At 68.3% G+C, this 40,982-nt stretch carries 39 protein-coding genes and 1 tRNA gene (1 of these 40 cut by a window edge); 19 read left to right on the forward strand and 21 right to left on the reverse strand.

Annotated elements, in window-relative coordinates:
- Both BLR99_RS07815 and BLR99_RS23050 read right to left on the reverse strand, forming a co-directional pair.
- A protein-coding gene (locus BLR99_RS07815) for an EAL domain-containing protein (protein ID WP_011796594.1) crosses the window boundary here: on the reverse strand, positions 1-19 show its start. Its footprint begins 878 nt before the window's first position; the window shows 19 of its 897 coding nt (coding positions 1-19); its start codon is at positions 17-19; the stop codon falls past the left edge of the window.
- A 205-nt stretch (positions 20-224) separates the two neighbouring features.
- The gene (locus BLR99_RS23050) at positions 225-413 is read right to left on the reverse strand and encodes a hypothetical protein (RefSeq protein ID WP_041827540.1); all 189 of its coding nucleotides are present in this window, start codon (positions 411-413) and stop codon (positions 225-227) included.
- Positions 414-835: 422 nt separating this feature from the next.
- On the opposite strand from BLR99_RS23050, the gene BLR99_RS07825 reads away from it, so the two are divergent.
- Both BLR99_RS07825 and BLR99_RS07830 read left to right on the forward strand, forming a co-directional pair.
- Positions 836-1,051 (forward strand): DUF3606 domain-containing protein, encoded by a 216-nt coding sequence (locus BLR99_RS07825; protein ID WP_011796592.1) that lies wholly within the window; start codon positions 836-838, stop codon positions 1,049-1,051.
- 161 nt (positions 1,052-1,212) lie between these two features.
- The gene (locus tag BLR99_RS07830) at positions 1,213-2,700 is read left to right on the forward strand and encodes a sensor histidine kinase (RefSeq protein WP_074686994.1); all 1,488 of its coding nucleotides are present in this window, start codon (positions 1,213-1,215) and stop codon (positions 2,698-2,700) included.
- Positions 2,701-2,733: 33 nt separating this feature from the next.
- Here BLR99_RS07830 and BLR99_RS07835 read toward each other — a convergent pair whose 3' ends face one another.
- Entirely contained in the window at positions 2,734-3,402 is a 669-nt protein-coding gene (locus tag BLR99_RS07835; RefSeq protein WP_074686996.1) for an NAD(P)H-dependent oxidoreductase, read from the reverse strand.
- Positions 3,403-3,474: 72 nt separating this feature from the next.
- Here BLR99_RS07835 and BLR99_RS07840 point away from each other — a divergent pair, with 72 nt between their 5' ends.
- Complete coding sequence (locus tag BLR99_RS07840) at positions 3,475-4,086, forward strand: TetR/AcrR family transcriptional regulator (RefSeq protein WP_017438464.1); 612 nt, start codon at positions 3,475-3,477, stop codon at positions 4,084-4,086.
- 45 nt (positions 4,087-4,131) lie between these two features.
- Here BLR99_RS07840 and BLR99_RS07845 read toward each other — a convergent pair whose 3' ends face one another.
- Entirely contained in the window at positions 4,132-5,181 is a 1,050-nt protein-coding gene (locus tag BLR99_RS07845; protein WP_074686998.1) for a hypothetical protein, read from the reverse strand.
- Between the two features lie 695 nt (positions 5,182-5,876).
- On the opposite strand from BLR99_RS07845, the gene BLR99_RS07855 reads away from it, so the two are divergent.
- Positions 5,877-6,887 (forward strand): AAA family ATPase, encoded by a 1,011-nt coding sequence (locus BLR99_RS07855; protein WP_011796587.1) that lies wholly within the window; start codon positions 5,877-5,879, stop codon positions 6,885-6,887.
- Positions 6,888-7,069: 182 nt separating this feature from the next.
- Entirely contained in the window at positions 7,070-9,478 is a 2,409-nt protein-coding gene (locus tag BLR99_RS07860; protein ID WP_198403723.1) for a S8 family peptidase, read from the forward strand.
- 477 nt (positions 9,479-9,955) lie between these two features.
- On the opposite strand, the gene BLR99_RS07865 is transcribed toward BLR99_RS07860, so the two are convergent.
- The 9 genes from BLR99_RS07865 to BLR99_RS07905 all read right to left on the reverse strand — a co-directional run bounded on the left by BLR99_RS07865 (position 9,956) and on the right by BLR99_RS07905 (position 15,875).
- A tRNA-Ser gene (locus BLR99_RS07865) sits at positions 9,956-10,043 on the reverse strand.
- A gap of 42 nt (positions 10,044-10,085) precedes the next feature.
- Positions 10,086-10,775: an urease accessory protein UreG gene (gene ureG, locus BLR99_RS07870; RefSeq protein WP_011796585.1), complete on the reverse strand. Its 690-nt coding sequence runs from the start codon at positions 10,773-10,775 to the stop codon at positions 10,086-10,088.
- 4 nt (positions 10,776-10,779) lie between these two features.
- Positions 10,780-11,535, reverse strand: a complete 756-nt coding sequence (locus tag BLR99_RS07875) for an urease accessory protein UreF (RefSeq protein WP_011796584.1) — start codon at positions 11,533-11,535, stop codon at positions 10,780-10,782.
- 7 nt (positions 11,536-11,542) lie between these two features.
- Positions 11,543-12,175, reverse strand: coding sequence for an urease accessory protein UreE (gene ureE / locus BLR99_RS07880; RefSeq protein ID WP_046059464.1), 633 nt, complete (start codon positions 12,173-12,175; stop codon positions 11,543-11,545).
- A 97-nt stretch (positions 12,176-12,272) separates the two neighbouring features.
- A complete protein-coding gene (locus tag BLR99_RS07885; RefSeq protein WP_041827538.1) occupies positions 12,273-12,779 on the reverse strand; it encodes a GNAT family N-acetyltransferase in 507 nt (168 codons plus the stop codon).
- An 8-nt stretch (positions 12,780-12,787) separates the two neighbouring features.
- On the reverse strand, positions 12,788-14,506 hold the full coding sequence (gene ureC / locus BLR99_RS07890) for an urease subunit alpha (protein WP_011796581.1): 1,719 nt from the start codon (positions 14,504-14,506) through the stop codon (positions 12,788-12,790).
- A gap of 55 nt (positions 14,507-14,561) precedes the next feature.
- On the reverse strand, positions 14,562-14,912 hold the full coding sequence (locus tag BLR99_RS07895; protein WP_011796580.1) for an urease subunit beta: 351 nt from the start codon (positions 14,910-14,912) through the stop codon (positions 14,562-14,564).
- A 26-nt stretch (positions 14,913-14,938) separates the two neighbouring features.
- A complete protein-coding gene (locus BLR99_RS07900; protein ID WP_011796579.1) occupies positions 14,939-15,532 on the reverse strand; it encodes a HupE/UreJ family protein in 594 nt (197 codons plus the stop codon).
- 40 nt (positions 15,533-15,572) lie between these two features.
- Positions 15,573-15,875 (reverse strand): urease subunit gamma, encoded by a 303-nt coding sequence (locus tag BLR99_RS07905; RefSeq protein WP_017439570.1) that lies wholly within the window; start codon positions 15,873-15,875, stop codon positions 15,573-15,575.
- Positions 15,876-15,981: 106 nt separating this feature from the next.
- Here BLR99_RS07905 and BLR99_RS07910 point away from each other — a divergent pair, with 106 nt between their 5' ends.
- The 3 genes from BLR99_RS07910 (at position 15,982) to BLR99_RS07920 (ending at position 23,340) form a co-directional block, all read left to right on the forward strand.
- On the forward strand, positions 15,982-19,575 hold the full coding sequence (locus BLR99_RS07910; RefSeq protein WP_046059465.1) for a hybrid sensor histidine kinase/response regulator: 3,594 nt from the start codon (positions 15,982-15,984) through the stop codon (positions 19,573-19,575).
- Positions 19,576-19,580: 5 nt separating this feature from the next.
- Positions 19,581-20,642 carry a response regulator transcription factor gene (locus BLR99_RS07915; RefSeq protein WP_011796576.1) on the forward strand — a complete coding sequence of 354 codons (1,062 nt, stop codon included), beginning with the start codon at positions 19,581-19,583 and terminating at the stop codon, positions 20,640-20,642.
- A 79-nt stretch (positions 20,643-20,721) separates the two neighbouring features.
- A complete protein-coding gene (locus BLR99_RS07920) occupies positions 20,722-23,340 on the forward strand; it encodes a bifunctional diguanylate cyclase/phosphodiesterase (RefSeq protein WP_074687000.1) in 2,619 nt (872 codons plus the stop codon).
- A gap of 22 nt (positions 23,341-23,362) precedes the next feature.
- Here the strand turns inward: BLR99_RS07920 and BLR99_RS07925 are convergent, their stop codons facing one another.
- Positions 23,363-23,689 (reverse strand): hypothetical protein, encoded by a 327-nt coding sequence (locus BLR99_RS07925; RefSeq protein ID WP_011796574.1) that lies wholly within the window; start codon positions 23,687-23,689, stop codon positions 23,363-23,365.
- Positions 23,690-23,876: 187 nt separating this feature from the next.
- Positions 23,877-24,362 carry a hypothetical protein gene (locus BLR99_RS07930; RefSeq protein ID WP_041827537.1) on the reverse strand — a complete coding sequence of 162 codons (486 nt, stop codon included), beginning with the start codon at positions 24,360-24,362 and terminating at the stop codon, positions 23,877-23,879.
- A gap of 113 nt (positions 24,363-24,475) precedes the next feature.
- On the opposite strand from BLR99_RS07930, the gene BLR99_RS07935 reads away from it, so the two are divergent.
- Both BLR99_RS07935 and lldD read left to right on the forward strand, forming a co-directional pair.
- A complete protein-coding gene (locus BLR99_RS07935; RefSeq protein ID WP_011796572.1) occupies positions 24,476-24,946 on the forward strand; it encodes a DUF2269 family protein in 471 nt (156 codons plus the stop codon).
- 142 nt (positions 24,947-25,088) lie between these two features.
- Positions 25,089-26,225: an FMN-dependent L-lactate dehydrogenase LldD gene (lldD, locus tag BLR99_RS07940; protein ID WP_011796571.1), complete on the forward strand. Its 1,137-nt coding sequence runs from the start codon at positions 25,089-25,091 to the stop codon at positions 26,223-26,225.
- Positions 26,226-26,252: 27 nt separating this feature from the next.
- Here lldD and BLR99_RS07945 read toward each other — a convergent pair whose 3' ends face one another.
- From BLR99_RS07945 to BLR99_RS07960, 4 genes are all read right to left on the reverse strand, one after another.
- Complete coding sequence (locus BLR99_RS07945; RefSeq protein ID WP_011796570.1) at positions 26,253-27,347, reverse strand: sensor histidine kinase; 1,095 nt, start codon at positions 27,345-27,347, stop codon at positions 26,253-26,255.
- 159 nt (positions 27,348-27,506) lie between these two features.
- On the reverse strand, positions 27,507-28,664 hold the full coding sequence (locus tag BLR99_RS07950) for an FAD-dependent oxidoreductase (protein ID WP_011796569.1): 1,158 nt from the start codon (positions 28,662-28,664) through the stop codon (positions 27,507-27,509).
- 187 nt (positions 28,665-28,851) lie between these two features.
- Complete coding sequence (locus BLR99_RS07955) at positions 28,852-29,547, reverse strand: DUF3334 family protein (RefSeq protein ID WP_017438806.1); 696 nt, start codon at positions 29,545-29,547, stop codon at positions 28,852-28,854.
- 138 nt (positions 29,548-29,685) lie between these two features.
- Positions 29,686-30,366, reverse strand: coding sequence for a GntR family transcriptional regulator (locus BLR99_RS07960; RefSeq protein WP_011796567.1), 681 nt, complete (start codon positions 30,364-30,366; stop codon positions 29,686-29,688).
- Between the two features lie 299 nt (positions 30,367-30,665).
- On the opposite strand from BLR99_RS07960, the gene BLR99_RS07965 reads away from it, so the two are divergent.
- The 5 genes from BLR99_RS07965 to BLR99_RS07985 are packed head-to-tail and all read left to right on the forward strand — an operon-like array spanning position 30,666 to position 36,994.
- Positions 30,666-31,913 (forward strand): MFS transporter, encoded by a 1,248-nt coding sequence (locus BLR99_RS07965; RefSeq protein ID WP_017439704.1) that lies wholly within the window; start codon positions 30,666-30,668, stop codon positions 31,911-31,913.
- A gap of 59 nt (positions 31,914-31,972) precedes the next feature.
- A complete protein-coding gene (locus BLR99_RS07970) occupies positions 31,973-32,728 on the forward strand; it encodes a LamB/YcsF family protein (protein ID WP_011796565.1) in 756 nt (251 codons plus the stop codon).
- Between the two features lie 28 nt (positions 32,729-32,756).
- Positions 32,757-33,566 (forward strand): putative hydro-lyase, encoded by an 810-nt coding sequence (locus BLR99_RS07975; RefSeq protein WP_046059467.1) that lies wholly within the window; start codon positions 32,757-32,759, stop codon positions 33,564-33,566.
- Between the two features lie 11 nt (positions 33,567-33,577).
- Positions 33,578-35,197, forward strand: coding sequence for a 5-oxoprolinase subunit PxpB (gene pxpB / locus BLR99_RS07980; protein WP_011796563.1), 1,620 nt, complete (start codon positions 33,578-33,580; stop codon positions 35,195-35,197).
- A gap of 45 nt (positions 35,198-35,242) precedes the next feature.
- Positions 35,243-36,994: an acetyl/propionyl/methylcrotonyl-CoA carboxylase subunit alpha gene (locus BLR99_RS07985; RefSeq protein WP_011796562.1), complete on the forward strand. Its 1,752-nt coding sequence runs from the start codon at positions 35,243-35,245 to the stop codon at positions 36,992-36,994.
- A gap of 213 nt (positions 36,995-37,207) precedes the next feature.
- On the opposite strand, the gene BLR99_RS07990 is transcribed toward BLR99_RS07985, so the two are convergent.
- Together BLR99_RS07990 and BLR99_RS23055 are read right to left on the reverse strand one after the other, a co-directional pair.
- Positions 37,208-37,672 carry a hypothetical protein gene (locus BLR99_RS07990; RefSeq protein WP_199240275.1) on the reverse strand — a complete coding sequence of 155 codons (465 nt, stop codon included), beginning with the start codon at positions 37,670-37,672 and terminating at the stop codon, positions 37,208-37,210.
- A 134-nt stretch (positions 37,673-37,806) separates the two neighbouring features.
- A complete protein-coding gene (locus tag BLR99_RS23055; protein ID WP_170838033.1) occupies positions 37,807-38,052 on the reverse strand; it encodes a hypothetical protein in 246 nt (81 codons plus the stop codon).
- Between the two features lie 169 nt (positions 38,053-38,221).
- Between BLR99_RS23055 and BLR99_RS07995 the strand changes: the two genes are divergently transcribed.
- The 4 genes from BLR99_RS07995 to BLR99_RS08010 all read left to right on the forward strand — a co-directional run.
- A complete protein-coding gene (locus BLR99_RS07995) occupies positions 38,222-38,779 on the forward strand; it encodes a cytochrome b (RefSeq protein ID WP_011796559.1) in 558 nt (185 codons plus the stop codon).
- A 70-nt stretch (positions 38,780-38,849) separates the two neighbouring features.
- Positions 38,850-39,428: a YceI family protein gene (locus tag BLR99_RS08000; protein WP_011796558.1), complete on the forward strand. Its 579-nt coding sequence runs from the start codon at positions 38,850-38,852 to the stop codon at positions 39,426-39,428.
- Between the two features lie 77 nt (positions 39,429-39,505).
- Positions 39,506-40,081, forward strand: a complete 576-nt coding sequence (locus BLR99_RS08005; RefSeq protein ID WP_011796557.1) for a YceI family protein — start codon at positions 39,506-39,508, stop codon at positions 40,079-40,081.
- A 622-nt stretch (positions 40,082-40,703) separates the two neighbouring features.
- Positions 40,704-40,982 (forward strand): transposase (locus tag BLR99_RS08010; protein WP_139160148.1); only part of this gene is annotated, 279 nt, incomplete at its 3' end.

Consider the following 40,982-nt stretch of genomic DNA (forward strand, 5'->3'; position numbering starts at 1 on the left):
GCTTGTGCAGCGCGCGCACGACCGACGTGCCCAGCGACTGGACGGAGTCCAGGCCTCGCGGCCGTGGCGCGCCTCCCGTACCTGCCCGGCCCCCAGGGCGTGGCAGAGCCGCACGGCATGCTGCCGCTGCGTCGCGCTGTCGTCCACGACGAGGATCGAACAGGCGGCCGCGGGCGGCTCCTCCCCGGATGGGAACGTGCCGGGCGGGGTCAGGTCAGGTGGGGTCATTCCGGGGCGGGCGTGGCCGGGCAGTGGGAGTGTCGGCGGGGCTCGGTCGTATCGGCCGGCAGCCGGGCCAGTTCAGCCAGGGCCTGCGCGGAAAAGGCGCGGTCCAGGTCCAGCAGGACCACCAGGCGCTCGCGCACCTTGCCCATGCCCTGGATCCACGACAATGAGTCGGCGGTGAAGATCATCGTGCAGCCGCGGCTGAAGTAGCCCGGGCCACCGGCGGCGGGATGGCGTCCGGGCCCACCGCGGGAACCGCTCCGCCAGCTGGCACCAGAAGGCCGCCCCGTAGGGCAGGATGCCATTGAAGTCATACCCGGGGTTGTGCAGGCCGCGCCCGCCTTCCGCAGGGCCGTTGCCGGTGCGCAGGAGCGCCCCGGGCCGGGGTTCGACCTGGCGATGCACCGGATCATCGCCGCGAAGGCCGGGATGGGGTTGCCGTCGTGCCTGCGTGCCTGGTGGAGCGCGAACTGTCGGGCGGTGCCCGCAGGGGCGTGGTCGTTGCACGGCCCTGTCTGCCTTCCCTGATGGTGCATCGGCCTACAGCGGGGGTACACGGGGCCACTTACTCTTGTATCTCGCCAAGTCGTCAACCAGACCAGGAGTGAATATGCAGTCATCCGCAGGCAAGCCGGACCTTGTGAACCTCGATGATCCCGATTCCGTCGCGCGATGGGTTCGGGAACTGGATACCACCGAGAGCCAGTTGAGAGATGCCGTCGCCCAGGTGGGGACGAAGGGCGCCGATGTCGAAATGCATCTCAAGGGCGCACGCAGCTCGACCAATGAAGACCGGATGAATCAGGCGCCTGCCGGGAGCCGATAGATCACCGGGGTGTGGATAACCGGGCTATGGGCCCTGCCTCTCGACGACACGTGGTCGGAGGACCGGATGCGCCCCGTGGTTCCGGGGCCGTGCCGGGCGAGCCGCCGCTGAAAATCCGGCGAAGCCTCCTCGGAGCTTGATATTTCCACGTGGAAACCGCGATGTCATCAGCCGCTGAAACCAGGGACAGGAGCCTCTCCAACGCACACACTGGTTTTGCGGCGCTGGCCTCCGCCATCAGCATCCTGTCGCTGGTGGGGTGGCTGACCAATCAGCAATCCCTCACCAGCCTCGCGGCAGGCCGGCCGCCTCTTTCCGTGATGACGGCTGTCATGGTGTTGCTGGGCGTGGTGGCGGTGCTGGCGTCTCCGCTGAAAGGCGCCATATCGTGGATTTTCGGCATATTGGTGGCAATGGGTGGCGTCGCCATCCTGATCGCTCGCGCAACGGCATTCGCGGCAGATATCGAGCTGCCTTCGGGAATCTGGTCTTCGGCACTCACCGGGCTCATGTTCCTGTTGACCGGTACATCATCGGCCATGATAGGCAGGCGACTTTTCGTCGAAGGCCAGCTCGTCGCCGTCGGTCTTTTGCTGGCCTCCGTGCTGTTGGGGCTGGGGCATCTTGTGCCGCTCAGTGTCCTGTACCGATATCTGCCGGGCACAGGGGTTTCGATTCCCACGATCATCTGCTTTGTCTCTCTGGCCATCAGCGGTCTTCTGGCATGTCGGCACAGCGGGATTGCCGCTTCGCTGTCGTCGGGGGGCGCCACAGGCAGGCCGGGCCTGAAAATGCTGCTGACGGGCGCTGCCTGTGTGCTGGTGGCCAGTGCCGCCGTGCTGGAAAGCCTGCGCGCGCACGTCATCGACGCCGAAACGGCCATCATGCTCCTGTGCTGGTCCGCGCTGGCGGCCTTGGGCGGGACGTTATGGGCCCTGGCGATTGCCGCCGACAGGGCCGAACAGGCGACAGAGAATTCCAACCTGGAAAAAGAAAGGCTGCGCCAGACATTTGCCGCCGCCGTGACGCATGACTTGAGAAACCCCCTTCAAACCGCGATGCTTGCGGCCAACCTGCTGGCGAAGCTGAACGACGACCCGAAATTCGCCGGCCTGCTCGCGAGGCTCCAGCGCAGTCACAAGCGCCTGGACAGGATGCTCAAGGCATCGCTGGACAAGATCGCGTTGGACAGCGGAAAAGAGATGGCGGCCAACAAGTCCCTCGTGGACCTGCACAGCGTCATTGACGAGGTGGTGAGCGAGAACCTGGCCGTTCTCGAGGAACGGGTCACCATAGAAGGCCATGGCACCGGCCATTGGGATGCCGATGCCATTTTCCGGGTGGTCGAGAATCTGCTGCTCAATGCCCTCAAGTATGGCAACCCCGGCACCGTCATCGAGTGCTCCATCCAGAGCTCGGCCACGCACGTCCAGTTGCTGGTTCACAACTCAGGGCCTCCCATTCCGCAAAGCGACTGGAGCAGGATCTTCGAGCCCTTCACGCGGGGGCAGAATCACCAGGGCAGAACGGGTTGGGGCGTGGGCCTCGCTTTCTCCCGGATGGTGGCAGAGAAGCACAACGGTACATTGACGGTCGTTCGCTCGGACGAACATGGCACCGTTTTCCAATTGACCTTGCCGTTGGAATGATCCGGGCCTCGCCGCAGGCCCGGGGCCGAGGCGTTACTGCTCCAGCGTTGCTCCGCGATCCCCCTGCCCGAACTTGCCTCCGATTTCAGGCGCCGGGTGCCCGCCTGCGGCGTCCTGACGCGCGAACGCGTTGCGACCCAGTTCACGCGCGGTGGCGATGTGGGATGCAGCGCTCGCGCCGTCGGTGCCATGGAGGATCGTGGAAGTGGCCACCCTGGCGCCGCAGTAGTCGAAGATGCCATGATCGATCTGCGTGCGCAGCGCCTTGCCGTAGCCGTGCCGCGCATACGTTCCCTCGTCGGCACCTCCGATGCCGAGCAGGTGGACCGCAAGACGCCCGAGCCGCTTCTCGATGGCACCTTCCGGCGTTTGCGAGTAGGCCCACCCGTTGGAGAAAACGCGGTCGATCCAGCCCTTGAGCTGCCCTGGAAACGACCACCAGTAAACAGGATAGACAAGCACCAGCGCATCGGACCGGTCGATACGCTCCTGCTCGCGCAGAACGTCGGGCGGGGCGGACGCCTTCATGAAGAACGTGGCCCGGTCCGCAGGGTTGAATGCAGGCTGGAACCCCTCTGCCGCAATGTCCGCCACCTCCGTGGTGTGCTGGCCGGGCGCTTCGACGCCCTCGGCAAACGAGCGCGCGACGGCATGGGTGAGCGACCGGGGATCGGGGTGGCTGACGACGATGAGGGCGTGCATGGGACATCCTTGTGGCGAAGTTAAATTACCATTCGTATATTAGCACTGCAAACTACTTTTGGTAGGTTAACCATGTCAAGCCATCCGAAGAAGCCGGACGCAGGCCGTGCGATCCAGCGGCGCCTGCCCAAGGAGGCCCGGCAGCGCCAGTTGCTGGATGTCGCGTGGTCCATCGTGCGCAGCGAAGGCAGCGATGCGCTCACGCTGGGCCATCTGGCCGAGCGCGCGGGCGTGACCAAGCCCGTCGTCTATGACCATTTCGGGACGCGCAACGGTCTGCTGGCGGCGCTCTACGAGGAGTACGACGGCAGGCAGCATGCGCGGCTGGACGAGGCCCTCGCCGCCTGTACCAGGACGCTTCCGGCGGTGGCCCAGGTCATCGCCGCGAGCTACGTCGGGTGCGTCATGACCATGGGCCGGGAAATGCCGGGCGTGAGCGCGGCGCTGGCGGGCTCACCCGAGCTGGACGCCTTGAAGAAGGCGCATGAAACCCTCTTCATGGACAAGTGCCGCCACGCGCTCGAGCCTTTTGCGAAGAAGCCTTTGAAGCAGGCCGCGATGCGCGCCATGCTGGGGGTGGCCGAGGCGGTGTCCTTCGCGGCACTGGCAGGGGAGGTGGAACCCGTGGACGCGGAGGAGGAGATCTACGACGCGATCCGGCGGATCACGCGCAGGGGTGGATAAGCCCCCCGCACTGCGCCGCGCGCGAGGGGCTTTTTCAGCATTGCCTCAATTCGGGAAGGCGACGCCGACCAGCGGACTGCGCAGGCTGGCCGCGTTGCGCGCCGACAGGGTGTAGGTGCTGCCGTCGTCGGTCGAGAGGTCGCTCACGAAGAAGAAGCCTTGCGCGGCACGCTGGTTCATGGCGGCCAGCTTCTGGTCCGCCGACTGCTCCAGGTTGACGGCGCTCAGGTCGTATTCGACGGCGCCGTTCTGCGCCGAGCTTTTCTCGAAGACCTGCCCGATGGCGCCACCCTGCAGCGAGAACGCGCCCAGGTAGAAACCGCCCTGCGCGCCCTGTTCGTTCAGCCGCTGGCGCAACGCGTCGCCGCTGGCCATGCCGCCGGAGCCGGACACGGGGATCACGGTGTAGGAATAGGTGGTGGCGCTGGAGTCCCTGGCGTAGAGGTTGAAGCTGTCCTGGCCCGCGCCGATCGGGCCGACCAGCCGGAAGCCCCGTGCGCCCTCGGCGTTCAGCTGGGCCTGGAAGGCATCGCTGCCCAGGCTGCCGGAGATGGCCTGCCGCTCGTAGGAGTAGGTGGCGCCGCGCGTCGCGTCGCGCACCGTGAGCAGGCTGATGCCCGGGCCGTCGCCGGACATGGTGGGCCCCTTGAAGACGAAGCCGCGTGCGCCCTGCTGGTTGAGCTGGGCCACCAGACCATCGCCCGAGTTAGCCTGCGCCACTGTCTCATAGGTCAGCCGCGAGCTGGCGTGCGCGGTGTCGGTCACGTAGAAGTCGTTCTGCGCGCTGCCCCCCGTCACCATGGCCGACAGGTAGGCATAGCCGCGCGAGCCCTGGTCGTTCATGGCGGCCAGCAGCGCAGCGCCGGAGGCGGCGGGCTGGGCGATGTACTGGCCGGTGACCTGGGATGGAGTGGTGCCGCCCCCGCCATTGCCGCCACCGCCGCCACCGCTTCCGCCGCCGTCCACGCCTCCACCGCCGCCGCCGCCATTTCCTCCGCCACCGAAGGCGTCTCCTCCGCCGCCGCCTCCGCAGGCGGCCAGGCAGGCGGTCAGGGCAAGGGCCGCGGCGCGGCGGGTCATGGCGAGAGCATTCATGGAAATCCTTGGGTTACGGAGTAAGGGGGGCCGGCGGCAGCCCGTCCTGTTGCATCGTTCGTTGCGACACATCGGACCGCACGCCCGTTGCAAGGGAAAATTATTTGCACCAAGGCTCAGCGGCCCTTACCCCACCAGAGCATGGTTTGTGTTTCACGCTGTAGCCCGGCGGATTCATCACGTGTCCGGTCGAAGGCTGGAAGCTCTCGGGTTTCCCGCCTTCAGGCCCTGCCAGTGCCTGCATTTGCTGACACCTTCCGCGCGATGCCTGCGCCATGTCGTGGCATGCCGGCTGGAAAACGAGTTCGCCACGATTCCTGACCTTCGCTACGAAGTGGATTTGCTGGTCACCGATGTGGACTGCGTGCGGAGGCGGCTGGGGTTCAACTGCTCGCCCCCGGGGCGAGTTCCTGGGCCTGCGCGTGAACGGCAGGAGGGGCGTGTTGTGGAAGAACGTGTTCTATCTACGAGCTTCGCGATCGCAGGATCACCCGGGTCTGGTCCGTCATCGACAAGTCGGCGATTGAAGCGCAACTCTCGTGAGCTGGAGGCGGATGGCCGCCGCGAGCTGCGCTACGCTGGCCGGCCATTCGGCTGAAGCAAGAGGCGTTCGGAGTAGCCTCGGCATCGCCAAGTGCGAGAGGCTAAAATACCCGAGCAAACACGCAGTTTTGGGCTTTTGAAAGGAGGCGGGCATGTCGACCAAACAAGTTCTGGCTCTCCTGAACTCTCATGTAGATGGAGACGAAGAGCAACTGCTCTCCATTGCGTTGCAAATAGCGGCACAAGAAGCGCGTCAAGGGCGCGCTGAGGACGCAGATAAGCTCAAGCGCCTGGTGCAGAAAGCGCGCGACCAACGCCGTGCTGGCTCCGTTTCGACTGGTCAAACACCTATTCCTCTCACACGCCCGAAGGGCGAACTGCAAAGTCTGATCGAGAGCTCCTATCCTAAAACCACCTTGTCTAACATGGTGCTATCGGAAGAAATCGCAGATCGACTCGAGCGTATCGTCCGTCAACAGACTGGACGCCAGGTGCTTCGGGAGCATGGGCAGATACCCGCTTCGCGCATCTTGTTAGTAGGGCCACCTGGCACAGGCAAGACTATGACGGCATCAGCCCTCGCCGGCGAGTTGCGTCTGCCTTTGTTCACTGTGCGTCTAGAAGCCCTGTTCAGCCGCTTTCTCGGTGAGACGGCGGCGAAACTTCGATTGCTGTTTGATCAGATTTCACAGATCCGTGGTGTGTATCTCCTCGACGAGTTCGATGCAATCGGCGCGCGCCGCGGCGATCCAAACGACATCGGCGAGGTCCGCCGCGTGCTTAATTCCATGCTGACATTCATGGAAGAGCCCAATATCACGGATAGTGTGGTGCTTGCTGCTACCAATCACGTCGAGATCCTGGATGAAGCGTTGGCTCGTCGATTCGACGAGGTCGTTGACTATTCCTTGCCTGACAAAAACTCTGCACGGGCCATTTTGGAGCGGAGGATGGGAAGGTTCAAATTCTCAGCCCGGTCGTGGCCATCATTAGACTCCGCATTGAATGAACTCAGCCAAGGAGAACTCGTAAGGGCTGCTGACTCCGTCCTCAAGGACGCCATCCTTGAGGGCGTTTCCAAGGTGTCTCCTGCCGCGTTGCGGCAAGCTTTAGACAACCGGCGTTTACTCAAGAAAAAATTTCAACGCTCCGCTCATAATTAATTCATTGATCGCGGTACCAAGTGGGGGATGGACTATACATGCCAGGGACTAATGATTTCGATATAAGAAACCGCCCTCATATCCCGATTGAACGCTTTCGCGAGTCAAGCACGTATACATACCCTTCACGAAACCAAAAACGAAAGCCTCTGAGAGGAGACTATGCTGCTCACGCGGCTAAATTGCTGGAACAGTTGAGCTCTGCACTTGGTGACCTACCGCCAAGAAGTACAGATGCACGCAGAATTGTTCCGGGGCTCAAGCTTGGAACCGTTGTCGAAGTCACAACGATCGCGCCCTCTGGTCCCCGTGCACAAGCAGCCAAAATTCCTGCGTCGCTCGATTTCCCTGTTCAGGATGTCGTAGTACTTCGGGCGGAACGCAACAGCGACCGAACCGAATCTGCCCTCTTGTTTGTTCCGGATGATGCGCGAGCCTTCCTGAAAGACCGCATTACCGAATATGGGAGAGCTCCGGATCCAGACCATCGTCCCGACATCAACCGCTTTGAAATCCTAGAGCAGGTTGATGCCGCAGGCCCCGAGGCTTTGTTTACCGGTTCGGTGGACCTAAACGATCCCGCTATAGTGTGGTGGGAGCTTTGGGTTCGTCAACCGACTGTGCAGATCGATCAGATCGTGGCTGCGGCTCGCACGGCGCAGATTGACGTGCATGAGGATCGTCTGCTATTTCCTGATACGGCAGTTCTGTTCCTGCATGCGGCAGCCGCCACAATTGCCGCATTTGCCACGAGCTTGCCAGGTGCTATTACCGATATTCGCCAGGCGACGGGAACCATTGAGACCTTTCTGACACAAGGGCGGTCGGCCATCGGGCCGCAGCAATGGATGCATGACTTGGCGGATCGGGTAGTTCCAGCGACTGATGGTGCTCCCGTGGTATGCCTGCTCGACACCGGAGTCTCCGCGCGGCATCCGCTCATTGCCCCTGCGCTTCGCGGCGCTTGGTCATACGATGAGGCTTGGGGCGTGGATGACCATGGCCTTCACGGCGGCCATGGGACTCCGCTTGCTGGCTTGGTACTTTACGGGGATCTCGAGCCACTCATGAACGACTCGCGCTACGTGTTTCTTACGCATGATGCAGAGTCGATGAAGTTACTGCCGCCGCGTGGATTTCCACCCACGAAGCCTCCCAGCTATGGGGTGGTAACGCAGGGAGCGGTCAGTGCGGTGGAGATCGAGCGCCCCGGAGCCAAACGGATATTTTGTATCGCATGTTCGACAGAAGACTTGCCGCCCGACCGTCCGTCGACTTGGAGTGGTGCGCTTGACCAAATCGCTTCTGGCTCGATGCCTGGTGAGGCTAGTGCTGTGCCTACAGCTCTGGAGCGGCCTAAGCGACTGCTGGTCGTTGCCACCGGCAATGTACAAAACGGCATGATCCCGGACGTGCTCACATCGCAACCACTTGAAGATCCTGCGCAGAGCTGGAACGCTTTGACTATTGGTGGGTTCACCCGCAAAGATTTACCTCCCCGCACTCCTACAGGACTTAAGCCAGCGGTGCCTGCCAATCATCGAAGTCCTTTCAGTCGCGGCTCGCAGTCCTTGCCCAGCGATTTAACACCAATCAAGCCCGAAGTGCTGTTTGAAGCCGGCAACATGCTTGCCGATGCGTCCGGCTTCTGTGAGTGGGGTCCTTCAGTGTCTTTGCTGTCGACCGGCTCAAACGTTGCGCATGAGCCATTGGTGCCAATGTGGGCTACCAGCGCGGCAACGGGCATGGCGGGGCATTTCTTAGGTCGTCTGCAGGCAGCGTTGCCTAGCTTCTGGCCGGAAACACTTCGCGCACTTGTTGTTGATTCCGCCCGATGGACAGAGCCCATGCGAAAGAAACTAATCGGTACCGGAGCACATTGGAAGACCGGTACAAAAAAGCAGTTTCAAGCACAGCTTCGGGAGGTCGGCTACGGGGTTCCAGATCTGGAGCGGGCTACCTTGTCCGCTGCCAACGATGCCACCTTAATTGCACAATCGGAAATCCAGCCTTATGCGTTGGGATCCGATGGAAAAACAGGTGTCTTTAATCAAGTTCATTTCTATGACTTGCCATGGCCTAAAAGCGCGCTAGAACAACTAGAGAATGAAGTGGTTTCGATGAAGGTCACGCTGTCGTACTTCATCGAGCCGAATCTGACCGGTAAGGCGGCGACTAGACCTGAGACCTACCGTTCTTTCGGTTTGCGCTTTGAGATGAAGAAGCGAGGCGAGACGAATGCCCGGTTTAAGCATCGCATCTCGTCAAGCCAACAAAAGGATGGCTCAGAAAGCGAGCAGGAGGCTAGTTATTGGCTGCTAGGATCAAAAGCATTCCAGGCAGGCTCTCTTCATTGTGACGTCTGGCGTGGGCGAGCGATTGAACTGGCGGGTCACGACGCGATTGCGATATATCCGGTGGGGGGCTGGTGGAAGTCCCACTCCGGGCAACGACGTGTCAATAACAGGGCTCGATATTCCTTGGTTATCTCAATTTCCGCACCTGGTTGCGCGGTGGACCTTCATGCTGAAGTAGAGGCATTGGTTCACGCAAAAGCGATTGAGGTTGCGGTTGAGGCTACTAACGCTTGAGTCGGCACGTGGTGGGGGCATCTCTGCTCGCGTGTCATGATGAATCCAGAAGTTAGACTGCCTCAACCCCTGGAGTGCATAGTCCTGATGGACTGCTTGCGGCGCAGGCCGGCTTCGGGCCTGATCTCTCACTGCGACAGGAGCAGCCAGTACTACAGGCAGGATTTCCGGGACAGGCTGCAAGCCTGGGCACAGCGCAACTCAAATGTTATGCAAGGGCAACTGCTGGGACAACGTATCACAGAGAGTCTGTGGAACTGACTGACGACCGCTTGCTTTCATGGACAGCGGTTTTCCACGTGAGAGCAGGCAAGTTCATGCACTGGGTCGCCTTCCACAACCGCTCGCGACTACATTCAGCTCTGGGCTACCTCAGCCCGATATAGCACGAACAAGGCTGGTTGGCGGATTAGCGAAAATCTGCCGCTTGACGACCGGCTATGCCCTCCGGGTTTCAGGGGCAACCTCAGTGGTATCTGGCGGAGACTGTGAGATTCGAACTCACGGACGGTTGCCCGTCGGCAGTTTTCAAGACTGCTGGTTTAAACCGCTCACCCAAGTCTCCGCAGGCTGCAGGGTTCGCATTCTAGCCGCGTGGCGCAGCCCCTCAGCCCCGCCCCGCCTGCAGCAACCCCTTCTTCTCGATGAACTCGATCACCTGATCCAGCCCCTGCCGGGTCTTGAGGTTGGTCATCACGAACGGCTTGAGTCCCTGTGCGGTGGTGCGCATGCGGCGCGTGTCCGCCTCCATCACGTCCAGGTTGGCGCCCACGTGCGGGGCGAGGTCGGTCTTGTTGATGACGAAGAGGTCGCTCTTGGTGATGCCCGGGCCGCCCTTGCGGGGGATCTTCTCGCCGGCGGCGACGTCGATGACGTAGATGGTGAGGTCGCTCAGCTCGGGGCTGAAGGTGGCTGCCAGGTTGTCGCCGCCGCTTTCGACGAAGACGATGTCGGCATCGGGGTATTGCGCGAGCATGCGGTCGATGGCCTCGAGGTTGATGGAGCAGTCCTCGCGGATGGCGGTGTGCGGGCAGCCGCCGGTTTCCACGCCCATGATGCGTTCGGCGGGCAGGGCGCCGCTGACGGTGAGCAGGCGCTGGTCTTCCTTGGTGTAGATGTCGTTGGTGATGGCGACGAGGTCGTATTTGTCGCGCATGGCCTTGCAGAGCATTTCCAGGATGGTCGTCTTGCCGGAGCCGACGGGGCCGCCGATGCCGATGCGCAGCGGGGGCAGGGGCTTGGTGCGGTTCGGGACGTGGTGCAGGGGCGAGGTGCTGGTGTGGGCGGTCGTGTTCATGGCGTCATGAGCGGAAAAGGCGGGAATACTGCGTTTCGTGGCGGGCCGAGAGCACGGCCAGCATGGGGGAGAAGGCCTGGCGCTCCGCCTCGCCCAGCTGCATGGCGTGGGCCACGGCGCCGGGAATGGCCGCGGCGAGCCGCGCGAGGATGCGCTGGCCGGCGCTCTGGCCCAGGGGCACGGCCTTGATGGCGGCCTGCACCATGTTCTCGGCCCAGCCGAAGGCGCAGGCGAGCAGCACGTCTTCGGCGCGCGCCTGGGTGCGCGCGGCGGCCAGGGCGAAGGCGACGGGGTAGGTGGGCGGCAGGGCGGCGAGGCGGGCGACGTCGGACAGGGCCTCCGCATCGCCCGCGTGCTGGTTGCGCAGCCAGTCGGCGAGGGAGCGGCCCATCTGCTCGGTCTGCAGGCGCAGTTCGCTGGTTTCTCGGGTGTGCAGCACCCAGTCGTTGAGGGCGCGCACACGCTCCGCGTCGCCCGCGCGCCAAGCGGCGAGGGCCTGGTGGACGACGGCGAGGTCGCCGCGGGCCTGGGTGAGCATGAGCTGTTCCTGCAGCCAGGCGGCGGCTGCAGACTCGTTGGTGACGCCCGCGCATTCGACGGCGATCTCCAGGCCTTCGGAGTACGAGAAGCCGCCCACGGGCAGGGCGGGCGAGGCGAGCCAGATGAGCTGCAGCAGGCTGGCCGCGGGCAGGCCTTGTGGCGCCGATGCCGGATCAGGTGCTGCGGAACCGGCGGGAGCGGGATCGGGTGCAGGCGCCATGCGCGCGTCAGCGGGCGAGGGAATGCGGATGGGCGTGGCCATGGTCCTGGCCGTGATCGTGGTGGTGGCCGCAGTCGTGGTCGTGGCTGTGCTCGTGGTCGCAAGCTTCGGTGCCATGCGCGTGAGCATGGGCGTGGTCATGCCCGTGATCGTGATGCGGATGGTCATGGCCGTGCCCGTGCCCTCCCGCCGCATACGCGCCGCCTTCGGGCTCGAAAGGCGCCTGCTGCTCGGTGACGATGAGGTGCATGGCGCGCAGCATGTCGGCGAGCACGTGGTCGGGTTCGATCTGCAGGTGGTCCGGGCGCAGTTCGATCGGCACGTGGCGGTTGCCGAGGTGGTAGGCGGCGCGGGTGAGGTCGAAGGGGCTGCCGTGCTGCGTGCAGTGGGTGATGCGCAGCACGGCCTGGGGCGCGGCGACCACGCGGACCATGCTGCCGTCCTCGGCCACCAGCACGTCGCCGCCGCGCACGACGGTGCCGCGGGGCAGGAAGACGCCCAGTTCGCGCCCGGTGGAGTCGGTGGCGGCGAAGCGGCTTTTCTGGCGCACGTCCCAGTCGAGTTCGACGGTGGCGGCGCGCTTGAGCAGGACGGGGGCGAGGCCGTGGCCCTGGGGAAGGAGTTTGTTGGCGGTCAGCATGTCGGTGTCCTGGGCGGCGAAAACGCCATTCTGCGGCTTGGCGGCCCTGTCCGGGCGCCTGGGGCCGGCCGGCGGGCGCCTGGCGGATGCGTGTGGGTCAGAGCGCGCGCGTCATGAAGTGGCTGGCCGGGTCGGGGCCGTAGCTGCCGAACGGCGCGCAGTCTTCGAAGCCGTGGCGTGCGTAGAGCGCGCGGGCCGGTGCGAAGAAGGGCTGGCTGCCCGTCTCCAGGCTGATGCGCGCGTGGCCGGCGGCGCGTGCCTCGGCCAGGGCGTGGGCCAGCATGCGGGCGGCGATGCCCTGGCCGCGCAGGGCGGCGGCCGTGCGCATCGACTTGAGTTCCGCATGGCCGGCGTCCAGCCGCTTGAGTGCCACGGTGCCGGCCAGGCGGTCGCCGTCCGGCGTGTCCAGCCAGGCGCTCCAGAAGCGGATCTCCGGGCGGCGCAGGCCGTCGAGGTCGAGCGCGTGCACGCTCTCGGGCGGCGAGATGCGGCGCATGTCGGCCAGGTGCTCCTGCAGGAACACGGCGATGCGCGGATCGCTCAGGTCGTCCAGGCGGATGCGCAGGAGCGGGGCGGTCGTGGAGGCTGGGGTGGGCGCGTTCATCGGCGGGCTCAGAAAAGGAAGTAGCGCTGCGCCAGCGGCAGGCGGGTGGCGGACTCGCAGGTGAGCAACTGGCCGTCGGCGCGCACGGTGTAGGTCTGCGCGTCGATCTCCATGCGCGGGGTGTAGCCGTTGTGCACCATGTGCTGCTTGCGCACGCCGCGGATGCCGCGCACGGCGCTCAGCTGCTTGGCCAGGCCGAAGCGCTCGCGCACGCCGGCCGCCATGGCCGCCTGCGAGACGAAGGTGAGCGACGACCGGGCCAGGGAGCCGCCGAAGGCGCCGAACATGGGGCGGTAGTGCACGGGCTGCGGCGTGGGGATGGACGCGTTCGGGTCGCCCATGGCGGCCACCGCGATGCTGCCGCCCTTGAGGACCATCGCGGGCTTCACGCCGAAGAAGGCTGGCTTCCAGACCACGATGTCGGCCCACTTGCCGACCTCCAGGCTGCCCACGTCGTGGGAGATGCCGTGGGCGATCGCGGGGTTGATGGTGTATTTGGCGACGTAGCGCTTGATGCGGTGGTTGTCGTTGCGGGCGCCGTCCTCGGGCAGGGCGCCGCGCTGCTGCTTCATCTTGTCGGCGGTCTGCCAGGTGCGCAGGATGACCTCGCCCACGCGGCCCATGGCCTGGCTGTCGCTGCTCATCATGCTGATGGCGCCCAGGTCGTGCAGGATGTCCTCGGCGGCGATGGTTTCCTTGCGGATGCGGCTCTCGGCGAAGGCCAGGTCTTCGGCGATGGCCGCGTCCAGGTGGTGGCACACCATGAGCATGTCCACGTGCTCGTCCAGCGTGTTGCGCGTGTAGGGCATGGTGGGGTTGGTGGAGGAGGGCAGGAAGTTGTCCTCGCCCACCACGCGCAGGATGTCCGGCGCGTGGCCGCCGCCCGCGCCCTCGGTGTGGAAGGCGCAGATGCCGCGTCCGCCCACGGCGGCGATGGTGTTCTCGACGAAGCCGCTCTCGTTGAGCGTGTCGGAGTGGATCGCCACCTGGGTGTCGGTGGCGTCGGCCACGTCCATGCAGTTGCTGATGGCCGAGGGGGTGGTGCCCCAGTCTTCGTGGAGTTTGAGGCCGATCACGCCGGCCTCGATCTGTTCGTGCAATGCGGCGGGCAGGCTGGCGTTGCCCTTGCCCAGGAAGCCGATGTTCATGGGGAAGGCGTCGGCCGCCTGCAGCATGCGCTCGATGTGCCAGGGGCCGGGCGTGCAGGTGGTGGCCAGCGTGCCGGTGGCCGGGCCGGTGCCGCCGCCGAGCATGGTGGTGATGCCCGAGGCCAGCGCCTCTTCGATCTGCTGCGGGCAGATGAAGTGGATGTGGCTGTCGATGCCGCCGGCCGTGACGATGTTGCCTTCGCAACTGATGATCTCGGTGCCGGGGCCGATGACGATGTCCACGCCGGGCTGGGTGTCGGGGTTGCCGGCCTTGCCGATGGCGGCGACACGGCCGTCCTTCAGGCCGATGTCGGCCTTGACGATGCCCCAGTGGTCGATGACGAGGGCGTTGGTGAGCACGGTGTCCATCGCCCCTTCTGCACGGGTGCGCTGGCTCTGGGCCATGCCGTCGCGGATGGTCTTGCCGCCGCCGAACTTGACTTCCTCGCCGTAGCCGCCGGCGCGCAGGGTGAAGTCCTGCTCGACTTCGGCGACGAGGCCGGTGTCGGCCAGCCGCACGCGGTCGCCCACGGTGGGGCCGAACATTTCCGCATAGGCGCGGCGGGAGACGGTGGCCATGGTGTGGTCTTGCCTTTCCGGGGGCGTGGCTTGGGGCGTGAAGAGGCGGGGCGGGTCAGGGCTGCTGCGGCAGGCCGGGGGCGGTCTCCGCAGTGCCTGCGTCCAGCGGCCCCTGGATGTCGCCGCGGAAGCCGTACACCGTGCGGCTGCCGGCGAAGTCCACCAGTTCGACGGTGCGTTGCTGGCCCGGCTCGAAGCGCACGGCGGTGCCCGAGGTGATGTTCAGCCGCATGCCGCGCGCGGCCGCGCGGTCGAAATCCAGGGCGCCGTTGGTCTCGGCGAAGTGGTAGTGCGAGCCGACCTGGATCGGCCGGTCGGCGCTGTTGCGCACCACCAGGGTGACGGTGCGCCGGCAGGGGATGAGTGGGTGCTCGCCGTCATCGACCAGCAGTTCGCCCGGGACCATGGTGCGCTCCTTGCCTCGGTTTGCGGTCAGGCCAGGCCGCCCAGCAGGGCGAGGCCGAAGAGGCCGACGGCGGCGCCGGCCGCGCGCGGCAGCCAGCGGTTGGCGCCGCGCAGGGCCACGCCCAGGCCGATGCCGCCGGCATGCAGGGCCACGGTGGCGGCGAGCATGCCGGCCAGCGTGGGCAGGGCTGCGCCGCCGCCGGCCAGTTCGTGGCCATGGGCGATGCCGTGGAAGACCGCGAAAACACCGACCAGCGCCGCGGCGGCGGGCGCGGGCAGGCGGCGCTGCGTGGCCACCAGCAGGCCCAGCACCAGCAGGGAGGCGGCGATCATGGGCTCCACCGCAGGCAGCGACAGGCCCGCCAGCCCCGCCAGCGCGCCCACGAGCAGCATGCCGGCGAAGCCCAGGGGCGCCGCCAGCAGTTCGCGGCGGCTGCGTGCGGCCAGGGCGCTCCAGAGGCCCACGGCCACCATGGCGGCCAGATGGTCCATGCCGGTCAGCGGGTGCAGGAACCCGGCGGCGACGCCGTGGTGGTGGCCGGCATCGGCGCCGGTGTGGGCCAGTGCCGGCAATGCGGCGGCGGCCAGCAGGGCGGGGAACAGGGAACGGGCGATGCGCATGGGGATGCTCCGGGAGGGAAAGGGCGCGCGGCGGGCCGCGTCAGGCGATGGGCTGGTGGACGGTGACGAGCTTGGTGCCGTCGGGGAAAGTGGCTTCCACCTGGATGTCGGAAATCATCTCTGGCACGCCGTCCATCACGTCTGCCCGCGTGAGGACTTCGCGGCCTTCGCTCATGAGCTGGGCCACTGTCTTGCCGTCGCGCGCGCCTTCGAGCACGGCCGCGGATATGAGCGCCACCGCTTCGGGGTAGTTGAGCTTGAGGCCGCGCGCCTTGCGGCGTTCGGCCAGCAGCGCGGCGGTGAAGAGAAGGAGCTTGTCTTTTTCCCGGGGGGTCAGTTCCATGGGGTGGTCCGTCGGTCGCCTCAACTGGGCGGCATCGTAAAGCAGGAACCCTGCCAGTGGGTCGCTGCCGCGTCGGCGATGGCATGAATGCTGCACCTGCCGGGGAGTGAATCCCGCCCCTGTTCCTGCTGCCGATACCCCGCGAGCGGCTGCCGCGCCGCCCGATGGCGAAGCGCCGCAGCGCATCGTCAAGGTGCGCCGCGACTACAACAGCTGGGTGGGCAGCGAGACGCTGGAGGACTATGCGCTGCGCTTCACGCCGCAGCGCTTCCGCAAGTGGTCCGCCTGGCGCGTGGCCAACACGGCTTTCGGCGCCGCCTCGTTCCTGGTCCTGGAGGCAGTGGGTGCCACGCTGCTGGTGCAATACGGTTTCGCCAACGCCTTCTGGGCCATCCTGGCGACGGGGCTCATCATCTTCCTGGCCGGCATGCCGATCAGCGCCTATGCCGCGCGCTACGGGGTGGACATGGACCTGCTCACGCGCGGGGCGGGCTTCGGCTACATCGGCTCGACCATCACCTCGCTGATCTACGCGAGCTTCACCTTCGTCTTCTTCGCGCTGGAGGCCGCCGTGATGGCCTATGCGCTGGAGCTGGCGCTGGACATCCCTCCCGCCTGGGGCTACGTGCTCTGCGCGCTGGCGGTGATTCCGCTCGTGACGCACGGGGTGTCGGCCATCAGCCGGCTGCAGGTGTGGACGCAGCCGGTCTGGCTGGTGATGCTGCTGGTGCCGTTCGGCTATGTGCTGGCGCGCGATCCTGGTGCATTCGCGGGTGTCCTGCACTATTCCGGGGATCGCGGCGGCTCGGCGGCGTTCGATCTGCACCTTTTCGGCGCGGCGCTCACGGTGGGCATCGCCCTCATCACCCAGATGGGGGAGCAGGCCGACTACCTGCGCTTCATGCCGGCGCGCACGCCCGTGAACCGCTGGCGCTGGTGGGCCGGGGTGCTGGCCGGCGGGCCGGGCTGGGTGGTGCTGGGCGTGTTCAAGATGCTGGGTGGCGCGCTGCTGGCCTACCTGGCGATCACCCTGAGCGTGCCGCCCGAGCGGGCGGTGGACCCGAACCAGATGTACCTGGCCGCCTACGGCTACGTGTTCGCGGACTACCGCTGGGCGGTGGCGGCCACGGCGCTGTTCGTGGTGGTGTCGCAGATCAAGATCAACGTGACCAATGCCTACGCGGGCTCGCTCGCGTGGAGCAACTTCTTCTCGCGCCTCACGCACAGCCACCCGGGGCGCGTGGTGTGGGTGGTGTTCAACACGCTCATCGCCTTCATGCTGATGGAGATGAACGTGTTCACCGCGCTGGGGCAGGTGCTGGGGCTGTATTCCAACATCGCCATCGCCTGGATGATGGCCGTGGTGGCCGACCTGGTGGTGAACAAGCCGCTGGGGCTGTCGCCGCCGGGCATCGAGTTCAAGCGCGCGCACCTGTACGACGTCAACCCGGTGGGCGTGGGCGCGATGGCGCTGGCCTCGCTGCTTTCGGTGGTGGCGCACCTGGGGCTGTTCGGGCCGACGGCGCAGGCGTTCTCGGCGGTGATCGCGATGGTGACGGCTTTCGTCGCCGCTCCGGCGATCGCGTGGGCGACCGGCGGGCGCCACTACCTGGCGCGGACCGGGCCGGCCGCGGTACCCGCGCCTGCTCCCGCAAAGTGCGGGCAGGGCGGCTGCTCAGGGTGCGGCCGTGGTGCGGCTGCCACGGCGGCAGCGTCCGCGGCGCCCGCGATGCTGCGCTGCGTGGTGTGCGAGCGCGAGTACGAAGCGCCGGACATGGCCCATTGCCCCGCCTACCGCGGCCACATCTGCTCGCTGTGCTGCACGCTCGATGCGCGCTGCGGCGACATGTGCAAGCCCCATGCGCACCTGGCCGTGCAGTGGGCGGCGGCGCTGCGCTGGCTGCTGCCGCGGCGTGCCTGGCGGGTGCTGGATTCCGGGCTGGGGCACTTCCTGCTGCTGATGCTGGTGATCGCGCCGCTGCTGGCGGCGGTGTTCGGGCTCTTCAACCACCAGGAACTCCAGTCGCTGGGCGCGGCCGGTGCGCCGGTGGCCGCGCTGCGGTCGGGGCTGCTCAAGGCCTACCTGGCGCTGCTGGTCATCTCGGGCATCGTGGCCTGGTGGCTGGTGCTCGCCCACAAGAGCCGCAAGGTGGCGCAGGAGGAGTCGAACCGCCAGACCCACCTGCTGCAGCGCGAGATCGCCCTGCACCGGCAGACCGACCAGGCCCTGCAGGAGGCCCGGCGGACCGCCGAGCAGGCGCGCGGCGTGGCCGAGGAGGCGCGCGAGGAGGCCGAGCACGCCCGGCGCCTCGCCGACCAGGCCAACCAGGCCAAGAGCCGCTACATCAGCGCCATCAGCCATGAGCTGCGCACGCCGCTCAACAGCATCCTGGGCTACGCGCAGCTGATGGGCGAGGACGCCTCCGTGCCGCCGCACCGCCGGCAGGCCGTGGGCGTGATCCGGCGCGGCGGCGAGCACCTGCTCACGCTGATCGAGGGCACGCTGGACATCGCCCGCATCGAGAGCGGCAAGCTCACGCTGCAGGTGCGGCCGATGCGCTTCGCCGACTGCGTGCACGAGATGGTCGAGATGTTCGAGCCCCAGGCCCGCGCCAAGGGGCTGGCGTTCCGGTTCGATCCGCAGGGCATGCTGCCCGAGGTGGTGCGCGGCGACGACAAGCGCGTGCGGCAGATCCTCATCAACCTGATCGGCAACGCCATCAAGTTCACCGCCGCGGGGCATGTGCGCCTGGGCGTGCGGCATGCGCGCGAACTGGCCCTGATCGAGATCGAGGACAGCGGCCCGGGCCTGACCGAGGCCGAGCGCGCGAGCATTTTCGAGCCCTTCGAGCGCGGCGCGGCCAGCAGCCACGGCGCGGCGCCCGGCGCGGGCCTGGGGCTGACCATCGCCAAGATGCTGACCGAGCTGATGGGCGGCGAGATGACGGTGACCAGCACCCCCGGTGCCGGCGCGCTGTTCCGCGTCCGGCTCTTCCTGCCCGAAGTGCATCCCGGCGCCCTGGGCGCGGCCGACCTGCGCGCCGCCGGCCCGCGGTCCGCGCGGCGCGGCTATGCCGGCCCGCGCCGCCGCCTGATGGTGGTGGACAACGAAGAGCCCGACCGCGAACTGCTGGTGCAACTGCTGGCACCGCTGGGCTTCGAGCTGCGCACCGCCGCCAGCGGGCACGACGCGCTGGACCTGCTGGCCGCCGGCTACCGGCCCGACGTGGTCTTCATGGACCTGGCCATGCCCGGCATCGACGGCTGGGAGACCATCCGTCGCCTGCGTGCGGCCGGCCATGCGCGGGCCCACGTGGCCGTGGTCTCGGCCAACGCCTTCGACAAGGGGCTGGAGAACGACGTGGGCATCAGGCCCGAGGATTTCATCGTCAAGCCGGTGCGCCACACCGAGCTGCTGGACTGGCTGGAGCGCCGGCTGGCCCTGCAGTGGCTCGAAGACGAGCCGCCTCCGTCCACCGTTGCCGCGCCGCCGCCGCCAGCCGACGCCGCCATGCCCGATGCCGCGCGGCTCGCAACGCTGGCCGAGGCCGTGGAACTGGGCTATTACCGGGGCGTGATGGCCCAGCTGGCGGAGATCGAGGCCGCGCAGCCCGAATGCGCCGGCTGGGTGGCCCGGGCGCGCGCTCTGGCGCGGCAGTTCCAGTTCGAGGCGCTGGCCCGCCTCATGACCTCTTCCTGATCCCGATGACCGACGTGCCTTCGCCTTCCGCCCCTCATGCCGAGTCCGCCGGCCGCGCAGCCCCGCTGATGGACAGCGACAGCGCCGGCCTGGTGCTGATCGTGGACGACGTGCCCGACAACCTCGCCGTGCTGCACGATGCGCTCGACGAGTCGGGCTACACGGTGCTGGTCGCCACCGGCGGAGAGACCGCGCTGGCCCGCGCCGCCCAGGCCATGCCCGACGTGGTGCTGCTCGACGCCATGATGCCCGGCATGGACGGCTTCGAGGTCGCGCGCCGCCTGAAGGCCCGGCCGGCCACCGCGCACATCCCCATCATCTTCATGACCGGCCTCACCGAGACCGAGCACCTGGAGGCGGCCCTGGCCGCGGGCGGCGTGGACTACGTGACCAAGCCCATCAAGCCGCGCGAGGTGCTGGCACGCATGAACGTGCACCTGCAGGGCGCGCGCCGGGCCCGGCAGGACATGCGCCACGCGGGCCAGGCGCGCAATGCGCTGGATGCCTTCGGCTATGCCAGCATCACCGTGCGCGCGAGCGACGGGCGGCTGATGTGGCAGACCGCGCTGGCGCGCACGCTGCTGCGCGAATACTTCCCGGCCGAGGGCGACGGGCCGCGCGATCCGGCGGCCACGCCCCAGCCCGTGGCCGAATGGCTGCGCGCGCTGCTGCCGCAGATACCGGTCTTCGCCGCGCAGCGGACCGAACCGCCGCGCCTGGTGGTGGAGCGTGGCGCGCGGCGCCTGTCGTTCAGCCTGCACCAGCAGACCGGCGACGGCGAGGGCGGCGGCGACTGGCTGGTCGTGATGCGCGAGGTGTCCGACGCGGCGGTGATCGAGGCACTGGCCCTGGGTTTTCGGCTCACGGCGCGCGAGGCCGAAGTGCTCTACTGGCTGCTCAAGGGCAAGACCAACCGCGACATCGGCGACATCCTGGGGTCGAGCCCCGCCACGGTGAAGAAGCACCTGGAGCGCGTCTATGTGAAGCTGGGCGCGGAAACCCGCACTGCCGCCGCGGGCATCGCCATGGCGCGCATCCGGCAGACACACCCGCAATTCGAAGGGTAGTCCGGGCAGCGGAACGCAGCTTCGGCGCCCTTCTGGGACAATCCGCGACCGCCCGACCGCTGGTTTTCCGCTTTTTTCGATGAACGATCCTGCCCCTTCGCGCCGGGCTTTCCCGCACCGCGGCCATTCGCTGCTGCGGCGCCTGCTGCCCGCCATCGGGGCGCTGCTGGTGCTGATCGGGCTGGGGGCCTACCTGCTGGTCACCAATGCGCTCAGCCAGGATGCCGACGTGCAGGCGCGCTCGCGGACTTTCATCGCCCGCAGCCTGGAGCAGCAGCGCAACGAGACGGGCCGCAACATCATCAACTACAGCAAGTGGGGCGAGGCCTACCGCCACCTGCACCTGACCGTGGACAAGGTCTGGGCGGACGAGCACCGCAACGTGGGCGACATCCCCTTCGATCTCTACGGCTACAACGGCGTGTGGGTCGTCGATGGCGCCGGCCGCACGGTGTACGGCGTCATCGACGGCAAACCCACGTCGCGGCAGATCACCGGCTGGCTGCAGGGCGACGTGGCCGGCCTGCTGGCGGCGGCGCGGGAAAGCGACGTGCAGGACGGCAGCGTCGTGCGCGCGCTGGAGGTGGGCGGGCTGCCGGCGATCGCCGCGGCGGCCACCATCACGCCGGGCTGGGATTCCTCGATCCCCGTCATGCCGGGCACGCCGTCGGTGATGATGTTCGTCACCGTCCTGGACCCGGCGTGGCTCGCGCGGCTGAGCGAGCAATACGGCGTGCCCGCGCTCATGGCCTCGCACGGGCCGCTGCCGGGCCACGAATCGATGCCGCTGCTCGATTCGCCATCCATCCACCTGAACTGGCACCCGCCCCAGCCGGGCCGCGACCTGCTGCGCCAGACCCTGCCGCTGTTCGCGGGCGGCGTGCTGCTGATGCTGGGCGTGCTGGTGCTGCTGCTGCGCAACGCGCTCGCGTCGGCCCGGCAGATCGACGCGCAACTGCAGGCCCTGCGGGCCAGCCAGGCCGAACTCCAGGGCAGCGAGCGGCGCTTCCGCGACATGGCGGAGACCTCCTCGGACTGGCTGTGGGAGACGGATGCGCAGGGCCGGCTGACCTATCTCTCCGACCGCTTCTCGCAGGTCGCCGGGCACCGCCGCGGCGACTGGCTGGGGCGGCCGCTGGCCGACCTGTTGCGGCCCGAGGGGGGGCAGCCGCTGCAGCCCTGGCTGGAGCGCGCGGACGGACGGGGCCCTGCCGAAGCCGACGGCGCCGCACGCGACACCCTGCTGTGCCGCATCGACGACAGTTCCGGCCTGCAGCGCATCTGCCGCGTCACGGCGCGGGCGATCGGGGAGGGGCAGGGCTTCCGCGGCACCGCCACCGACCTGACCGACGAATGGCAGGCACAGGCCCGGGTGCGGCACCTCTCGCTGCACGATACGCTCACCGGCCTGCCCAACCGGCGGCGGCTGCACCAGTTCCTGGCCACGCTCCTGGAGTCGGACGGTCCGGCGCAGCCGCTGGCGCTGCTGTGCCTGGACCTCGACCGCTTCAAGCCCGTCAACGATGCGCTCGGCCACGCCCTGGGGGACCGGGTGCTGCAGGAGGTGGCCCGGCGCCTGCAGGCGCTGCTGGGCCCGCAGGATATCGCCGCTCGGCTGGGCGGGGACGAGTTCGTGCTGGTGCTGGCCGGCGCGCAGGACCCCGATGCCATCGGCCGCCGCTGCGCCGCCGTGGTGGCCGCGCTGTGCGAGCCTTTCGCCTTCGACGGCCAGATCGTCTGCATCGGCACCAGCATCGGCGTGGTGCAGGCGCCGCTGCATGCGCGCACTGCGCAGGAGCTGCTGCGCAAGGGCGACATCGCGCTCTATGACGCCAAGGCGGCCGGCCGCAACACCTGGCGCTGCTACACCGACGCCCTGGACGCGCAGGCCGCCGCGCGCCTGCGGATGGAGCAGGACCTGCGCGTGGCGCTGCGCACCGGGCAGATGCGCCTGCATTACCAGCCCTGCTATGCGGTGGACGGCGGAGCGCTGCGCAGCCTGGAGGCGCTGGTAAGGTGGCAGCATCCCGTGCGCGGAATGCTGCAGCCCGAGGAGTTCCTGCCCCTGGCGCGGGAAACCGGGCTGATCCGTCCGCTGGGCGCGTGGGTGCTCCGCACGGCGTGCCTCGATGCCGCGGGCTGGCCCCGCGGCGTGCGGGTGTCGGTCAATCTCTCGGCCGGCCAGTTCGGCAGTGCCGGCCCGCAGGCGGCCGACCTGCCGTCCGTGGTGGCCGCGGCCCTGCGGGACAGCGGCCTGCCGGCCCGCAGGCTGGAGCTGGAGATCAACGAAGGCATCCTGCTCACCCATGGCGACGAGGCCCTGCAGGCCCTGGCAGCGCTCAAGCAGCAGGGGGTGTGGCTGACGCTGGCCGACTTCGCCTCGGGCTATTCGTCGCTGGCCTGCCTGCGCCACCTTCTGCCCGACGGCATCAAGATCGGCCGTGGCTTCGTCGCGCAGTTGCCCGAGCGCGCGCAGGACCGGGCCATCGTGCAGGCCGTGGGCGCGCTCGCGCATGCGCTGGGCGTCTCGGTGCGGGCGGAGGGCGTGGAAACCCGCTCGCAGCTCGATTGCCTCATGCGCCAGCCCTGCGACGAAGTGCAGGGCTTCCATTTCAGCGATGCGCTGCCGCCGGAGCAACTGGACCGGCTGTGGGGCGCCGCTGCGGCTTCCGGGCCCGGCGCTGGCGCAGGCGCCTGACCGGCGCCCGGCACGCGGCCCTTCAGCGCCCCACGGCCTTTTCCAGCTCGGCCTTGTTCATCTTCGAGCGGCCGGCGATGTTCTTCTTGCGCGCCTCTTCGTAGAGCTGCTCGCGCGTGCGACCCTGCGAGCCGGTGTGGGAGCGCTGCCCGCCGCGCACGGGCGCGGGGGTGTCGTGCACGGTCTTCGGGTTGGCCTTCTTCGCCTCGCCGTGCTGGGCGCGCTCCTTGTTGACGGTGCGCGCCGCGATCTGTTCGGCCGTCTTTTCGCTGCGGCCGCGATCTTCGAGGCTGTCCTTGATGTGTTCGTACTGGCGCTCGCGCTTGTCGCTCCAGGCGGCTCGGGGCATGGCGGACTCCTTGGCGTGGTGGATGAGGGAACAATGGGGAAAGCCCCTTGCGCTATCTGACGGCGTGAGGCGTTCCGTGCGTGTCGGCGCCGCGGGCATGCGGCCGTAGGACGCCGCACCGCCGTGCCGGGAACGCGGTTTGCCATGCCTGGGGACACGCTCAGGCCGCGCCGCGAGGGGCGCGGTATCAGGACCGCCCGGAGCGCTGCACGAGCACGGTGCCCAGGGCCAGCCCCGCACCGAACGCCAGGTACACGGCGGCCAGCGCGCCATGCCCCAGATGGTGCTCGAAGCCGGGCGTGAAGCGGCGCGGCGTGAGCTGGAAATCGACCCAGCAGGCAACGGCGGACGTGGCCGCCGCACGCTGGCAGATGGCCGGCCAGGAGGTCTCGGGCGCGCCGCGCGCGGCGTCGCGGGCGGCGGCGCTGGCCGTGGCCCAGAACACGGAGGCGCCGTGGTGGATGGCGTAGCCGGGCAGGGTGTGGGAGAGTCTCGGGCGGTGTTCGCGCAGTGCGGTGTCGCCCCAGATCCAGTGGCTCACGGCGTTGACGGGCGTGATGGCGGCGCGGGCCTGGCGCCGTCCCGCCCACAGCAGAGCCAGGGTGGAGAGTACGCTGGCGCAGCTGCCGGCGATGGCGCCTTCGCGCAGCGCGCGTTTCCAGTCGATGGGCATGTGGGGCTCCTGTCGGGGAAGGGGACGACGCATCATCGCCAACCGCGCGCCGGTCCGCGTGTCGGATGGCACGGCAAACGCATGCAGGCGCATGCATTCACGGGAAGGTTTCCATGGAGTATTTCATTGCCAAGTGGCTGCACATTCTCTCGTCCACGGTCCTGTTCGGCACCGGTATCGGAACGGCGTTCTACCTGCTGGTCGCCATGCTGGGCCGCGACCTGCGCTTCATCGTGCCGATGACGCGCTGGGTGGTGCGGGCCGACTGGCTGTTCACCGGAACCACGGCGGTGCTGCAGCCGCTTACCGGCTGGTGGCTGGTGCACCTGATGGGGCTGCCCTGGAGCACGCCCTGGCTGGCGCGTTCGCTGGGCCTCTACGTCCTGGCCATGGCCTGCTGGCTGCCGGTGGTGTGGATCCAGATGCGCATGCGCGACGAGGCGGTGCGTGCGCAGGCCGGCCACCTGGATGCGTGGCCCGCGCTGTGGCGCTTCTTCATCGCCTGGGTGGTGCTGGGGGTGCCGGCGCTGGTGGCTTTCCTGGCCATCTTCTGGTTCATGGTGAGCAAGCCGGCAGGGATATAGTCCTTCAGCGCCAGGGCCCCATGCAGGCCATGCTCGACGGCGATGCGCAGGGCGCACGCCAATGTACCGGCGACCACCTCGAGCACGTGCGCACCACCATCCAGCGCCTGGACGCAGACCGCGCCCGCCGCGAGCGACAACCATGATCATCTCTTCCACCGCCGACTACCGCGAAGCCGCCCGCAAGCGCCTGCCGCCCTTCCTCTTCCACTACATCGACGGCGGCGCCTATGCCGAGCAGACGCTGCGCCGCAACGTCGAGGACCTGGCCGCGGTCGCGCTGCGCCAGCGCGTGCTCAAGGACATGAGCCGCCTCGACACCCGCGTCGAGCTGTTCGGCGAGCAGCTCTCCATCCCCGTGGCGCTGGCGCCCGTGGGCCTGACGGGCATGTTCGCGCGACGCGGCGAGGTGCAGGCCGCGCGCGCGGCCGACCGGCACGGCGTGCCGTTCACCCTGTCCAGCGTCTCGGTCTGCCCGATCGAGGAGGTGGCACCGGAGCTCGGCCGGCCCATGTGGTTCCAGCTCTACGTGCTCAAGGACCGCGGCTTCATGAAGAACGCGCTGGAGCGCGCCCAGGCGGCGGGATGCACGGCGCTGGTGTTCACCGTGGACATGCCCGTGCCCGGCGCGCGCTACCGCGATGCGCATTCCGGCATGAGCGGCCCCAACGCCGCGCTGCGCCGCTACTGGCAGGCGGCCATGCACCCGCGCTGGGCGTGGGATGTGGGCGCGCTGGGCCGCCCGCACGACCTGGGCAACATCTCCGCCTACCTCGGCAAGCCCACGGGCCTGGCCGACTACATGGGCTACCTGGGCGCCAATTTCGATCCCTCCATCTCGTGGAAGGACCTGGAATGGATCCGCGCGTTCTGGAAGGGGCCCATGCTCATCAAGGGCATCCTGGACCCGGAGGACGCGAAGGACGCCGTGCGTTTCGGCGCGGACGGCATCATCGTCTCCAACCACGGCGGCCGCCAGCTCGACGGCGTGCTCTCCTCGGCGCACGCGCTGCCGCCCATCGCCGATGCGGTGAAGGGCCGTATCAAGATCCTGGCCGACTCGGGCATCCGCAACGGCCTGGACGTGGTGCGCACCATCGCGCTCGGCGCCGACGCCGCGATGATCGGCCGCGCCTTCATCTACGCGCTGGCCGCGGCGGGCGAGGCCGGCGTGAAGCACGTGCTGGAGTTGCTCGAAAAGGAAATGCGCGTGGCGATGACGCTCACCAGCGTCGCGAAGGTCTCCGACATCACGGGCGACCTGCTGGTGAAGGCCTGACGGCACGGGGCGGTTGCACCGCCCGGCTCAGCCCTTCGGGAGCTCCAGCGTGAAGCGCACCTGGTGATTCTCGCAATGGCCCGTGGCGTCGCCGTGGTGGGCGCGTGCGATCTGCCGCGCGATGAACAGCCCAAGCCCCAGGTGCGTGCGGTCTGTGCCCGGACCATGAAGCCCGCGCCGAAGCGGCTCGAACAGATCGTCAATGCTCTCCGGTGCCAGTTCACCGGCGTTTTCGACCGAGATGGCCACCCCATGCGCGGTGCCCTTGACGCGGACCGTGATGGATCCCCCGGCGTCTCCGTGCTTGACAGCGTTGGAAACGAGATTGCCGAGCGCCTCCCGGACCCGGGACGCGTCGTATGTTCCCTCCGTCGGCCCTTGTGCCGAAAACTCGATCCGTGCGCCCGGATGGGCGAGGCGCTGGAGCTGAACCTCCTCGCTGCAAGCCGCTGCCAGATCGGTCGGCGCCAGATGCAACACCATGCCGACGCCCAGGTTGGACCGGCTGTACTCCAGGAGCGAGTCCAGGAGGGTCGTCATGCGGTGGACCCCTCGCTCGAGCATGGCAGTCTGCTGGACAGGCGCGATGCCCTGCTTGGCCATGAGCTCCACCATCAGGGCGACGGCATTCAGGGGCCCACGCAGATCATGCCCGAGGACGCCCAGAAAAATCTCGCGCCAACGCTCGCGCTCCTGGGCGTAGAACTGCACCGACTCCGCCACGGCCTGGTCGATCGCCTCATTGAACCGCGTGATGTCATGGATGGTGTCCGGACCTGCAGAATGGGCCTCGCTCCATAACCGGAGGATGCTCGACCGCAGCGCCCTGAACTCGGCAACCAGTTGCTCGATGTCGATTCCGCTCTGCGCACGCATCAATCCGTGGGTTTGCGCCGAGCTTTGCGTTGAACCGGGTGGTGCGTTGCCATGCGACTTTTGAATGGACTGCGCCCTGGTTTGCGGGGTCCGCAGGTCTGCTGAAATGGCCTCCAGGATCTGTGGCAAATGGTCGCGCAGTGCCTTGTCGTCGGTTTTTCGCAGTGCGGGAATGGTTCTGGCGTATGCGACAGCCTCTTCCAGGATGCGTTCCCGGGTCGATTCCAAAAAGGCTGCAAGTCGCATGATCGTCTGTCCTTTCTCATCGCAAATATCGGCCGTGAACGGTACTGTGTCCCGCCTTCCCTGAACAGACCCTCATCCTGCGCTTCGACGCATTTTTCCGACGCAGCGGTGGCTCTCCCGCCCGGGGCTGACGGGCGGCATCGGTCACGCCTGTGAAAGTCAGCGAGCGGAGAAGAGGTCCACGACGCTCGCCGGTGCATCGTTGCCGAAGAAGCGTTGGTGATTTTTCGCTGCCTCCCCGGCGAAGGCAGCGCTTCGGGGGAACAGCGCTTGCTCGTACATGGCCAGCGCTGTCTCCAGGTCGCCGGAATGGTCCCGTATCGCATGCGCCAGTTCGGCCCCGTCATGGATGGCGAGATTGGCCCCCACGCCAGCGAACGGCGACATCAGGTGGGCCGCATCGCCCACGAGCGTGACGCCCGGTGTGCGTTCCCACCGGTGGTCCATCGGCAAGGCGTGGATCAGCCGCAGGACTGGCGGCGTATCGCTTTCAGAGGCCAATGCGCGAAGTGGCGGGGCCCATCCCTCAAACTCTTCGGCCACGCGCCGCAGTGCGGCGGCCGGGTCGCCGAAGTCCACAGAGGCGAACCACGGCCCGGGCTTGTCCAATGCGATGTAGGTGTGCAGCGTGCCGTCGGCGTGGTGATGGGCAGGAATGGCCTTGCCCGGCTCGACCGCCATCAGCGTGCCGGTGCCGATGGCGTCGGCGCTCGCCCGGTGCCGCGCGGGGCCGCCGAAGAGGTGCGTTTCGATGAAAGCCGTGCCCCCGTCATGCGGCGTCGCAGCAGAAACCAGCGGCCGGACTCTCGACCACGCACCGTCCGCACCCACGAGCAGGTCGGCCATGGCTGTCGAGCCGTCGGCGAAACGCAGTTCGTGCGGTCCCCCGGGACGGCGATGGGCGTGAACCATCTTGCACCCCCACCGGATGGCGCCCGCGGGAAGGGACGCGATGAGAAGCCGGCGCAATGCGCCCCTGTCCACCTCGGGCCGGGTCGTCCCGCCGGTGCCCGGCTTGTCCAGCAGAACGGTGTTGTGCTTGTCCACCACCCGCTTGGCGTCTTCCCCGGGAAGCGCGAGGGCCAGGAACGCATCGTACAGGCCGGCAGCCTCGAGGCCCGGTTGCCCGGTGTCTTCATGAATGTCCAGCAAGCCGCCTTGCGCTCGCGCTGCCGGCGATGCTTCGCCCTCATAAACGGTGGCAGGCATGCCGTTGACGTGCAGCACACGTGCAAGCGTCAATCCTCCCAGGCCGGCCCCCACGATGGCTATGCGAGGGCTGGTGCATGGCGTCGGTGATCTGAAGCGGACGTACATGGCGTGTTCCGTGAAGGTCCCGACGGGGTGTCGGGTGGAAACGCTGGCCGACCTTCCGGGACGCGGCAGGTGGCGTGTACGCGATGGCCCGCGGCGGGCCATCGTTTTTCGCGGTCTTGGACCCGCTATTTTTGCACGGGAAAGGTTGCGGGGCCGACAGGCGGGGCAGGCAGCCCTCGCGGGAAGATCACATGCCCAGCGACTTGAGCAGGTCGTCGGTGTCGCTGTCGGCGCCGGCGGCCGGCGGAGGGGAGGCGGGCTGGTCGCCCTTGCCGGCCTGGGCCAGCAGCGCGTCCGGGTCCGGCGCTTCCTGCGGCTCGAAGTCGTAGAGCTTGATGAACTCGGTGCGGTCGATGGCCAGCTCGAGGTAGAAGATGTGGTTCTTGGCCGTGTAGAAGGTCACGCGGCGCGCCTCGGGCTGGTCGAGGTTGGCGTCCACGCTCAGCATCACCTGCTTGTTCAGCGCCAGCATCTTGGGCTGGTTCTGCGTGATGTGGGTCTGCAGCTCGCGGCGCACCTTGCCGGTGAAGTCGCCCACCACCTGGTTCATGAGCTCGCCCATCACGTTGGCCACCTCGTCGGAGGTGTAGGAGCTCGCGAGGTCGTCCTGCGACATGCCCATGCTCAGGAGGTAGCTCTGGTAGATCTCCATCGCCGCCTCCTTGGTCAGGTTGATGATGACCAGCCCGGAGAATCCGCCGTCGAACAGAACGAAGCAGCCGATGTCGGGGCGCAGGCAGGTCTTGCTGATGCGCTGCACCATGCCGGAGTAGTGCAGCTGCGTCTGCGTGGCCACGCTCAGCACCCGCGTGACGGAATTGCACAGGCTGATCAGCAGGTCTTCGGTGCCGTAGGTGGGGGCGATCTTGTCGGGCGTGCTCATGGAGATGCGTGCTGAGGTCGTGGCAGGTGCGTAAGGAGGGCTGGGAGCAGGGCGGATGCCCGGCCGCATGCAGTGTAGCGCGCCAACGGCCCGCGCGGACCCCGGGCCGTCCCGTGGAGGGGGCTGCCGGCACGCGGTTCAGCGGGTGCCGCGCTCCAGCCCCGGCTCGGAGATCCGCCGCGCGTACACGGCCAGCACGATGCGTTCCGAATGCACCAGGTAGTCGTGCAGGGCGGCCGAGGCCTCCTGCAGCCTGCCGGCCTCGAACAGCTCGACGATCTTCACGTTCATCTCCACGTAGGGCGCGTGCAGGAATTCCGCGTCCTTGAGCAGCCCGAAGGCCAGGCGCAGCTCGGCCAGCAGATGGGAGAACATCACGTTCAGGCGTTCGCTGTCGGCCAGTTCCACCACGGCCATGTGGAACTCCATGTTCGCCGTGCCCGCGCCCTGCCAGTCGCCCGCGTCGCGGCAGCGCAGGGCGTTGTCCACCGCCTCGCGCAGGTGCTTCTTGGCGGGGTGGCGCGGATAGGCCTGGGCCAGCGCCTGGCATTCGATGAGCCGGCGCACGCGGTAGATGTCGATGATGGACGCGATGCTGGGCACCGCCACCGACACGCCGCGGTTGGGTTCGTGCCGGAGCAGGCCCTCCTTGGTGAGCAGCCGGAACACCTCGCGCAGGGTGTTGCGCGAAATCTCCAGGCTCTCGGCCAGCGCGGCCTCGGACAGGCGCTGGCCCGGGGCCAGCTCGCCGGCCACGATGCGGCGGCGGATCTGGTCGCTGACGCGGTCCGTCAGGTTCTGTACGGGGGATTCACTCATCGGCGGCGGGCAGGCGAAAGGGGAGGCGGGGCGCCGCGGCTGGTCGAGCGGGGCGGACGTCCGGAGCGCCAGTGTATCGGGCGGCGGGCCTCCGGCGGGGGCGGGCGCTGCGCCCCGGGCACCGTGCCCGCGCAATGGCCGCACCAACGGCATGCGGGTAATCCCCATCAACGATCCAAATCAAATTGTTCAACAATTTATGCAGATGATTCATCAATGGATGGGTTCCTGATGAAACATGGCGCGGTGATTGCTCTGTGCCATGGGTCTCTTCCCTTCGCAGAAACGGAACACGCACCATGTGGCTCAAGGAAACCAGCAAGGAAGAGCGCAAGACGCTCTTCGCCGCCTTCGTCGGCTATGGCGTCGATGCGTTCGACTACATGATCTATACGTTCATGATCCCGACCTTCATCCTGGTCTGGGGCATGACCAAGGCCGAGGCGGGCTATATCGCCACCGGCGCGCTCATCAGCTCGGCCATCGGCGGCTGGCTGGCGGGCATCCTGGCCGACCGCTACGGCCGCGTGCGCATCCTGCAGCTGACGGTGCTCTGGTTCAGCTTCTTCACCTTCCTGAGCGGCTTCACCCAGTCGGCCGAGCAGCTCTTCATCACCCGCATGCTGCAGGGCCTGGGCTTCGGCGGCGAGTGGTCGGTGGGCTCGGTGCTGATCGCCGAGATGATCCGCGCCCGCCACCGCGGCAAGGCCGTGGGCCTGGTGCAGAGCAGCTGGGCGGTGGGCTGGGGCCTGTCGGCCGTCGCCTTCTGGGCCGTCTATGCGCTGGTGGAGCAGCAATACGCCTGGCGCGTGCTGTTCTGGCTGGGCGCGCTGCCGGCCCTGTTCATCCTCTACATCCGCCGCAACATCAGCGAGCCCGCCGTCTATCGCGAAACCAAGGCGCAGCTGGCCCGCACGGGGCAGAGCAGCGGCTTCTGGCTGATCTTCAAGCCGGGCGTGCTGCGCACCACGGTGTTCGCCAGCCTGCTGGCCACCGGCATGCAGGGCGCCTACTATGCGGTCACCACCTGGCTGCCCACCTACCTGAAGATGGAACGCAACCTGTCGGTGCTGGGCACCAGCGGCTACCTGATGGTGCTGATCTTCGGCTCGTTCGCGGGCTACCTCACCAGCGCGTGGCTGTCCGACCGCCTGGGCCGCCGCCGCTGCTTCATCCTGTTCGCCGTCTGCGCGGGCGTCCTGGTCACCTGCTATACGCAGCTGCCGATCACCGACGCCGCCATGATGGTGCTGGGCTTCCCGCTGGGTTTCTTCCTCTCGGGCATCTTCTCGGGCATGGGCGCCTACCTGTCCGAGCTGTTCCCCAGCCACATCCGGGGCTCCGGCCAGGGCTTTTGCTACAACTTCGGCCGCGCCGTGGGCTCGGTGTTCCCGGCGATGATCGGCCACATGAGCGCCAGCATGCCGCTGGGCGTGTCCATCGGCTACATGGCCGCGGGCGCCTACCTGATCGTCGTCATCGCCTGCCTGGCGCTGCCGGAAACGCAGGGGCGCGAGCTCTCCGCCAGCACCGACGCGGCGGCCTGAGCGGCGCTGTCTCCGGCTTCCTGCCGGCGCTCCATTCCTCGACGTTCTTTTCCTCTCGTATGCATATCGACCTGAACAGCGACCTGGGCGAAAGCCTGGGCGCCTGGCGCATGGGCGACGACGCCGCCATGCTCGGCATCGTCACCAGCGCCAACGTGGCCTGCGGCTTCCATGCCGGCGACGCGGCGGGCATCCTGGCCACGCTGCGCGGCGCGAAGGAGCGCGGCGTGGCGGTGGGCGCCCACGTCGCCTATCGCGACCTGGCCGGCTTCGGCCGCCGCAACATGGACGTGGCGAGCGCCGATCTCGTCGCCGACGTCATCTACCAGATCGGCGCGCTGCAGGGCCTGGCCACGGCCGCCGGCACGCGCGTGACCTACGTGAAGCCGCACGGCGCGCTCTACAACACCATCGCGCGCGACGCGCGCCAGGCCCGCGACGTGATCGCCGCCATCCGCGCCATCGATGCTTCGCTGGCGCTGGTGGTGCTGGCGGGCTCCCCGCTGGAGCGCTGGGCGGCGGACGCCGGCCTGCGCGTGGTGGCCGAGGCCTTCGCCGACCGCGCCTATACGCCGCAGGGCACACTGGTGTCGCGGCGCGAACCCGGTGCCGTGCTGCACGATGCCGGCGAGGTCGCGCGGCGCATGCTGCAGCTCGTGCGCGAAGGCACCGTGCGGGCCATCGACGGCAGCACCACCCGCGTGCGCGCCGATTCCATCTGCGTGCACGGCGACAGCCCCGGCGCCGTGGACATGGCCCGCGCCGTGCGCGGGGCGCTGGAGCGCGAGGGCATCGCCCTGCGCCCCTTTGCATGACGGGCTTGGCCGAAGAAAGGAGCCGCCGATGAATTCCCCTCTCGAAGCCGCCCGTGCCGCCGCCATCCACGCCGCGCGCGCAGCCCGCGCCCGCTACCGCGCCGGCGTGGTGGAGCCCACCGCCGGCCGCGCCCCGGGCATGACCCAGGCCAACATGATCGCCCTGCCGCGCGAGTGGGCCTGGGACTTCCTGCTCTACGCGCAGCGCAATCCCAAGCCTTGCCCGGTGCTGGACGTGATCGAGGCCGGCAGCCATGCCACCGTGCTGGCCGAGGGCGCCGACCTGCGCACCGACATTCCGCTCTACCGCGTCTGGCGCGATGGGCGGCTGGCCGGGGAAGTCTCCGACGCCACCGCGCTCTGGGCCGGGCAGCCCGACCTCGTCACCTTCCTGATCGGCTGCAGCTTCACCTTCGAGACGCCGCTGCAGGAAGCCGGCATCGAGGTGCGCCACATCGCCCAGGGCTGCAACGTGCCCATGTACCGCACGCAGCGCATGTGCCGGCCGGCCGGTCGCCTGCGCGGCGAACTGGTGGTGTCGATGCGGCCCGTTCCCGCCGACCGGGTGGCCGATGCCGTCTCCATCTCCGGCCGCTTTCCGTCCGTGCACGGCGCGCCCGTGCACGTGGGCGACCCGGCGGCGCTGGGCATCGCCGACCTGGCGCGGCCCGACTTCGGCGATCCGGTGGAGATCCATCCCGGGGAGGTGCCCGTATTCTGGGCCTGCGGCGTGACGCCCCAGGCCGCCGTCATGGCCTCGGGCGTGCCCTTCGCCGTCACCCATGCGCCGGGCCACATGTTCATCACCGACGTGCCCGACAGCACCTACCACGTCTGACGGAGTTTCGATTGCGCTTCCTTCCCGTCAACCTCGATGCCCTGCTGGTCGAGCTGGACGACCTGCAGCAGACCCTGGCGCTGCATGCCTCGCTGCGGCGCGACCCCATCGCCGGCATCGAAGAACTGGTGCCGGCCGCGCGCACCGTGCTGGTCCGCTACCGGCCTGCGGCGCAGGGCTTCGCCGCCCTGGTCGATGCGATCGCCCGGCGCGACGTGCGCGGCGAGGCGCAGCGCAGCGACACGCTGGTGGAGATTCCCGTGCGCTACGACGGCGAGGACCTGGCCGAGGTGGCGCAGAGGCTGGGCATCACCCCCGACGAGGTGGTGCGCCGCCACACCGGCAGCGAATACACCGTGGCCTTCACGGGCTTCGCGCCCGGCTTCGGCTACCTGGCCGGCGGCGATCCGGGCCTGGACGTGCCGCGGCGCGCCACGCCGCGCACCCGCATCCCGGCCGGCGCCGTGGGCCTGGCCGGCACCTTCAGCGGCGTCTATCCGCAGGCCAGCCCGGGCGGCTGGCAGATCATCGGCACCACGCCCGTGGCGATGTGGGACATCGACCGCGATCCGCCCGCGCTCCTGCAGCCCGGCGCGCGCGTGCGCTTCGTGGACATCGCCACGCTGCCGGCATCGGCGCGGGAGGCCCTGGAGGCGGTGAAGCCTGCGGCGCCCTCCGCGTCCGGATCCGCATCCGCCACGCCGGACACCGGCGCGCAAGGGCCCGCACTGCGCGTGCTGTCCGCGGGCCTGCAGACACTCTTCCAGGACCTGGGCCGCCATGGCCATGCGGGGCAGGGGGTCTCGGCCTCCGGCGCCATGGACCGGGCCGCCTGCCGCGCCGCCAACCGGCTGGCGGGCAATCCCTCCGATACCGCCTGCCTGGAGACCGTGCAGGGCGGCCTGCGCCTGCGCAGCCAGGGCGAGAACGTCGTGGCCGTGGCCGGCGCGGATGCGCCCCTGTGGTGCACGGCCGCGGACGGACGGCGCTGGCCGTTGCCGCGCTACGCGCCCGTGGCGCTGGCGGACGGCGACGAACTCGCCATCGGCGAGCCGCATGCCGGCGCACGCTGCTACGTGGCGGTGCGCGGCGGCTTCCGCGTGATGCCGGTGCTGGGCAGCTGCGCCACCGACACCCTGGCCCGCGTGGGGCCCCCGGCCGTTGCCGCGGGCGACGTGCTGCCCGTGCGCGTGCCGCAGGGGTTGCCGGCCGTCGGGGCGGCAGAGTTGCCCCCGGACGGCCTGCCCCGGGCCGGCGGCGAAGTGGTGCTCGATTGCGTGCCGGGGCCGCGCACCGACTGGTTCACGCCCGAGGCCCTGGCGCTGCTGGCCTCCCAACGCTGGCAGGTCACGCCGCAATCCAACCGCGTGGGCCTGCGCCTGGCGGGCGATACGGCGCTGGCCCGCGCCGTGCAGGGCGAACTACCCAGCGAGGGCGCTGTGGCCGGCGCCATCCAGGTGCCGCCCAGCGGCCAGCCCGTGCTGTTCCTGGCCGACCATCCCCTCACCGGCGGCTATCCCGTCATCGGCGCCGTGGCGCCCCACCACCTGGACCTGGCGGGCCAGATCCCGGTGAACGCATGGGTGCGCTTCCGTCCCATCCGGGCGTTCGAGCCGGTCACGCGCCCGTGAACACCATGAAAAAAGTCTTGATGGCTTGCAGCGAAAGTTGATCCGATGAAGAAAGTCCTGATCGCCAACCGCGGCGAGATCGCCGTCCGCATCGCCCGCGCCTGTGCCGACCACGGTCTCGCGTCCGTCGCCGTCTATGCCGATGCCGACATCGACGCCCTGCATGTGCGCATGGCCGACGAGGCCTGGGGCCTGGGCGGCGACCGCCCGGCCGACACCTACCTGCACATCGACAAGCTGCTGGACGCCGCCCGCAGGAGCGGTGCCGACGCCGTGCACCCCGGCTACGGTTTTTTGTCCGAGAACGCGGGCTTCGCGCGCGCGGTGATCGGCGCGGGCCTGACCTGGATCGGCCCGCCGCCCGAGGCCATCGAGCGCCTGGGCGACAAGGTCGAGGCGCGCAGGCTCGCGCTGCAGGTGGGCGCGCCGCTCGTGCAGGGCACGGCCGGCCCGGTGCGGGACGTCTCCGAGGTGCTCGCCTTCGCCGGGCAGCATGGGCTGCCGATCATCATCAAGGCGGCGTTCGGCGGCGGCGGCCGCGGCATGAAGATCGCGTGGCGCATGGACGAGGTGGAAGACCTCTACGCCTCCGCCGTGCGCGAGGCCACGGCCGCCTTCGGGCGCGGCGAATGCTTCGTGGAGCAGTTCCTGGACCGCCCGCGCCATATCGAGGCCCAGGTGCTGGCCGACACGCACGGCAACGTGGTGGTGCTGGGCACGCGCGATTGTTCCCTGCAGCGCCGCAACCAGAAACTGGTGGAGGAGGCGCCCGCGCCCTTTCTCACGCCCCAGCAGCGCGAGCGCATCCACGCGGCCGCGCGCGATATCTGCGCCGCCGCCGGCTACACCAGCGCGGGCACGGTGGAATTTTTGCTTTCGGGCACGGGGGCGATCTCGTTCCTCGAAGTGAACACGCGCCTGCAGGTGGAGCACCCCGTCACCGAGCAGACGACCGGCATCGATCTGGTGGTGGAGCAGTTCCGCATCGCCGAGGGCCTGCCGCTGCGCACCACGCGGACGCCCGAACCCCTGGGCCACGCGTTCGAGTTCCGCATCAATGCGGAGGACGTGGGCCGCGGCTTCCTGCCCACGCCGGGCGGCGTGACCGCGTTCGAGCCGCCCTCGGGCCCGGGCGTGCGGCTGGACACCGGCGTGCAGGCCGGCTCCATCGTGCCGGGCACTTTCGATTCGCTCATGGCCAAGCTCATCGTCTCCGGCGCCACGCGCGAGCAGGCCATCGCCCGGGCGCGCCGCGCGCTGCGCGAGTTCCGCATCGGCGGCGTGGCCTCGGTCCTGCCGTTCCACCGCGCGGTGATGGAGCACCCGGATTTCACGAACGGCGAGGCGTTGCGCGTGCACACCCGCTGGATCGAGACCGACTTCGCCGGGCCGCTGGCCGCCGCGGCGCGCGCCGAGCCGCCGGCCGATACCGCGCTCGTGCGCACCGCCATCGAGATCGACGGCCGCCGCGTGGCCCTGGGCCTGCCCGCGCTGCTGCTGCAGGGCCTGCAGGCTGGACCGGGCGCGCAGCCTGCCGGCGCCCTGGCGCAGGCCGCGACCCCGGGGGGCACGGGAGAGGAGGGCGCCGTGCCCGCGCCCGTGGCCGGCACCGTGCAGGCATGGAAGGTGACGGAGGGCGACACCGTGGCCGAGGGCGACGTGGTGGCCGTGATGGAGGCGATGAAGATGGAGATGCAGGTCACCGCGCCGCGCGCGGGGCGCATCGCCGGGCTGGTGGCCGTGGGGAGCTACCAGGCGGCCGGGGCGCCGCTGGCCCGGGTGCGGCTGGATGGCTGAGGCCGCGGCGCATGGGCCCGCCGTCCGCCCGCTTCACTGCCGGGGCTGCGATGGCCTCACCATGTGCCCGCGCGGGTGCAGGTGGTTCGCTGCGGCAGGCCATGCCCAGCCCGGATGGAATTCTCGCTGGGCTCGCCTTTGGCGGCCGGAGGGCCGGGCGGGCGAACGAAGTGCCCTGCCGCGTTCGGACGGACGCGCGGGGCCTGCCCGGGCTCAGCGGCCGCGCTGCTCCGGCTTCGCGTGGGTCTCCCACTTCACGGGCCGCGGATCGGCGATGGTGTTCACCTCCTGGCTGAACCGCCCGTACTGCGGCGCGATGTGCGGATCGTCTTCCCACGTGGCCTGCTGCGTGAACTTGCCGGTCTTGCGGTTGAACTTCAGGGCGTGCATGGCCGTCTTGCCGCCCCAGTCCGTCGAGGGCAGGGAGATGAAGTTCACCGCGTACTCGTCGTCGGTGAGCTTGCCGCGCACCACGTACACGCCATAGTGCTCCTCGCCGGGCGAGATGATCTTGTACACCCCGTTGTCGTAGTAGTAGAGGGTGGCGTCCTCGAAGGGCTTCTTCTCGTACATCTTCTCGTAGAAGAGCTTCTGCGTGAACGTGGGCTTGCCGAAGCGGACGTCGACCGAAGGGGTCTGCGCAGCCCCGCCGCCCCCGGCCGAGGCGATGGAAGCCATGGAGCAGGCCAGCAGGGACAAAACTACTTTCTTCAAGGACTCACCTCTTTCCGATGGATGGGAAGGGGCCGCGCCAGGCGTGGCGAGGCCGCCGGGCGATCCTAGCCACGGTCGAGCTGGTCGAAGGCCCGCACCTATGCAAAAAATTGATTCAGTGCATCACTTTCGTTGAGGGTGCCGCCGCGCGCAACGCCCGCGTCCTGCCGGGCCGCGATGTCGAGGTACGTGGCCATGGCCTGTTCGCCGGCCCCGCCGTGGACGGCCGGGGTGGCGGGGTGGCGGGGTGGCGACGGCCGGCGCTTCGCCGTTCCACTTGAACCCGTGCGCACGACGCGGATGTCGCGGCCGATGCCGGGAACGTCCTTGAACGTGCCCACCATGCCACGGCCGAAGGGGCGGCGCCTGTCGAGTCAAGCCCTCATGGCTTCACAAAAATTGAATCGAAGCATCAATTGGATTGAAGTTTTACGGACGAAGCGGCCCTAGACTGGCGGCGCACCAGCCCGGCCGCACCGCGCGGCCGTCCGAAAGACCACTGCCCCACGATCCATGAATCCGTCCCGTCCGGCCCGCTATACCGCCACCGCCATCCTGCTGCACTGGGTGCTCGGCCTGGCGATCGTCGCCGTGTTCCTGCTGGGCCTCTACATGACGGGGCTGCCGTTCTCGCCGCAGCGCCTGAAGTTCTACAACTGGCACAAGTGGGCCGGCGTGGCGATCCTGGCGCTGTCGGCCCTCCGGCTGCTCTGGCGCCTGACGCACCGCCCGCCGGCGCTGCCCGCGGCCGTGCAGTCCGCGATGCCCGCATGGCAGCGCGCCGCGCACCATGGCACCCATTACCTGATGTACCTGCTGTTCTTCGCCGTGCCCCTGATCGGCTGGGCCTACAGCTCTGCCGCGGGCTTTCCCATCGTGTTCCTCGGCATCGTGCCGCTGCCGAGCTTCGTGCCGGTGAGCCCCGAACTGGCCGAGGCCATCAAGCCCTGGCACTGGATCACCGCCTACGCCCTGGCCGTGCTCGTCGTGCTGCACGTGGCCGCGGCGCTGAAGCACCAGGTCATCGACCGCGACGGGCTCATCGGGCGGATGCTGCCCGGCCGTGCCTGACGGGCTGAACAACGGGCAGCCCGAGCCGTCCGTGTCTTGTCACCGAATCATCGAAGCAACGGAGCGATCCATGAAATTCTCCCCCTCCCTCTTCGCCGGCCTCGCGCTGGCATCTTCCGCGCTGCTGGCCGGCGCGCCCGCCTTCGCGCAGCAGAAGCTGGTGCCCGAGCAGAGCGAGATCACCTTCGTGAGCAAGCAGATGGGCGTGCCCGTCGAGGGCCGCTTCAAGAAGTTCGATGCGCAGGTGGCCTTCGACCCCGCCAAGCTCGCCACGAGCAAGGTCACGATCACGGTGGACACCGGCAGCGCCACCCTGGGCGTGAAGGAGTCCGATGCCGAGCTGCCCAAGGCCACGTGGTTCAACGTGCCCAGGTTCCCGCAGGCGACCTTCCAGTCCACGGCGATCAAGTCCACCGGCCCGGGCAAGTTCGAGGTGGCCGGCAAGCTGAGCATCAAGGGCGCCACGCAGGACGTGGTCGCGCCCGTCACGCTCACCCAGAACGGCGCCACCACCATCGCCACCGGCAGCTTCCCGATCAAGCGCCTGGCCTTCAAGATCGGCGAGAACGAGTGGGCCGACACCTCCATGGTCGCCGACGAGGTGCAGGTGAAGTTCAAGCTCGCGCTCACGGGCGTGGGCAAGCTCTGAGGCCCCCCGGGCCGATCCCCGCGCTTTCCTGTCCCTTTTTGCCTTCCTTCCCTTTTCTTTCAACCGGAGATCCCGACATGCGCAAATCCCTGTTCGCCCTGGCCGCCGCGGCCGCCCTCGTTGCCGGTGCCGCTCAGGCGGAGACCGCCACGTACACGGTGGAGCCGACGCACACCTTCGCCACGTTCGAGATCAGCCACTTCGGCGCCAGCGTGAACCGCGGCCGCTTCGACAAGAAGGAAGGCACGATCGCGCTGGACAAGGCCGCCAGGACCGGCAAGGTGGACATCACCTTCCAGATCAACTCCATCAACACCGGCACGCCGCCCTTCGACAAGCACCTGCAGAGCCCCGACATCTTCGACGCGGCCAAGTACCCCACCGCGCGCTTCGTGGGCGACAAGTTCACCTTCGACGGCGACAAGCTGGTGTCCGTGGCCGGCAACCTGACGATCAAGGGCCAGACCCATCCCGCGACCTTCAAGGCCAACCAGTTCGCCTGCTACCAGAGCCCGATGCTCAAGCGCGAAGTGTGCGGCGGCGATTTCGAGACCACGATCGACCGCACCCTGTTCGGCCTGGACTACGGCGTGCAGTACGGCTTCCCCAAGAACGTGCGCATCGTGGCGCAGGTCGAGGCCGTCAAGCAGTAAGCGGCGGCGGTCCCCTGCAGACCAGGGCCATTCCCGTCTTGCCCTGGGCGACGTCCCAGACGGCACAACCGGCATGACGCTTCCCGCGTCTTGCCGGTTTTTTTATGGCTGCCGCATGCTTGCAAGGGCACTGCATGCATGGTTGATCTTTCGCATGCATGTGAGCGGATTCGGGAAAACATGTCAGTCCGTAAAGAGATCAGGGAGAGGATGGAACCAGGCGACTTCCACCATCCATCGTGATAGCAAGCGACACATCCTCTGCTGCATCCGCTTCCTCCTGTCCGTCGCTGGCGAAGCAGAACCCTGCACAAGCGTCCGGCGAGGTTCACCGATCCGCGCGCGAAGGATACAAGAGCGTCTGGGCGCATGGCGGCATGCCTGGGGCGGCTCGCGCAGGAAGGCCCGGGCCACCTCGACAAGCTCAAGTCAAGGAATGCGTGGAGAACCACATCACGAACAACGGTGGCGATGCCATCAGCGCGGGCACGCTGCTGCGTGCCAAATTCCTGCCAGGGCGGGCGGGAGCGCAGGTCTGGCTTCGCAGTCTTGATTCACGGCATTTTTAGAGCGTGTTATGAACTTTGCTCCTCGGAGTGGAAGTCAAAGGTAGAGTCTGCGGATGCCCCGCAAGCCCTACCCGACGGATGTCAGCGATGAAGAATGGAGCTTCGCTGCGCCCTACTTGAGCCTGATGGACCAGCGCGCGCCCCAGCGCGAGCACGATCTGCGCGAAGTCTTCAACGCCCTGCGCTGGCTGGTGCGCGCAGGCGCGCCTTGGCGGATGCTGCCCAACGATCTACCTCCTTGGGAGGCGGTCTACCAGCAAACCCGACGCTGGCTGGAAGCGGGCTGCTTCGAGGCGATGGTGTCGGACCTGCGCTCGATCATCCGCGTGGCG

The organism is Paracidovorax citrulli, from assembly GCF_900100305.1.
GTDB classification, from domain to species: domain Bacteria; phylum Pseudomonadota; class Gammaproteobacteria; order Burkholderiales; family Burkholderiaceae_C; genus Paracidovorax; species Paracidovorax citrulli.

Coding starts and splice junctions, on each gene's coding strand:
- BLR99_RS23050 (WP_041827540.1), bottom strand. CDS start 413: ATGATCTTCACCGCCGACTCATTGTCGTGGATCCAGGGCATGGGCAAG.
- BLR99_RS07825 (WP_011796592.1), top strand. CDS start 836: ATGCAGTCATCCGCAGGCAAGCCGGACCTTGTGAACCTCGATGATCCC.
- BLR99_RS07830 (WP_074686994.1), top strand. CDS start 1,213: ATGTCATCAGCCGCTGAAACCAGGGACAGGAGCCTCTCCAACGCACAC.
- BLR99_RS07835 (WP_074686996.1), bottom strand. CDS start 3,402: ATGCACGCCCTCATCGTCGTCAGCCACCCCGATCCCCGGTCGCTCACC.
- BLR99_RS07840 (WP_017438464.1), top strand. CDS start 3,475: ATGTCAAGCCATCCGAAGAAGCCGGACGCAGGCCGTGCGATCCAGCGG.
- BLR99_RS07845 (WP_074686998.1), bottom strand. CDS start 5,181: ATGAATGCTCTCGCCATGACCCGCCGCGCCGCGGCCCTTGCCCTGACC.
- BLR99_RS07855 (WP_011796587.1), top strand. CDS start 5,877: ATGTCGACCAAACAAGTTCTGGCTCTCCTGAACTCTCATGTAGATGGA.
- ureG (WP_011796585.1), bottom strand. CDS start 10,775: ATGAACACGACCGCCCACACCAGCACCTCGCCCCTGCACCACGTCCCG.
- BLR99_RS07875 (WP_011796584.1), bottom strand. CDS start 11,535: ATGGCGCCTGCACCCGATCCCGCTCCCGCCGGTTCCGCAGCACCTGAT.
- ureE (WP_046059464.1), bottom strand. CDS start 12,175: ATGCTGACCGCCAACAAACTCCTTCCCCAGGGCCACGGCCTCGCCCCC.
- BLR99_RS07885 (WP_041827538.1), bottom strand. CDS start 12,779: ATGAACGCGCCCACCCCAGCCTCCACGACCGCCCCGCTCCTGCGCATC.
- ureC (WP_011796581.1), bottom strand. CDS start 14,506: ATGGCCACCGTCTCCCGCCGCGCCTATGCGGAAATGTTCGGCCCCACC.
- BLR99_RS07895 (WP_011796580.1), bottom strand. CDS start 14,912: ATGGTCCCGGGCGAACTGCTGGTCGATGACGGCGAGCACCCACTCATC.
- BLR99_RS07900 (WP_011796579.1), bottom strand. CDS start 15,532: ATGCGCATCGCCCGTTCCCTGTTCCCCGCCCTGCTGGCCGCCGCCGCA.
- BLR99_RS07905 (WP_017439570.1), bottom strand. CDS start 15,875: ATGGAACTGACCCCCCGGGAAAAAGACAAGCTCCTTCTCTTCACCGCC.
- BLR99_RS07915 (WP_011796576.1), top strand. CDS start 19,581: ATGACCGACGTGCCTTCGCCTTCCGCCCCTCATGCCGAGTCCGCCGGC.
- BLR99_RS07920 (WP_074687000.1), top strand. CDS start 20,722: ATGAACGATCCTGCCCCTTCGCGCCGGGCTTTCCCGCACCGCGGCCAT.
- BLR99_RS07925 (WP_011796574.1), bottom strand. CDS start 23,689: ATGCCCCGAGCCGCCTGGAGCGACAAGCGCGAGCGCCAGTACGAACAC.
- BLR99_RS07930 (WP_041827537.1), bottom strand. CDS start 24,362: ATGCCCATCGACTGGAAACGCGCGCTGCGCGAAGGCGCCATCGCCGGC.
- BLR99_RS07935 (WP_011796572.1), top strand. CDS start 24,476: ATGGAGTATTTCATTGCCAAGTGGCTGCACATTCTCTCGTCCACGGTC.
- lldD (WP_011796571.1), top strand. CDS start 25,089: ATGATCATCTCTTCCACCGCCGACTACCGCGAAGCCGCCCGCAAGCGC.
- BLR99_RS07945 (WP_011796570.1), bottom strand. CDS start 27,347: ATGCGACTTGCAGCCTTTTTGGAATCGACCCGGGAACGCATCCTGGAA.
- BLR99_RS07950 (WP_011796569.1), bottom strand. CDS start 28,664: ATGTACGTCCGCTTCAGATCACCGACGCCATGCACCAGCCCTCGCATA.
- BLR99_RS07955 (WP_017438806.1), bottom strand. CDS start 29,547: ATGAGCACGCCCGACAAGATCGCCCCCACCTACGGCACCGAAGACCTG.
- BLR99_RS07960 (WP_011796567.1), bottom strand. CDS start 30,366: ATGAGTGAATCCCCCGTACAGAACCTGACGGACCGCGTCAGCGACCAG.
- BLR99_RS07965 (WP_017439704.1), top strand. CDS start 30,666: ATGTGGCTCAAGGAAACCAGCAAGGAAGAGCGCAAGACGCTCTTCGCC.
- BLR99_RS07970 (WP_011796565.1), top strand. CDS start 31,973: ATGCATATCGACCTGAACAGCGACCTGGGCGAAAGCCTGGGCGCCTGG.
- BLR99_RS07975 (WP_046059467.1), top strand. CDS start 32,757: ATGAATTCCCCTCTCGAAGCCGCCCGTGCCGCCGCCATCCACGCCGCG.
- BLR99_RS07985 (WP_011796562.1), top strand. CDS start 35,243: ATGAAGAAAGTCCTGATCGCCAACCGCGGCGAGATCGCCGTCCGCATC.
- BLR99_RS07990 (WP_199240275.1), bottom strand. CDS start 37,672: ATGGCTTCCATCGCCTCGGCCGGGGGCGGCGGGGCTGCGCAGACCCCT.
- BLR99_RS23055 (WP_170838033.1), bottom strand. CDS start 38,052: ATGGTGGGCACGTTCAAGGACGTTCCCGGCATCGGCCGCGACATCCGC.
- BLR99_RS07995 (WP_011796559.1), top strand. CDS start 38,222: ATGAATCCGTCCCGTCCGGCCCGCTATACCGCCACCGCCATCCTGCTG.
- BLR99_RS08000 (WP_011796558.1), top strand. CDS start 38,850: ATGAAATTCTCCCCCTCCCTCTTCGCCGGCCTCGCGCTGGCATCTTCC.
- BLR99_RS08005 (WP_011796557.1), top strand. CDS start 39,506: ATGCGCAAATCCCTGTTCGCCCTGGCCGCCGCGGCCGCCCTCGTTGCC.